This window comes from Pirellulales bacterium (assembly GCA_019636335.1).
Lineage (GTDB): Bacteria > Planctomycetota > Planctomycetia > Pirellulales > JAEUIK01 > JAHBXR01.
The window spans coordinates 1-57671 of sequence record JAHBXR010000030.1 but is presented as its reverse complement, the minus strand read 5'-3'; the positions used below and the strand labels follow the sequence as shown (position 1 = coordinate 57671).

Here is a 57671-nt window from a genome sequence, read left to right as displayed (position 1 = left end):
TCGACCTGCTGCAAGAGGCCCTGCCGCCGGAAAGCGATACCAGTTTCATTCGCATCGTCGTGGTGGGCTTTGCCAGCGCACTGGTCTTCGGCATGACGGCCTTCGGCCTGGCGTTCTGGGAACTGCAGCACGGCCGCATCAACGGCAAGGCCGACGTGGCTGACCGGCTCAATATGCGCGTGGTCGGCGGATTGCCTTCGCTGGGCGGGCGCCTCCGCGGCCGCGGCGCCAACGACGACCTGGTCGAGGCGGTCGACGGTCTGCGCACCCTGCTCATGCACCACGCCACGCTGCATGGCACGCGCGTCGTGCAAGTCACCAGTGCCGCCTCGCGCGAAGGCAAGACCACGCTATCCACGCAGTTGGCCGCGAGCCTGGCCCGGGCCGGGCGTCGCACGCTGTTCGTCGATGGCGACTTGCGCAATCCCTCGGCGCATCTCCTCTTCGAGATGCCGCTCGATCCCGGTTTCTGCGATGTGTTGCGCGGACAGGTCGAGGTCGACGACGTGGTCCATCCCACGCGCATTCCCGGCTTGTGGATGATTCCCGCCGGACAATGCGACCTCGAGGCTATCCACGAGTTGGCCAAAGACGGGGTCTCGACGTTGTTCGAACGCCTGCGTTTGGACTTCGACTTTGTCATTCTCGACAGCGGCCCCGTTCTGGCCGTGGCCGATTCGCTGCTGCTGGGCAAGCTCTCGGATACGACCATCTTGTCCGTGCTGCGCGACGTCAGCCGTGCTTCGCAAGTGCAAGAGGCGCACCAGAGTCTCGAACGCGTCGGCATTCACGTCCTGGGGACCGTGGTGCAAGGCGTCAAGAACGAGCAAGAAACTCGCCGGCACAAGATTCCGCTGCAACTCGCCGCGAACTGATTGAGCTCAACTCCTGTCAACACGATTCCATGCTGGATTGCCAACTATGAAGAAGTTCATCCTTCCCGTGGCCGTGGTCATCGTGATGATGGCGGCCTGCACGGTCTTGCAGGGGCGCTGGTCGGAGCGCTGGGGCGCCCCGGCGACTCCTCAGCTCAACGATTGGACGGCCCGGCTCCAGCAGGTGCCGCTCGAATTCGGCGATTGGGAAGGGCAAGAGGTCGCCGGAAATCCCGAGCAGTTGAAGGCCTCGGGAGCCGTCGGCGGCGTCGGCCGCGCCTACAAGAATCGCGAGACGGGGGACACGGTCTCCGTGTTTCTGGTCTGTGGCACGTCTCGCAAGGTGACCGCCCACACGCCCGACAAATGCTACGTCGCGGCCGGTTTCCGCATGGGGCCGATCAATCCCGACACCGTCGAGCTCGACGCCGGCAGTGCGAGCGCGGCGCAGTTTTTCACCGCGCCGTTCCAGAAGAATGAAGAGATCGAGTCGCAACGGATTCGCATTTTGTGGGGCTGGAGCGCCGATGGAGACTGGATTGCTCCCGGCACCGGCACGACTCACAAGATCGCCTTGTCGCGCTACCCTGCCCTGTTCAAGCTCTATGTCTTCGGCGATTGCAAGACGATGGAGCAGAGCGTACACGAAACGGCCTGCGACGAGTTCGTGCGAGATTTCATTCCGGTATTGAACGAAGTATTGTTCGACACGCCGGCGACGGCGGACGCCGCGGCGCCCGCGAATCCCGCGGCAAATGCCTCGCCCGGCTAAGCCTGCCGTGCTGGGCAGGTCGACCGTTCGCGCAGTCTGGTCCAAGATTGATGGTATCGATGTTTCAAGCCTCGCCGGTCCGCCAGCGTTTTTCAGGGCGAGTGTTCCTCGTCCTGCTGCTGCACGCGGTGGTCTTTGCCGGCGTGCTGTTGCTGGCGTTCAATCTGCGCTTCGATTTCGAGGTGCCGCCCCATCTGCAACGACTCTTCTGGATGACGTTGCCCTCCTTCGTCATCCTGAAGCTGATCATCTTCTACTGGATGGGGCAGTGCCACGGCTGGTGGCGGTACGTCACGTTCTCCGACCTTGCCACGCTGCTGCGCGCGGCCACGTTGGCGTCGCTGGTGATCCTGGCGCTCGACCAGTATCTGGTCTCGTCCAACCATTTGCCGCGCGTCATCCTGCTGCTCGACTGGGGGCTCACGATCCTGGTGCTGGGCGGCCTGCGCTGCGCCTGGCGTCTGTCGCGAGAGCAGTTTCGTCCCATGCTCAGCCGCGGCACGCTGCGCCGGGCCTTCATCGTCGGCGCCAATCAGGCGGGCGAGTCGCTGGCGCGCCAACTGCAATCCGATCCCCGCCTCGGCTATTCCATCACCGGTTTTCTCGATGACGATGTCGCGACGCACGGCACCCGGCTCGGCGGCGTGCAAGTGGTCGGAACGCCCGAAGAGGGCCCCCACCTGGCCGCGGCTTTCAGCACCTGCGAGATTCTGGTCATCTCGGGGGGCCTGACCGGCAAGCGCCTGCGCGGGCTGATGGCCCTGTGCGAAGAATCGGACATTGCCGTCAAGGTGCTGCCCGCGTTCGACGAAATGCTTACCTCCGGCGTGCCGTTGCAAGTGCGCAACGTCGACATCAACGACTTGCTGCGCCGCGAACCCGTGCAGTTGAACACCGACGCCATCGGCCAGATGCTCGAGGGGCGCACCGTGCTCGTGACCGGCGCCGGTGGCAGCATCGGCTCGGAGATCTGCCGCCAGGTGTTGCGTTTCCGCCCGGCGGCGCTGGTGATGGTCGAACGAGCCGAGAACAACCTCTTCGTCATCGACCGCGAGCTGCAAGCGGCCGGCCATGCGACGCAACTCCATCCGATCATGGCCGACATCGTCGATCGGCCGCGCATGAGGCAGGTCTTCGGCCAGTTTCGTCCCGATATCGTCTTTCATGCGGCGGCCCACAAGCATGTGCCCATGATGGAGTTCAACCCGGGCGAAGCGATCAAGAACAACATCGGCGGGACCCGGCTCCTGGTCGAGTTGGCCCACGAGCACGGCGTGGGCGAGTTCGTCATGATCTCGACCGACAAGGCCGTGAACCCCACCAGCGTGATGGGCGTGTCGAAGCAACTGGCCGAGCGCGTCGTCCACGCCTACTCGGAGATTTCGACCACGAAGTTCGTCGCCGTGCGCTTCGGCAACGTGCTGGCTTCGGCGGGGAGCGTGGTGCCGATCTTCATGGAGCAGATTCGACGCGGGGGTCCGGTGACGGTGACGCACCCCGACATCGAACGTTTCTTCATGACCATTCCCGAGGCCTCGCAGCTCGTGTTGCAGGCGGCTGCCATGGGGCGCGGCGGCGAAATCTTCGTGCTCGATATGGGCGAGCCCGTGCGCATCGTCGATCTCGCGCACGACCTGATTCGTCTGTCGGGTTTCGAGTCGGACGAGATCGAGGTGGTGTTTACCGGCCTGCGCCCCGGCGAGAAGCTGTACGAAGAGCTCTACTTCGACAGCGAGGAGATGATGCCGACACCCCACCCGAAGTTGTTCGTGGCGTACCACCGGCCCTACAGCCTCGACGAGGTGAGCGATGCGATGCGGCAACTGGAAGAGGCCTTGCATCGACCGATCGAAGACTTGCGTCGCAAGCTGAAGGATTTGGTGCCGGAATACTCGCTCGAGCCCAAGGCGGATGCCGCGTCGTTGAACGGGCATGCCGCCACGGTTGTGCCGACGCCACCGGTCGAATCGACCGATGCGATTGCCAAGACCTAGCACGACGCGCCACGCGACGAAATCGAATTCATGAGCCTGTCGCGACGCATCGCGTTCAACACGGTCACCACTTGGTTGTCGGGGGTCTTGAGCGGGCTCATCGCCCTGCTGCTGATTCCCTTTCTCACGTGGCGACTGGGGCTCGCCGGCTACGGTCTGACCGTCATCATTGGCGTGCTCGTGAGCACGTCGCTCATGGCCGATCTCGGCCTGCGCGGCGCCTTGAGCCGGCAACTCGCCTCCGCGTTCGCGACGCGCGACAACGAACGCGTGAATGCGCTCTTCAGCTCGGCGATGTGCTGCTTCCTGTCGATCGCCGCGGTCATGATGTTCCTGTTCTATTTCGCGGCGCCGCATATCGTGGCGCTGTACATGGGCATCTCGGGCGATCTCGCCACGGAACACGCGCCGCAGGTGGTCATGCTGTTGCGCTACTACGCGCCGCTGCAGGTGCTGCTGTGGTTCGTCTCGCCGGCCTATAGCGGCGTCATCGAAGGCAATCATCGCTTCGATCTGTCGAGCCTGATCCACATCGTCGAGATGATTGCCCGAGCATTGTTCGTGATGGGCCTGGTCGGGCTGACCGAGCTTGGGCTCGTCGGCTGGGCCATCGGCATGTTGGCATCGAAGTCGTTATCGCTCGGTATTTCGATCGTCCTCGCGCATCGCATCTGGCCCGCCTTGTCGGTTCGCCCCCGCTTCGTCCAGCGCGAGTCGATGTACCAACTGGCCTCGTTGGGCGGACTCGTCTTTCTGTACTGGAACGTGTTTCGCTTGAGCGTCCAGACCGATCCGCTCGTGTTGGGGGCGCTGCTCGGCACCGCGTATGCAGGTATGTACAAGCCGGCGGTCGAGGCCGTCTGGGCCATCTATCCCTTCGTGGGAGGTCTGACGCGCCAAATGGTCCCCTTGGCCGCGAGCATGGATGCTCAGGGGCATGCGGCCCGCCTGCCCGAGTTGTATATCAGTAGTACCCGGCTGACCCTGCTCATGGCGATTCCCTACCTGGTCACGCTGGGCTGCTTCGCCGAACCGTTCGTGCAGGTCTGGTTGGTCGACGCCCATCGTGCGACGGCCTACGCGATGATGCTCTGTGTGGTGGCCGATCTGATCTTTTATGCCGGCGTGACCCACTGGCAAATCCTGCTCGGCATGAATCGGACTCGCTTCATTGTGTTCGTCGAGTTCAGCATGGCGCTCGTGAACCTGGCCGCTTCGACGCTGTTGATCTACCTGTTTCGCGAGTGGGGTTGGGGAGACAACGCCATCCTGGGAGCACCGATTCCCACGATCGTCTGCCGTTGCATCACTTGGACGATACTATCGGTCCATACGGCGAGCGTGACCGGCACTCCCTACTCGCTGCTCATTCGAGACGGGTACGCCGGCCCTTTGCTGGTACTATTGATCTTGCTGGCCGTGGCCTTGACGGTGCGTCTGGTCGTGCAGCCCGAGAGTCTGACAGCGCTGCTGGCCTGCGTGCTGGTGCCGCCGCTCTTCTGGATCCCCTCGTGCTGGTTTTTGGGATTCCGCGGCGACGACCGGGCGCGCTTGATTCGACTCGCGCGTCAGGTGCTGGGACGCAATGCCGTCGCGGGCGCCTGACGGCCTGCTCGACCGTGCTCGGTGTTGTGCGGATTTCGTGGCAAGGTCGCGAGGCCTTTCCAAGTTGGGTTTGTGACGGCGTGCTTCGATGACTCAAGACCGGTCGAACGCCACTTCTTCAGACGCGATGCCCGAGCTGCCCCAGGTCTGGGTGTTACAGCCGCGCGTCCGCGGTTATCGCGTGCCGGTGTGGGACCGTGTCGCGCAACGCGCCGCGGGACGCTACTCGCTGAGTGTCTTGGGGCCCCTGGCCGAATTGCGCGAGAGCGGCTACACGATCGGGCCGCACTTTCGCGAGTTTCCTTTTCATGAGCGACAGTGGCTCGGACGCACCTGGTCGACCTGGCCAGACGCCGCCGAGGCCGTGCGTCGCGAACGCCCCGCCGTGGTCGTGTTTTGCGCCACGCTGACGATCCTTACCTGCTGGACCTTGCCCAAGCTCTGCCGGCAACTGGGCATTCGCACCATCGCCTGGACAAAGGTCCACAGCCGTAGCGTGCAGCGCTCGCGCTGGACAGATGCGATCAAACGCCGCTTTCATGGCCGTTTCGATCTGGCCGTCTGCTATGGCCGGCAATCGCTCGAGGAACTGGCGTCGATCGGCTACCCCCGCGAGCGAATTCGGATCGCCCAGAACACCCTCGACACGGATCGTGCCTTCCAAGACCGAGCGGCCATCGATCGCCGCGCTGCCGAGCTTCGACAGGCGGCCGGTATTGGCGATGCCCCGGTCCTGGTCTCGATCGGTCGCATGGTCCCCCGCAAACGCCCCTTCGACTTGCTCGCCGCGTGGCCCCGGTTGCGCGAGCTCGATGCGAGGCTTCGCCTGGTCCTCGTCGGCGATGGCCCGCTGCTCGACGAGGTGCGGCGCCGCGCCCACGCTTTGGATCCCGCTCGCATTCTGGTCACCGGCCGGGTACCGCCAGGCGACGACGAAGCGTGGCTGGCGGCCGCTACCGCCGTCGTGTTGCCCGGCGCCCTGGGGCTGGCGATCAATCAGGCGATGGCCTTGGGCCGGCCGACCATCGTCGCGGATGAACGAGGGGCCGATTCGGAGATCCTCGAACACGACGTGACCGGGTGGCGCTATCCGCGTGGCGACATACCCCTACTCGTCGAGACTATTCGGGGGGTGCTCCGCGGGCCTGAAAATTGTGCAAGAGTTACACGCGCCGCTATTGAAGTCATGCGCGACCGAGTTAATCTCAAGAACATGGTGGCCAGCTTAGATGCCGCCATCTCAGAAGCGTTGGCCATGTCGGAACCGCGGTGATTCCGCGCCGCGCCAGCCATGAGCGAGGGGCCCCACACAGCGGCGTTCCTCACCAGTTCATGGGGCGCACGGACAGCACTCTCTTCCGCAGAAGCCGGTACGCAATCCTGAGCGTGCGTCGATTTGTGCGTTCAATGGGATTGGGACTTACTGGTTTTCCATGTGCGGCATTGCCGGCATCTTTCTTCAACAGTCAACAACTCAAGCCGTATCCGTCGAGCAATTGGAAGCGATGCTCGACACCATGCCCCACCGGGGGCCGGATGCGCGCGGTACCAACCTCATCGATGCCCGCACGGGATTGGGGCATCTGCGGTTGGCGATTCTCGATTTGCGCCCGGAAAGCAACCAGCCCTTCGTCCTCGACGACGGCGATCTGACGATCACCTACAACGGCGAGATCTTCAATTACATCGAGCTCCGCGCCGAGCTTGAAACGCTGGGGGCGAAGTTTCGCACGCAGTCGGACACCGAGGTCGTGCTCGCCGCCTATCGAGCATGGGGCGCCGGCTGCCAGTCGCGCTTCAACGGCATGTGGGCCTTCGCGATCTACGATCGCCGGCGCGACGTGTTGTTCTGCTCGCGCGACCGCTTCGGCATCAAGCCGTTCAACTATGCGTTCTACCGCGGACGCTTCCTGTTCGCCTCGGAAATCAAGGCCATCCTGGCCGTCGTGCCAGAACTGGCACAACCAGACTACGACGCCATCTCGCGCGTGCTCCGTGCCAGCATCGGCGCGCAATGCAACGCGACCTGCTTTCACGGGGTGAATCGCCTGCCGCCGGGGCATTCGTTGACCGTGACCCGCGAGTCACAACGGCTCGAGCGTTATTGGCGCTATCCCGCCGAGATCGACCGCTCCCTCAACTTCGACGCCGCCGCCGACCGCCTGCGCGAATTGCTCGTCGACGCCGTTCGCCTGCGCATGCGCAGCGACGTGCCAGTGGGCCTGACGCTGTCGGGCGGAGTCGACTCGTCGGCGCTGGCCTGCCTGCTCCGCAGCTTCTACGACGGCCCGTTCGATACCTTCACCGCGGCGTACGAGGGAGAATGGTACGACGAGTCGGGCCAGGCGGCCGAGCTATCGCATGCGCTCGGCATGACTCCCCACCAGGTGAACGCCGCCGGCGGCGAATTCCTCGACATGCTGCGCAAGATTGTCTGGCACATCGAGTCGCCGACACAATGCCCGGCCGTCGTGCCGCTGTGGAACATCGATCGGCTGGCGCGTTCCAAAGCCACGGTGCTCCTTGAAGGCCAGGGCGCCGACGAGTTGCTCGCCGGCTACTCACCGAACTTTACCGAGGCCATGTTCGATCAGGCCTACCAGGGACGCTGGTGGTCGGCCTTGTCCGAGTTGCGCCACGCGGGACGCTCGATGGGCAAGCGAAACGCCTTGCTGACTGCCGCCCGCCGCATGAACCCGCCGATGTTGCACAAGCTCTATCGGCAGTATCGCGGCGACGAAGGAGTCTACGTCGGTCCGCTCGTCGGTCGCGACGAGTACCCGGATCGCGACCCCTCGAAAGAAGCCGTCGGAGTGCTTAACCAGTCACTGGTCTCGCAACTCGACGGCTGCCTGGGCGATCTACTGCATTACGGCGATGCGATCTCGATGGCACATTCCATCGAGGCGCGGGTTCCCTTCCTCGATTATCGCCTCGTGGAGTTCTGCCTGCGTATGCCCGGCGAGTACAAGTTCCGCAACGGCATTGGCAAGGCCATTCTGCGGCACGCCCTCCGCCAGGATGTGCCCGCTCCGATTCTGCAGAACCGGCGCAAGCTGGGCTTCGTGACCCCCATCGCGCGCTGGTTTCGCGAGCAACCCGAGCAGACGGTCTATCCCGTGCTGCGGTCCGAGGCGGCGCGCCAGCGGGGCATTTTCTCCCCCCGGCAGGTCGACGAGATGCTCGCGCGGCACGTCTCCGGCAAGCAGGACGTGTCGAGCCAGATCTTTCGCTGGACGGTTACCGAACTCTGGTTTCAGACGTTCATCGACCAGGGCATACGCCCGTTGCGGGCCGCCTAGTCGATCGTCGGCGGGTGCTGGTCCAGTTGATCGTTCTCGGGTCGGCGCACCAGGAACGAGCCGATCGCCAGCGTATCCATGTAGCTGCGAATGAAGCAGTCGATGGCCTCTTTCGGCGTGCAGACGATCGGTTCGTTTTCGTTGAAGCTGGTGTTCAGCACCACGGGGATGCCGCTGCGCCGCTCGAACGTCGAGATCAGGTCGTAGTAGAGCGGGTTCTCGTCGCGCGCCACCGTTTGCAGGCGGCCCGTGTTGTCGACGTGGTTCACCGTGCAGAGCCGTTCGCGCCACTCCGGCTTGATCTTGTAAACGTGCAGCATGAACGGCGAAGGGTGCGAGTGTTCGAACAAGTCGGTCTGCCGCTCGGCCAGCACGCTCGGGGCGAAGGGCCGGAACCACTCGCGCCGCTTGATGCGCGAGTTGAGAATGTCTTTCATGTTCGCCACGCCGGGGTGCGTGACGATCGAACGATTGCCCAGGGCCCGGGGGCCCCACTCCATGCGTCCCTGGAACCAGCCGCAGACGTCATGCGCATCGATGCGTTCGGCCAGACGGTCCAGCAGGGGCTGCCGTTCGAGCTTCTCGTACTTGAGCCCCGCCTGTTTCAAATCGGCCTCGATGCGCGTATCGTCGAACTGGTGTCCCCAGTAGGAATTCCGCATCTGAAACTTGCGCGGGTGGCCCAAGACCTGGTGGTAGACGTAGAGCGCGGCCCCCAGTGCGAGCCCTTCGTCCCCCGCCGCCGGCTGAATGTACGTCTCGCGAATCGGCGTGTGATCGAAAACTTTGCCGTTCGCCACGCTGTTCAGCGCACAGCCTCCGGCCAGCGCCAGGTGTGGGCTGCCGGTCGCCTGGGCCACGTGATTCACCAGATGCATGAAGCCTTCTTCGAAGCGCTTCTGCATGCCGAAGGCCAGATCGCGGTCGCGTTGCGGGATATCGGTATACGGTTCGCGCGGCGGGCCGAATCGTTCCGCCATCTTCGGCGTGAAGGTGGTCGACTGGTGGACAAAGCCTTCCTCGTCGATCGAGAGTCCCTGGTCGTGGCCGATCCGTGGGAAATAGTCCTTGTTCAGACGGTACTGTCCGCCGTCGATCAAGGAGATCGCTTCCTCGTAAAAGTCGTGATAGGCATCGGTGCCGTAGGGGGCCAGTCCCATCACTTTGCCTTCGTCGCCGTAGCGGTGGTAGCCGATAAAGCGGCAGATCGTGGCGTAGAACGTCCCCAGCGAATTCGGCAGGTAAACCCGATCGAGCACGTCGATCTTGTTGCCGCGGCAATGAGCGAACATCGTCGAGACGAAGTCCCCCGATCCGTCGTAGCTCAGGCCGGCACATTCGTCGAAGTTCGAGCAATAGAAGGCGCTGGCCACATGCGCCAGGTGGTGCTCGACGTGGTGCTCGGTAAAGCGGCACTCGGACGGGTCGACCTCGAGCCCAGTGGCCAGCAGCGTCTGCAAATCGTCGAGGCTCACCGCCTTGCTGCGGATGGCCATCAGGTTCTTGAACATCGACGGATTGAGCAGCGCGTACTGGATTTTCTGCCGGACATTGGCCGACCGGTCGCGGCCAAGGGCCACGTGGTCGATGTCGCTCAGACGCAAATTGGCCGCCTCGAGGCAGGCCCGGATCGCCAGCTTCGGGAAGCTCGCGTAGTGCTTTTTTCGATTCAGCCGCTCTTCGGCCACGGCAAAGACGAGCTCGCCATCGACAAGAATCGCCGCCGAGGCGTCGGCGTGGTTGGTGTTGATACCTAGGATGTTCAAGGACGACCTCGAGTAGGGAGCCGCAAATCTGGCGGTGCGTAACGCGCCGGCGGCTGCTTTCTCGGCCGGCAGAAACTACCAAATCTAGCAGCCAAAATGGCTTGCGGCAACGGTTTAGAAGCCGGCCTGCGCGGCGAAAACCGGTTGAAGCGACACGAGTTACGGTTATCATGGAGTTTTCACCTCTGGTTGCGTGCGGCGGTCCCCGCTCGGGGGCCGATTCATGGCGAACTTACCAGCGAAGCGGGTGGTCGATCTGATCCCCCAGGCAGGTCGCCCGGCACGCCTTCGAGGCCCCCACGGAAGCCACAAAGCCACCAGCGGTGGAGGGACGCATCGGTCTCGATTTTCCCCACCGTGGGGACTGAATTCTTGCAGGCTCTAAGGGCTCGGCGGCCGTGAAACAAGTGGTGCAACATCTCAAATCTGGCGTGCTCGAGGTTGTGGATGTCCCCTGCCCTCAGGCCTCGGCCGGACAGTTGCTGATTCAAACCCGCGCTAGCCTCATCTCGGCCGGCACGGAACGCAGTGTCGTCGAGTTCGGGCAGTCGAGCATGGTCCGCAAGGTGCGCGACAACCCCGACCGCGTGAAGCAGGTGCTCGATCGCATCCGCAACGATGGCCTGTTGCCGACGCTCGAACTGGTCTTCGCCAAGCTCGACGAGCCCATGCCCCTGGGTTATTCGAACGTGGGGGTCGTGGTCGGCGTTGGGGCGGGGGTCGAGGGGTTCGCCATCGGCGACCGCGTGGTGAGCAATGGACGCCATGCCGAGATGGTCGCCAAGCCCGTGAACCTGTGCGTCAAAGTCCCCGAGCATGTGACCTCCGAGCAGGCCACGTTCACGCTGGTCAGCTCGATCGGCCTGCAGGGCCTTCGCCTCCTCAAGCCCGAGTTGGGCGAGAAGATCGCCGTCTTCGGACTGGGCCTCATCGGCTTGCTCGCCGTGCAGATGCTCGTCGGCAGCGGCGCCGAGGTCATCGGTATCGACGTCGATCCCGGCCGGCTCGCCCTGGCGCGCAAGTTCGGTGCCACGACGGTCGATCTTTCGTCCGGCGCCGATCCCGTCGCGGCGGGCATGGCCTTCTCCGCCGGACAAGGGGTCGATGGTGTGTTGATCACCGCCTCGGCCAAGAACGATTCGATCGTCAGCCAGGCGGCGAACATGTCGCGCAAGCGAGGCCGGATCGTTCTCGTCGGCGTGGTAAACATGGAACTGAGCCGTGCCGAGTTCTACGAAAAGGAACTCAGCTTTCAGGTCTCCTGCTCGTACGGGCCAGGACGCTACGACCCGACCTACGAAGAACAAGGGATCGACTATCCCTATGCCTTCGTCCGCTGGACCGAGAAACGCAATATGGAAGCGGTGCTCGGCATGCTCGCCGCGGGGAGACTCGATATCGAGTCGCTCATCACGAGCCGCATTCCGCAGGCCGACGCTGCCCAGGCCTACGCCGCCCTGTCCGAAGATCGCAGCCAGATCGGCATCATTCTCGAGTATCCCGACGTTGCGCCTCCCACGACGACCGTGATCGAGCATCGGGGGACGGGCGCGACCGCAACGCCGACGAAGCCGTCTTCGGCCGCGCAGGCCCGCGTGGGGGTCATCGGCGCCGGCAATTACACGAAGATTCGCCTGCTACCGGAAATCAAGCGCACGAGCGCCGTGCCTGTCTCCATCGCCAGCGCCAGCGGAGTCACCGCGGCGCACGCCGCACGCAAGTTCGGTTTCGAAACCAGCACGACCGATTATCGCCAGATCCTCGACAATCCCCGCGTCGATGCCGTGTTCATCACGACGCGACATCACCAGCACGTGCCGATGGCGATCGATGCCCTGCGCGCCGGCAAGCACGTGTTTGTCGAGAAGCCGCTGGCGATCGATGCCGAGGGGCTCGCCCGCATTCGCGAGGTCTACGAGCAAACCACCGGGCTCGAATTGATGGTCGGCTTCAACCGCCGTTTCTCGGGGCACGCGGCCAAGATTCGTCAGTTGCTCGCCAGCCGCTCCCAACCGGCCACCCTGAACATGCTCGTCAACGCCGGCTACATTCCCGGCGATCACTGGATGCACGATCCGCGCATCGGTGGGGGACGCATCATCGGCGAGGGATGCCACTGGTTCGACCTGCTACGCTACGTGGTCGATGCGCCTATTGTCGCCGTGCAGGCGGCCATGATCGGCGACGTGCCGGGCGTGGAAACGCGCGACGACAACATGTCGGTCTCCCTCCTCTTCGCCGACGGCTCGTTGGGCAACCTGCATTACTTTGCCAACGGCCACAAGTCGTACACGAAGGAAAAGCTCGAAGTCTACTGCGAGGGACGCACCCTGCTGCTCGACAACTTCCGCAAGCTCACCGGCTATGGCTGGTCGAACTTCAAGAAGCTGAACTACTTCTCGCAAGACAAAGGACGCCGGCAAGAGATCTCGGGCTTCATCGACCGCGTGGCGCGCGGCGGCGCTCCGCTCATTCCCCCCAGTCACCTGTGGAACGTCACGGCGGCTACCTTCGCCGCGATGGACTCCGCACGCTCGGGCCAACGCGTCGAGCTGGCCGCCGAGGATCGAGGTTAGTTCGATGGCCGCAACCATGACGGGTACGGAAAACTCCCCCGCGCAGCATCCTTGGCAGGATTCATTCATCTGCGAGGTCGGCGCCGCGCGGAGCGGTACGAACTTCCTGGGCGAGGTACTCTCGCAACATCCAGCACTCGCCTACTGGCGCCGTCCCAAGTACATCTGGCGGCATGGCAATGCCTGGAAGCCCGACGACTGCCTGACGCCCGCCGACGCCAGTCCCCGCGTCGTGCGCTACATCCACCGCAAGTTTGGCGACTTTCTGCGGCAGTCGGGGCGCGAGCGGTTGTTGGTCTGCACGCAGGCGAACATCCTCTCGCTCGACTTCGTGAACGCGGTCTTTCCGCGCGGCAAGATCGTACACATCATCCGCGACGGTCGCGAAGTGGCGGCGTCGCAGGCCAAGGAATGGGAGATTCACAACTCCCTCACCAAGGCCAAGGGCTCGCGTCCCCCCTACTATCAACTCGTGGCACGCCGTGTCGCCGAGGTCCCGCCGAGCGATCTGCCCGCCTACTTGGCCGAGTTTCTCGGCACGACTTGGACCATGTTCGCCGGCAGCAAGTATCGTTACAGCATGGGACCCAAGATTCGCGACTGGCGCCAGTTGAAACGCACGATGGACCGCCTCGAGTTCACGGCCCTCACCTGGCGAGAATGCGTCTCCTCGGCGCGCGCCGTCGGCCGACAACTCGGGCCCGAGCGCTACTACGAGGTCAAGTTCGAAGACGTCGTGCATCGCCCTCGCGAAACGGTGCCGGCGCTGCTCGAATTCCTCGAGCTTCCCCCCTCGCCCGAGATCGAACGCTTCATCGAGCACGAAGTCGATCCTTCTGTCTCGGGCAAGTGGTTCGATCGCATCTCGCAACGCGATCTCGAAGAGCGGATTCTGCCGTACGTGGGAGATCTGTGCCGGGAGTTAGGCTATCTCGATGGCTGACAGCCCAGGCAAACAGAAACGGCGCCCCGACGGCAGTCCCGGCGAACGCTGGGTCATCGTCACGCAGTACTACCCGCCGGAGCCGGGCGCCCCGCAGATCCGTCTGCCCATGCTCGCCCGCGAGTTGAAACGCGCGGGGATCGACGTGCGGGTCCTGACCGGCATGCCCAACTATCCTGAGGGGGTCATCCACGAGGGCTATCGCGGCAAGTTCTTCCTCCGCGAAACGATCGACGGGATTCCCGTCTCTCGCGTGTGGCTCTACCCCGCGGTGGGACGCAAGCCGATCCGCCGCATCATCAACTATCTCACGTTCAGCTTTTTCGCCACGTTCTACCTGCTCTTCTTCATGCGAAACGTCGACGTGTTGTTCGTCGAGTCGCAGCCGATTTCGCTCGGCATGGCGGGGCTGCTCATGAAGTGGTTCCGCCGCGTCCCCTACATCTACAACATTCCCGACTTGCAGACCGACGTCGCCAAGCAACTCTCCTTTGTCGGCTGGAGGTTGCTGTTGTCGGTCGCCGTGTGGTTCGAGAACTTGTTCATGCGGCAGTCGTGGACCGTCTCCACCGTAACGCACCGCTTTATCGACTATTACGTCGAGCGTGGCATTCCCCGCGCGCAGATCAGTTTTCTGCCCAATGGCGCGGACACCGACGTGCTCCGTCCCCTTCACTACGATCGGGCCTATGCCGAAAAAATGGGCGTCGCCGGACGTACCACCTTCACCTACGCCGGTACCCACGCGCATTACCACGGCTTGGAAGTGCTGGTCGAAACGGCCCGCGTGCTCCGCGATCGGCCCGATATCGTGCTGCTGCTCGTCGGCAAGGGACCCGTGCGACCGGTCTTGCAGCAGCAGGCGGCCGAATACGGGCTGACGAACATCGTCTTTGGCGATTCCCCTTTCGCCGAGATGGTGCATCTCATGTCGATCACCTATGCTTCGCTCGTCGTGATGAAGGACGTGCCCGTGGCCGAGAAGATGCGTCTCTCGAAGACGTTTCCCCCTTTGGCGTGTGGCGTGCCGGTGGTGTATTCTGGCCGCGGCGAATCGGCCGACATGGTCGCCGAGCATGGCTGTGGCGTGCAGGTCCCCCCGGGCTCGCCTGAGCTGCTGGCCGAGGCCATTCTCCAACTGGCCGACGATCCCGCGCGGCGGGACGAAATGGGACGCCGCGGCGTGGAGTTGGTCGACCGAGAGCTGTCGTGGGCGAGTATCATTCGCAACTGGCTGGCCCAACTGAAGGGCACACCGCTGCCGGCGCCCGCGCAGGCAGATCGAGCAACCGTCGGCACGGCGACGCCGTCCGAGTCCAACTCGCGTGAAGGGAACTCATGACCACGGACGAATCATCCTCCTCTGCCCACGCGCCGCGGGGGAACGAGCCCTTCGTGCCGCGCACCGTCGCCCTGTTCGGACTGGGGTACGTCGGCTGCGTCTCGGCCTGCGCGCTGGCCGAGGCCGGCCACCGCGTCATCGGCGTCGAGGTCGTGCCGGCCAAGGTCGACGCCATCAATCGGGGTGAGGTCCCCTTTCTCGAACCGGGGCTGCCCGAACTTGCCAGACAGGTGGTCGCCTCGGGGCGACTCTCCGCGACCGACAACGCCGCCGCCGCCGTGGCCGAGGCGGACTTGTCGCTGATCTGCGTCGGCACGCCCAGCACCGAGACGGGACTCCCCAAGTTCGATCACCTCTACCGCGTCTGCGAGTCGATCGGCGAGGCCATCCGCGCGAAGGACGCCTCGCACGATGTCGTGATTCGCTCGACCGTCTTGCCGGGGACGGCCGAGCACTGCACCTCGCTCATCGAGCAGGTCTCGGGCCGCATGGCGGGAGACGGTTTTCACCTGGTCATCAATCCCGAGTTTCTGCGCGAAGGGACGGCCCTGGCCGACTATCGAAATCCTCCCTTTACCGTGGTCGGGGCCGAAGATGAACGTGCCGCCCGCCGCATCGCCGCCCTCTATGCCAACGTCGCCGGCCCCTGCTTCATGACGGGACGCCGCGAGGCCGAGCTCGTCAAATACTCGTGCAACCTGTTCCACGCCGTAAAGGTCGTCTTTGCCAACGAGATCGGCCGCATCGCCAAGACCGCCGGCATCGATAGCCACGCCGTGATGGAAATCTTCTGTCACGACGACAAGCTCAACCTGTCGCGCTACTATCTCAAGCCCGGCTTTGCCTACGGTGGCTCGTGTCTGCCGAAAGACTTGCGTGCCATCGTGGGCTATTCGCGCGAGCGCCACGTGGCGCTCCCCATGCTCGAGCATGTCGCGGCCAGCAATCGCGAGCAGATCGAAAGCGCCTTCCGCCTCATCGAGCAGCAAGAGCAACGCAAGGTGGGGCTCATCGGCTTCTCGTTCAAGCCCAGCACCGACGACCTGCGCGAAAGCCCCCTCGTCATCCTCGCCGAAATGCTGATCGGCAAGGGGTATGATCTCAAGATCTACGATCCCCAGGTGGTCATTTCGAACCTGTTGGGCGCCAACCGCGGCTTCCTCGAAAAACACCTCCCCCATGCCGCCGGGCTGATTACCGACCAACTCGATGATCTGCTCGAATGGGCCGAGTGTCTCGTCGTCGGTAGCCCGCTCCGCGACGTGGGCCAGGTGCTGATGCAGGCACGCGAAGACCAGACGATTATCGACCTGGTGCGCGCCGCTCCCCGGGTACGCACCAAGGCCCGCTACCACGGTCTGGGCTGGGAGATTGCCACCACCGACGACTAAGGTGGAAAAAACGTCAGCCATGGCTCGTTGCTGAACCCGCGTGGCAGTGCCATTTATTCCCCTGACCTTGGTACCGAAGCACGCAGGATAGACGGGCGTGAAGCTGGCTCTTTATTTCCACACGCTGCGACACATGCGGCCGGTGCAAATCGGTTCGCGCCTTGCCCAGCGACTGCGCCGCCCCGCGATCGATCGCCGCCCTGCCCCGCCGCTACGGCCTACCGTCGGTGACTGGCTTGAGACCCCCGCGCGCGAGCCACGCATGTTCGCCTCCCACGGGTTTCGCTTTTTGAATCGCCAGCGCGAGCTGTCGTTCCCCGCGGGCTGGAACGATCCGGCCGTCGATCAACTCTGGCTCTACAACCTGCACTATTTCGAAGATCTCTTCGCCCGCGACGCCGCCGCGCGGCGTGCCTGGCATCTCGAGCTCGTCGAGCGCTGGCCGCGCGAGAATCCGCCGTTCGAAGGCCGCGGCTGGGACCCTTACCCCCTGTCGCTACGCATCGTGAGCTGGATCAAATGGTCGCTGGCCGGCGAAGTGCTCTCGGCGGCGGTGCTCGATTCGCTTGCCCAGCAGACACGGAATCTCGCCCAGCGGATCGAGTATCACCTCTTGGGCAACCATCTCTTGGCCAACGCCAAGGCGCTAGTCTTTGCCGGGTTGTACTTCGCCGGCGACGAAGCCGACCGATGGCTGCGGCAAGGTTGTGATCTGTTCTGCCGCGAATTTGCCGAGCAGATTCTGCCCGACGGGGCCCACTTCGAGCTCAGCCCGATGTATCACGCGCTCATCCTGGAAGATGTGCTCGATCTGTTGAACCTCTGGCAGGTCTACCGCGTGGCCCCCGAGTCGCCGTGGCGCGAACTGGCCACGCGCATGCGCCATTGGCTCGCCGCGATGTGCCTCCCCGACGGCCGCATCACGCTCTTCAACGACGCGGCTTTCGGCATTGCCCCCGAAGTGGCGGAACTCGACGCCTATGCCGCACGATTGGGACTGCCCCCCATCCCTGCTCCAACGGAAGGAATCACGCACTTGGCCGACAGCGGTTACGTGCGGCTCCAGCATGGCGACGCCGTAGCTGTCGTCGACGTGGGTGAAATCGGACCGGCCTACATCCCCGGACATGGCCATGCCGATGTTCTCGGACTCGAGTTTGCACTCGGCCCGCAGCGTGTCATCGTCAACTCGGGCACGTCCGTCTACTATGGTAACGACCGCCAGCGCGAGCGAGAGCGTGCCACGGCGGCACACAACTCGGTCGAGGTCGATGGCCACAGCTCGTCGGAGTTGTGGGGAAACTTTCGCGTCGCCCGGCGGGCGCATCCCTGCGGCTTGCGCGTGCAGGTCGAGGGAGAAACGCTGGTCGTCTCCTGCGCGCACGACGGTTATCGGCGTTTGCCGGGCCGTGTGACGCATCGGCGAACGTTCACCCTGGAGAAGCATACGCTCACGATCGAAGACCAGCTCGAAGGAAGCTACGACCAGGCTTACGCCAGATTCCACCTGCACCCCGAGGTTGTGGTGACTTTCCGCACCGCTAGCGAGTTCGAATTGCAGGCTGGCGCGTGGCAGATGGTCTTTACGACTAATGCCCGGGAATGCCGCGTCGAGGCGACGCAGTACCATCCCGAGTTCGGCCTGGCCGTGCCCAACCGTTGCCTGGTCGTGCCGGTCGAGCAAGGCCGCGCGACCTGCAAGTTTGCTTGGGGTTCTCAGCCTGCGGCGAAATGAAATCTCGACGAAACGATCAGGCGGTAGACCCATCCGTATCACGACAGAACCAACTGGCACGATGACCGCTCCACTCAAGCAACCCAAAGTCCCCTTCTTCCGGCCAGAGATCTCCGAGGAGGAGATCGCCGCGGTCGCCGAGACGTTGCGCTCGGGCTGGCTCACAACCGGCCCCCGCACGCGGCAGTTTGAAAGCAACTTTGCCGAGCGCGTGGGCGCCAAGCATGCCCTGGCCGTGAACTCCGCCACGGCCGCCCTCCACCTGGCGCTGAACGCCGCGGGCATTGGCCCCGGCGACGAGGTGATCGTGCCGACGATGACCTTCACCGCCACGGCGGAAGTGGTCGTCCATCAAGGGGCGAAGCCGGTCTTCGTCGACTGCCTGCCCGACACGATGAACATGGATCCGGCCTGCGTCGCCGCCGCGGTGACTTCGCGGACCAAGGCGATGGTGCCGGTTCATTACGGTGGCCAGCCGTGCGAGATGGATCGGCTGCTCGAGATCGCCGCGCAGTATGATCTGTGGGTCGTCGAAGACGCGGCCCACGCGCTGCCGGCCCAGTATCGTGGCCGCACCGTCGGCACGATCGGCGATCTGACCTGTTTTTCGTTCTATGCCAACAAGACGATCACCACTGGCGAAGGGGGCATGCTCACCACCGACGACGACGAGCTGGCCGAACGCGTGCGCATCCGCAGCCTGCACGGACTGAGCAAGGATGCCTGGAAACGCTTCAGTGCCGAAGGTTCGTGGTACTACGAGGTGGTCTATCCCGGCTTCAAGTACAACCTGACCGATACGGCGGCCGCGCTCGGACTGGGGCAATTGTCGCGTGCCGATGATTTCTGGCGCCGCCGCGAACGTTGTGCCGCGCGCTACTGCGAACAACTGGCCGACGTGCCGCAGATCAAGTTGCCGCGAGCGCAGGCGCACGTGCAGCATTCCTGGCACTTGTTCGTCATCCAGCTCGAACTAGAGCAACTCTCGATCGACCGCAATGCGTTCATTCGCCAGCTCGACGAGGCGGGCATCGGCACGAGCGTCCACTACATCCCGCTCCACATGCAGCCCTATTACCGCGATACGTTCGGCTATCGGCCCGACGATTTCCCCGTCGCGCGCGGGCTCTACGATCGTATCATCACGTTGCCGATCTATCCTTCGCTGCCGGACGAGTCGCTCCAGTACGTCGCCGATACCGTTCGCAGCATCGTCGCGGAGCACCGGCGGTGATTAAGCGGGCGTTCGATGTCGGTGTTTCGTTCGTCGGGCTGGTGCTGCTGGCGCCCCTCTTGCTATTGGTGACGCTGGCTGTGAAAGCCACCTCCCCCGGGCCGGTCTTGTTCCGTCAGGAACGCATGGGGCGCGGGCTTCGGCCCTTTCGCATCAACAAGTTTCGCACCATGGTCGTCGACGCCCCGCAGCGTGGCGCGGCCATCACCGCCGGCCGCGATCCCCGCATCACGCGCGTGGGGCACGTGCTGCGGATGACCAAGATCGACGAGCTCCCCCAACTCATCAATGTCCTGGTCGGCGAGATGAGCTTCGTCGGACCGCGTCCCGAAGTGCCTCGCTACGTCGAGATGTTCCGGCACGACTACGAAGAAATTCTGCGCGTGCGGCCAGGGATTACCGATCTTGCTTCCTTGAAATACCGCGACGAGGCGGCCCTGCTCGGCGCCGCCGCCGATCCCGAGGCCGAGTACGTCGAGAAGATCTTGCCCGACAAGATCGCCCTGGCCAAAGACTATATCGCTCGACAGTCGCTGGGGTTGGATCTCTGGATTATCGTGCAGACGTTTCTGGCCGTCGCGCGAGGATAGGGCCGCCGCCGTTTCACCTGGTCGTGCCGAACCTATAGCATCGAGAGCGGATCGACGTCGGTCACCCATTCCACGTCGTCCGGCGCGCGAAGATCTTCGAGCACTTGCCGCACGGCCGTTCGTAGTGCCGTGTCGTCGCTATCCTGCAACAGAATGTGATAGCGATACTTGCCACGCAGCTTCGCGAACGGAGCCGGCGCGGGACCGAGCACGCGTGCCTTGCTCTCGGCCAGCAGACGACGCAGCTCGTCGACCACCTGACCCGTGAACGCCGCCACGACCGGCTCCTGCACGCCACGTACGATCAACCGAATCATGCTGCCGAACGGCGGGTAGCACAACGCCTCGCGCATGGGCAATTCATAAGCCGCGAACTTGTCGCAATCGTGATCGATCGCCGCCTGGATCGCGGGATGTTCGGGGCTCACCGTCTGGATCAAGACGCGCCCCCCCTGCTCGCCTCGCCCCGTCCGCCCGGCGACCTGCGCCAAGAGTTGAAACGTCCGTTCCGAAGCGCGGAAGTCGGGCAGGTGCAACGACGTATCGGCATTGATCACCCCGACCAGCGTGACATTGGGGAAGTCGAGCCCCTTGGCGATCATCTGCGTCCCGAGCAGAATGCGCACCTCCCCCGAGCGAAAGCGCGCCAGTGCCGCCTCATGGCTGCCAGGACGTTGCATGGCGTCGGTATCCATGCGAATGAGCGGATAGTTCGGAAAACGCTGGTGGACCTCGGCCTCGAGCCGTTGCGTGCCCGAGCCGCTGTAGCGAATGCCACTCGCGCCGCACTGGGGGCAGTTGAGCGGGGCGGGCATCTGAAAGTCGCAGTAATGGCACAAGGCCATCTCGCCGTGGCGATGATGCGTCAGGGCGATCTCGCAGTGGGGACAATTCACCACTTCGCCGCACGACGGACACTGAATGTGGGTGGCGAAGCCTCGGCGGTTGAGAAACAGAATCACTTGTCCGCCCGCTTCCAACGCATGTTGCATCGCCACGTACATCCGCCGACCGATCGCCCCGCGCGAACCCTTCTCCGCACGCTCTTCGCGCAGGTCGATCGTGCCCACCGCGGGCAAGGGCCGGTCGAGTACGCGGCGCGGCAACTCGAGCAACCGGTACACGCCTTGTCTCCCCCGCTGCCAGCTTTCGAGCGATGGCGTCGCCGAGCCCAGCACCAGGGGCACGGCTTCGGCCCGCGCTCGTTCGATGGCCACATCGCGGGCATGATAACGCGGGGCAGAATCCTGCTTGAACGACGATTCGTGCTCTTCATCCACCACGATCAGGCCGAGATGGGGCGTGGGGGCAAAAATGGCGCTCCGCGCGCCGACCACCACCTGCACCTCTCCCGTCGCGATGCGTTCCCAGTGGCGGTGCCGCTCTGAATCGGTGAGATGGCTGTGCAACACGGCCACGTGGTCGAAGCGGGCCCGGAAACGCTGGCGCGTTTGGGGCGTAAGGCTGATCTCGGGCACCAGCACGATCGCCTGGCGACCGTAGGAGACGACCTCTTCAATAGCCCGGATATAGACCTCGGTCTTGCCGCTGCCGGTTACGCCATGCAGCAGTAACGTCTCGTAGCGGCGTCCCCGCAACGCCGCCAGAATCGTGTCGAGCGCCTGCTGCTGGTCGAGATTCAACTCGTGTCCCGAGTCGCGCTCGACGGCCGCCTCTTCGGCCTGATGCGTGCGGACGCGCTCGGTGCGGGCCGCGATGAGTCCCTTCTTGCGAAGCGCGTTGATGGGGGCCAGCGTACACCGACACGCCGAGGCAAGCTGCTGTGCCGTCAGCGGCGACGTCGCCGCGGCAAGATGCTCGATGACGATCGCCTGTTTGGCGGGCAGCTTCGACCGGTCGATCTGTTGGAGCGCGTCGCGGTTGACCGACAGAAATTGCGTGCCCCGCGTGCCGGCGTCCATGCGCACCCCCGCCGGGACGACCGCCTCGAGCACCTGCCCCCAGGGGCACAGATAGTGCTCGGCCATCCATTCCGTCAGACGCAGCATGGCCGGCGTCAGCAGGTGCCGGCGGTCGACCAGCTTCGAGATTTCCTTCAATCGCCGCGAGCTTTGTCGCGGCTCCAGCCTCACGCAGTATCCCTGAGCCACGCGATCTCCCCGTCCCAGCGGAACGCGGACCCGCATGCCGACGCGTAGCATGTCGCGAAGTCGCTCGGGCACGGCATAGTCGAACGGCTGGGCAGGGCCCGTCGGAAAAACCACGGTCGCCACGAGTTGCTCCACGGCATCGTCGACCTCCCAAGGGGCCGGCGCCGTCTCGAAAAGCTCTCGTTGTTCCCCGGACATGGTGGCTCGGCAATGGTGTAGCGGCGGCGCGCGTTGTACGATACCTCGTACGAGCAGCGTGGAGTTGAACAAGAATATTGTAGGGATGTTTTCGGCCTGCAAGCGGGCCGCGGGTTGCCATGCGTCTGGGAATCTACGGCGGTACGTTCGATCCGGTCCATTTCGGACATCTGTTGCTGGCCGAGTTCTGCCGCGAAGCGTGCCAACTCGACGAAGTCTGGTTCGTGCCGGCAGCCGTCCCGCCGCACAAACAAGGCCAGAGCGTATCGACCGCGGCACAACGGCTCGAGATGCTGGCCCTGGCCATCGGCGGTCACGAATCCTTTCGGGTCTGCTCGCACGAGATCGAACGGGGGGGCGTGAGTTATACCGTCGAGACGCTCGCGGCGATCCAGGCCGAGGATCCCGCGCGCGAACTCTTTTTCCTGCTGGGGGCCGATTCTCTCGTCGACTTGCCCCTCTGGCGCGAGCCGGCACGCATCTGCGAACTGGCCACCCTGGTCGTGGTCGCCAGAACCAGCACGCCGGAGCCCGACTTCGGCTGCCTGACGGGCATCGCCAGTCCCGAACGCATCGCCCATTTCCGGCGCCACCTGGTGCCGATGCCGCTTATTGAGCTCTCGAGCAGCGAGATTCGTCGACGCATCGGCGCGGGCCGCTCAATTCGCTTTCAAACGCCGCGGGCCGTCGAGAAATACATCGAAACGGCCACCCTCTACCAGGCCTGATTCGCGCGAACGGCTTGACGATTCCCCCCGCCTGCCGCGGAGGTGAGTGCGGCTAATGTCGCGGCGGGCGTTCGCCCGGACGTGGGCGGACAGCGACGACGATCGCCAGAGCGATCAGGACATAGAGCCCGATCACGATGAGAATTTGAATGCCGAGCATCGTACTACCCCCCTGCCCTCTCGGAGCCGCGTTGAGGAGGCCGAATCGGACGGCCCTCGCCGGCCGCCATCAGGTGCTCTTTGGCAAGCCGGCGACTTCCAAACACCTTAACTTGCCTTGTCTGTTTGTATTTTACGTAGTTTGACAGCCGCAGTGCTAGCAGATTTGCCTACTTTTGCGACTTGATGAACCGCAGGAACTGGGCGTCGATCAGCCGGAAATTGTCGCCGAACACTGCCGTAAAGTCGGCCATCCGTTGGGCAGCCGGGTAGGGCTGGAATTCCGTTCGATCGATCACGCGTTTCAGGTATTGCGCATACTTGCGCGGCTGCGTTTCAACCAGGTAATAGGTCAGCGCCCAGGCCTCGGCGTAGGCGGCCGCCGGATCGGCCGAGAAACGCTCGTCGGAAGCGATCAATTCCTCGAGCGAGTTCTCTTTGCGGGCCTGCTGCTCGATCATGGCCCGAAAGTCGCCAAACCGGCCCCGGTTCACCCGTTCGTTCTGCCGTGTGTGATTCCGCGAGTCCCAGACGCCGGAGGCCTCGAACATCGTGCCCAGCCCCTCGATCACCCACTTCGGCTGCGGCGCAAAACGCGTATGAATCCCCGTGTTGAAGGCCGATTGGTGCGTCGCCTCGTGGATAATCGTATCGGCGTCCTGTTCCCAGGAAGACTTGCCTCCCCCCGAGTCGTACAGCGCCACGCGGTTCGACATGGGAGAGTAGTACCCCAGCACGTTACGGCCGACGCCCGAGCCGTCGCGCGCGGCGTACTGCATGAATTCGCGCTGATTGGGAAACACGATCGCGACCATCGGGAACTCGGGTTCCTTGAGTTGAAAGTCGCGTACCTGGAAGTAGATCACGAACGAGCGATAGAGATCCTCGAACCGCCGACTCCATTGCGGACCCTTGCCGCTGGGATGGACGACAAGGTAATGCCCGGTCGAGGAAACCTCGAACTTGGGACCGAATTCCTTCTCGAGCTGGGCCCGCATGATCGTGGCGGGGTAGCTTTGAAAGCCGCTCGAAACCTGCCGCGAATCGGAGGCGTCGCGTGGCGGAAACTCCCACAGGCGGCCATCGCGAGCGAGCAGGTAAACGACCGATTTCGACCAGGCGAGTGGCATCCCTTCCAGACGGCGCCCCTCGAATTCGAGCTCGATCGTGCGGCGCGAGGGGCTGGCGGCTTCTCCCACCGCGGCGCTGCCCGCCATCGTCAGGCCGACGATCAAGGCCAGCCCAAGCTGTGCCGACGCGCTTCGCATCACGCTGCTCCCGGCGGTAAAATCATGTGGCCGCGTGGCGCGGAGCATCTGCCCCTGGCGCCACAGAAAGCCTATGACATCCCGTCCGGGGAGGCCGGCTGTGGACCGTTCGGCAGAGAGATCCAGAGTGTCTGGATCATCCTGGCCACCGCACGATCGGTATGACCCGCGCGACGCGCCCCTGCTCCGGAGAACAAGATGCTTGCGTTACTCGTCGCGGTGGCGGCCGTGGTGGCTCAGCCTGCCGGTGAGGCCCCCGACATCTCGGTCCAGGTGCGGCGGCTCGTCCGCGAACTCGATGCCGCCCAGCTCGACGTACGCGATCGCGCCGAGGCGGCGCTGGTCGAGTTGGGAATCGCCGCGCTCGATCATCTGCCGGAGTCCAGCGGTCGCCTCTCGGCCGAGGTCAAGCAGCGGTTGAATCGCGTTCGCGCCAAGCTCGAGCGCGAGCGAGCCATCGCCTCGTCTCAGGCGTCGCGCGTCACGCTCGAAGCCGACGAGTTGCCCCTCTCCGAGATCCTCGAAGAATTCAGCCGGCAGACCGGGAACAAGATTCTCGATTACCGCTCCGAGTTCGGCCAGGAAGCTGACGATCCCCGTCTAAAAGTCGCCTTTCAGAATGCCACCTTCTGGGAGGCGTTCGACCAGGTGCTCGACGACGCGGGACTGGCTGTCTACCCCTACAGCGACAACGACGAGCCGGCCATCGCGGTGGTGAATCGCAGCGCCTCGCAGACGTTGCGGCATGGCCGCGCCAACTATGTGGGGGCCTTTCGGCTCGAGGCGATTGAACTTTCCGCCCGGCGCGATTTGCGCGACCGTGCGAATCGCTCGCTGCATCTGCAACTCGAGATTGCCTGGGAACCGCGACTCGCACCGATTGCCATTGGCAACTCGATGGCCGATCTGACCGTGCGCGACGACGCCGGCAACTCGCTCATCGACCAGGGAGACGCCACGGCCGCCTACGACTTCGAGGCCTCGGTACCGCGGAACAGCACGTCGACCGACCTGGAGCTTCCCCTGGTGCCACCACCGCGTAGCGTCGAAAAGATCGCGCGGCTCGCCGGCAAGCTCAATGTCATGCTCCCCGGCAAACGCGAATCGTTCCGCTTCGACAACCTCGAAAAGTCCGACGGCGCCGAGCAACGCAAGGCGGGGGTCGTCGTCAAGCTCGACCGCGTGCGAAAGAACAACGAAGTCTGGGAAGTCCGCACCCGCGTGACCTTCGACGACCCGGGCGAGGCCCTGCAATCGCACCGCGACTGGATGTTCCAGAACGTCGCGCAGTTGGTTGATAACGCACGCGAATCGCTGCCGAATATCGGGCTGGAGACCTATCTGCAGACCGAAAATGCCTTCGGCATCTCCTACCTCTTCGATCCTCCGGACGGACTCGCGGGACAGGCCTACGTCTACGAGACACCGACCATGATCCTCAGCGTGCCGGTGGAGTACGAGGTAAAGGATCTGGAATTGCCGTAGAATGCGCTGCGGCAGAGAACGTGTTGCCGGGCTCCAGGAGTTCATCCCTGAGCTGATTTTGCTGTCGTGCCAGAATGGCTACGCTGAGCCGGAATAGGATTCGCCTGCCGTTCGCAGGTTTTCTCGCAACTCTAGACGCTGCCAACTATTCATGGACAGCAAACGTGCAGTTGCTCGGCCAACCGCCGTCTTGCCGACGATTGTCACGCCTTGCCACATAAAATGTTCCGCCCAGCGGTCGCGACGAGGATGATATAAGGGCACTAACTCACTCGATTCAGGATCGACGCTGGCGATATTAGGACCCTTGTGAAAGTTGCAGTGGTTGCACGCCAGTGCCAGATTCTCGAGTTGAGTCAAACCACCGTGCTGACGCGCAATCACATGTTCGATGTGGAAATTGACAAAACGTGAAGCAGCTTGTGGCAGGCAGCAGTATTCGCAGGTTTCTTGAGCGCGGTCACGTACAATCGCACGAAGTGACTGGTCCATTTTGTTCACTTGTGCAGCAAACTACGCGCATGGGCCTGCAACATGGCAATGACATCGATCGCGCTCAAATAGCCGAGATACTCCTCGCGTTCGCGATCGTCGAGCTGGCCTTCACTGGCCCGGTCCGCCAGGTAGTCGATGCGAGCCTGCATCGCTTCATCGGCGCGCATGGCGACAACTTTGGTGGCGACTTCCGGAGTAAGGCAGTCGGCGAATGGCTGCAAAAGTCGGTCGAGATGGACTGTAGCACTCATGATGTGGTCCAGGTTCGTAGACACTCTCCTCAAGTATCGTACCACCCCTATCTAGCCGACGCCAAATTCGGTTGCATTGCCGCAGAACGCCCTACGGCGGTCGTTGCCTAACACGAGGACCCCGGCGACTGTCGACGAATCTGCCCCTCCAACTCCCGCAGGTTCAGTGGATCGCTGGGGTCGAGCTTGAGCAAATCGGCAATCGTTTCAAGCGCCAGCTCATACCGTTCCAGCTCTCGCAGGCAGGCGCAGAGCCCCTTGCTGGCCTCGTAAAAGTCGCGGTTGCCAGCCAATTCGTACGGCAGCGTCCCACGCAGGCCCTCTTGGGGCAACGCCTTCCGACCGATCTTGTAAGCGTAGCCGAAATGGCCCCGCGCGAGCTTAACATCCCCCTCCAAAAGTGCGATCTCCCCCAGCAGCTTGTGCGCCGCGATGAATTCACTGCACCCGTCCAGCAACCACCGCAACTCGTCCTGGGCGATCTCGAACTCCCCCGCCGCGAGCATCTTCTGGACTTCTTCGATATCGTCCCGACGCTGCCGGGCACAACGCGGAGGGACCAACTCGAAACGGTCCGAGTTCTGCAGGCGACGATAATTCACGTCGCTCGAACTGCGCTTCGGTGGTGACGGCGCGGATGGGGATCTCGGGCCTTGCGAGGGCTTCCCGCGCGAGCGCTTCCCCCGGGGCGGGCCCCCTTTTTTCGGACGACGCTTCGAAGGTTCTGGCAAGGCTCGTACTCGTTCTGACGTAGCCACGGCTGGTCGGCGTGCGAATGTACGAAGGTAATGGACGCCGGGCGTTCCGTCCACGGCCGCCGGAGCGCTCGGTCGGCGATCCCCCGTTTGTGCGCAGGCAACCGCCGCGCTACAATCTCGCGACCATGCCCCGTGCCAAACGTGCGACTCCCGCAATTCCCGATCCCGCCAGCCATGCCTGGAAGCGGCAGCTTCGTCGGCGCTTGCTGGCCTGGTTCGAGCGGCACGCCCGCGATTTGCCCTGGCGCCGCACGCGCGATCCCTATCGCGTCTGGGTCAGCGAGATCATGTTGCAGCAGACCCAGGTTGCGACGGTGGCGAACTACTTTCCTCGCTTCATCGAGGCCTTTCCCACGATCGCCTCGCTGGCCGCGGCGCCCGAGTCGCAGGTCTTGCGACTGTGGGAGGGGCTGGGCTACTACCGTCGCGCGCGCCAGTTGCACCGCGCGGCGGGGGTTGTCCTCACCGAGCACGGGGGCCGCTTTCCCCAGGACGCGGAGGTGGTCCGCCGCCTACCCGGCATCGGCCGCTACACGGCCGGCGCGATCCTTTCCATCGCCTTCGACGCGCGCCAGCCGATTCTCGAAGCCAACACGCTGCGCGTGGCGAGCCGTTTGTTGGGCTACCGCGGCGATCCACGCGGCACGGCAGGGCAAAAAGTGTTGTGGCAGGCTGCTGAAGACTGGTTGCCGGATCAGCGCACCGGCGCCTTCAATCAGGCCTTCATGGAGTTGGGGAGCCTCGTCTGCAAGATTCGCGCCCCGCAATGCGACGCCTGTCCCGTGGCCGCGTTGTGCGTGGCGCGGCAGGCGGGACTCGTGGCCGAGATTCCACCACCGGCGACGCGCCCCGAAGTGGAAGAGGTCACCGAAGCGGCCATCGTCGTGCGGCGCGGCGGGCGCGTCTTGCTTTGCCGTCGCGACGCCTCGGGCCGCTGGGCCGGCATGTGGGATTTTCCGCGTGTCGCACTCCAGAAGAAGACGGCCGCCGATCGCGTCTGCGAGATTACCGCCTATCTGCGGCGTGCGACGGGGCTCGAGGTGGCGTTGGGCACGACGCTGGCCACCCTGCGCCACGGCGTGACGCGGTATCGCATCACGCTCGAATGCCTCACGGCCGAGGCCCTCTCCGGCCGCGCACGACCAGGCCCAGGCTGCGACAAGCTCGCCTGGGTCTACCCCTCGCAGTTGGGCGAGTATCCCCTGCACGTGACGGGGCGGAAACTGGCCCGCCTGCTTGCTCGCACGAGCGACTGACGCGTGGCGGGAATCCCCCCGTCCAGAGACTACCGACGTTGTCCGGTCGGTTTGAACCATCCGCGCAAGCGACTGGCCTGTTAATAAAGCCCCGCGCCAAAGGACTGCGGCGGGTCCTGCCGCGTCTGGCTTTGCTGCGAGCGTTGTTTCTGATGCGGCGTCTGCGGCTGGTTGCTGTGCTTGCGATGTGGTCCGTGGTGCGGGCCCTTCAGTCCCTCGCGCTCGCCCACCGTCTGCGAGGTGGTCTTGGCCGCCGCTCGCTGGATCTGGGCGGGATCGAAGGCCTCGGCCACATAGTCTTCGTGATCGAAGTCGTCGTAGTTCGAGACGTAGCCCGGCAGCTTGGCCTTCTCTTGCTCATCGTGGAAGGCGGCGATGATGCGAGACTGGATCAACTCGCGACACGTGGAATTGATCGGGTGGGCGATATCGGCGTAGAGCTTGGCCCGCCCGTTGTCGTCGCGCAGGGCGCGGTCTTCTTTGAGCCGCAGACCGCACTGATTGCAGAAGGCAGCACGCAGATGGTTCTTGCAGCCGCATTGTGGGCAGCGCGAGGTCAACTTGCGACTCGGCATCGCCACGAAGGGTCCGTTCGTCCCTTCGATGATCTTCAGATCGCGAATGACGAAGCAGTCGTCGAAGGTGATCGAGCAGAAGGCCTGCAGCCGGTCGCCGGCTTCATCCATGAGCTTGATGCGGACCTCGGTGATTTCCACGGCCGTTCTCCTTCACTGGGGGGGCGCGTCTAGCGGCAAGCGCGAACGGCGTAGACCTGACCCAACCCACGCGCCCTCAAGCGCGCGGCAACGTGCTGGGCCTGCCGAGCATGACGGACGAGTCCGAAGTAGGACGATCCGCTGCCACTCATCTGGTGCCCTAGCACATCTAGTCCAGCAAACGCGGCGTTCAACCGCCTGATCCATGGCGACAACGATTCGGCCGCCGGTTGCAACCGGTTGTGAAACAGACGGCCGGCCGACTCCACTTTTCCTCGCCGAAGAGCGTCGACCAGCGGCGCAGCATCCCGGGCCTGCTCGGCCGGCCGACAAACACGAAACACGTCGGCCGTCGAAAGTCCCACCGGGGGGCGCACGACGACGAAGTGCAGATTGGCAGCCAGCTCGAGCGGTTCAATCCGCTCCCCCCGGCCACGGCACATCGCCGGTCCATCCCCCAGAAAAAACGGCACGTCGCTCCCCACCTCGGCCGCGAACTGCAACAGCTCGGTCCGAGGCAACCCCAACCGCCAAAGTCGATCGGCGGCCACCAGGGCAGCCGCTGCATCGCTCGAGCCCCCGGCCAAACCCGCCGCCGACGGAATGCGCTTCACCAGATGAATGCGAATCCCTCGCCTCAGGCCGGCCCGCTCGCGGAGCAGCCACACCGCTTTCACTGCGCTGTTATCGGTTCCCTCCGGAAAATCCTCGGTTTCGAGCTGCGCCTCGGCGCGATAACCGACGGCGAACTCGCACGTCAACGAAATCTGTCCGTGCGCGTCATCATGCACACGCAACGTATCGAACAAAGCGATCGGCACCAGGAGCGTTTCCAGCTCGTGATATCCGTCGCTGCGACGACCTAACACCTCGAGGAACAGATTCAACTTGGCCGGCGCCGAGACCTCAACGCCTTCGGACCACTCGCGAACATACATGCGTTCCGGCTTTCCCCACTCTCGAAGAACGAATGGAAGATGACTGGTCGTGCGGAAAGCAGATCGCCTACAAGGTTCGTCGGATTCTCCGTACTTTCGTGTACCTCTCCGACCGTTCGGCGAGTAGAACACTCGCCCGCTACTGAAAAGATCGGCGAAATGCCGGGCAGTTCGCCAAACTGGTCCGGAATTCTAGCCACCCCATTTCGCGTGGTCAATCTCTGATCGCCTCCCCCGCGTTTTCACGCTTCTCTTACGCGATGTTACAAATCACGCGCCTCACCCGGACCAGGGCCATTGTACTGCCCAAACTCACCCCGTCGTGGCTCACCGCGCAACCACGATGCACCCACCTCTTTCATCGGCTGTAAAGACAGGCGAAGTATTGCACGAGCGTGCAGTGCAAGTCCGCACGTTGGCCGGGGCTTCGGATTGAGCGTCGCCCGAACCAAATTCCGACCCTCGCTAAGGGTTTGCTTTAGCTGGCGGGAGAACTATTCGTCCCCCGCGGATTTTGGCTTCGACTCCAGACTCGCGCAGACCAGTTCCTTGTCGTTGCGGGCAAAGACATGCCGGTACGCATAGGCCGGGTGCGCCCAGCAGACGCCGTCGCGCCGGGCAAGCTGATCGGTCGTCGGATCGAGCAGCTTCGTGCGGCTGATCTCGTCGAAGCCCTCGGGCGTGAGACGGCTGATGATCAACTCGCCCCGCTCGTTGAACATCCAGATGCGGCCGTCGTTCTCGACCATGTGGATCGTGCTCCAGCGATTCTTCGGCGTGGCCGTGAGATTCTCCCACACGCGGTCCCCAGTCGCCGCCTCGAGACAACGCAACTCGCCATAGCTATCCACACCGTAGACGTAGTCCCCCTTGAGATAGGGCGTGCTGATGATCGAGTGCAAACTCTCCGTGTGATTCTCATCGGGCCCCAACCGCCGCCAGATCTGCTCCACCGCTGGCTTGTCGGGCAGCAGCAGCAGCATGAGCGACCCGTCGTAGAACGACGACACAAAGAGCTTGTCGCCGTCGACCACGGGCGTCGTGATGGCGATGACCATCCGCGTCGGCATAAAGGGATGTTGCCAGTAGACGCTCCCCGTTTTCGGATCGAGCCCCGCCACATGGTCTCCCGTCCAACAGACGAGCACCTGCTTGCCGGCCTGCTCGATCAAGATTGGCGCCGAGTACGAGGCTCGATCCTCAAGCGCCTTCCAGCGTTCTTCCCCCGTCTGCTTGTCCCAGGCGACGATGCACGCCCCCTCCGCGCCGCCAATCTGCGCGATGACCAGATCGTCGACCACGATCGGCGAGGCCGAGATGCCCCAGATCGGCATCTCGATGCGATACTCCGCATGGCAATCATGTTGCCAGAGAATCTTCCCCGTGGCGGCATCGAAACAGAACAAGTGCCCCATCGTACCCAGCGAGTAGGCGCGTCCGTCGTCGACGATGACCGAGGCGCGTGGGCCAGCCTGATAGCCGACATTGCTGTAGTCGCAGTCGTACGAGTGCAACCAGATTTCCTGGCCCGACTTCCAATCGAAACAATGCACGCGTTCGATCTGTGCCGGCTCAAGGACGCGGTCCGTGACATAGACCCGACCATCCGCCACCGTGGGTCCGCTGTAGCCGCTCGAGATCGGCACGCTCCACTTCAAGGGCAGCCGCTCGACGTCGAACTTCTCGACAACGCCATCCTCACGCCACACACCATCGCGCTGGGGACCCCGCCACTGCGGCCACTCGTCGGCCGAAGAAACCACGGGCACAAACATTAGACAAAGCGCAGCGAGACGAGCAGCGTGCAGATTCATAGCCGTGGCAACTCCAAGAACTCGAACGAGACCTTGCTCAGTATAGGGGGCCTATCCCGGCTCGTCCTAGAAACGGGAAAAACGGGTGTGTTCTGGGTTGGTGTTACTGGGGGGCTTGCCTAAGAACTGCCCCGCCGCTGCATCCGGTGGGTTGTTTCCTAACTCGGTGTTGCTGACTCGTCATCCGCCTCCGGCACCGTTACGCGACGAATTCTATAGCCCTCCCACAGCAGTGCCGCTCCTACTAGCGCGAACACGACCCCGAAAACTATGCTCGGCCAGAATACGAATCTCGTATCCCGCACAGGGTTGAAAGCGAGAAGAAATGGCACCAGCAAGAGAGGGGTCGACAGGCAACAGGAAAGCATCGCGACGATGTAAAGCAGCAATCCGATTACCTGCCATCCAAACCCCGACCGAACGGTCCTCGTTGCTTCCTCGGTTCCTGGTGCCACGGGCGGTTGGTATGGGTTCTCGTCCATTCCCGCATTCTAAACCCCATCTTGCACGTTTGCTGAATTGCCGGCACACGGGTAATCCCCGTCTCGGAACCAGCGCTCCGAAAGGAATCCACCAAAAACGGGGCTTAAAGAGGCACAATTCATCCCGGCAGTCCCCCCGCTCGCAGAGTAGAATAGCCTAGATATTCCACCAACCGTCCCGCTGCCATCCACGCTGCCCACCTCGATGGATAGCCCCGCTCCAGAGTCTCCCGCCGCATCCCCGGCCGGGTCGCATTCCTCGCCAGGCATCCTGCTGCGCCTCGAAAACGTCTCCAAGACCTTCCGCATGGGCGAGGTCGAGGTGAAAGCCCTCAAGCACGCCACGCTCGACATCTACGAAGGCGAACTGCTCGTCCTGCTCGGTCCGAGCGGCTCGGGCAAGTCCACCCTGCTCAACATCCTCGGCGGACTCGACACCCCCACCAGCGGACACGTCTGGTTTCGCGGCCAGGACCTGGCCAACCTCTCGCCGCGCGAGTTGACCCGCTACCGCCGCGACACCATCGGGTTCGTCTTTCAGTTCTTCAATCTCGTGCCGACGCTGACCGCGCGCGAGAACGTGATGGTCTCGACCGAGATCGCCCGCGCGCCACTCGACGTCGACGAAGCGCTGCACCTGGTCGATCTGGCGAAACGCAGCGATCACTTCCCGTCACAGATGTCCGGCGGCGAGCAACAACGCGTGGCCATTGCTCGCGCCGTGGCGAAGAATCCCGAACTGCTCCTCTGCGACGAGCCGACCGGCTCGCTCGACGTGCGCACCGGCAAGATGGTGCTGGCGCTGTTGGCCGACCTGCGCCGCAAGCTCAACAAGACCGTCATCGTCATCACGCACAACGTGGCCATTGCCCACATGGCCGATCGGGTGGTGCGCATCAGCTCAGGCGAGATCCACGACATCACCGTCAACGAGACTCCCTCCTCGGCCGAGGAGGTCGACTGGTGAGTGTCCTGGACGTCAAGCTCCGGCGCGAGCTGCGGCATTCGGCAGGCCTGCTCCTGGCCATTGGTAGCATCATCGCCGTCGGCGTCGCCTATCTTGTCACCACGCGCTCCGCCTATCAGAACCTCAGCGATGCCAAACGCGTCTACTACGCGCAATGCCGCATGGCCGACTTCTGGATCGATTTGAAGAAAGTACCCCTCGCCGACCTGACGTCGCTGGGCGAGATCCCCGGCGTGAGCGAGTTTCGACCGCGGATCCAGTTCTTCGCCACCGCCGACGTGCCGCGCGTCCTCGAGCCGGTCAACGGCCTGGTCCTTTCGCTCCCCGATCGGCCGCGGGCGGTGATCAACGACATCGTGCTGCGCCGCGGCAGCTACTTCACCGACAACCGCGACAACGAGGTGATCGTCAGCGAGGCCTTTGCCCGCGTTCACAATCTGCATCCCGGCAGTTGGATCCACCTGCTGCTCAACAACCGTCGGCAAGACCTGTTCGTCGTCGGCACCGCCATCAGCAGCGAGTTCGTCTATATGCTGGGGCCGGGCACGTTCATTCCCGATCCCGAGCATTTCGGCGTCTTCTATCTCAAGCAAAGTTACGCCGAAGAAGTCTTCGACTTCGACGGCGCCGCGAATCAAGTGGTCGGCGTTCTGACCCCCGAGGCCCGCGCACGCCCGCGCGAAACGCTGCGCCGGCTCGAGCTGGCCCTGGCCCCGTACGGCGTGTTCAACACGGTCTCGCTCAAGGACCAGTCGTCGAACATGTACCTCAGCAACGAGATCCAGGGGCTCGGCACCTTCGGCTCGGTGATGCCCCTGATCTTTCTCACCGTGGCCGCCCTCGTGCTCAACGTCCTCATGACACGACTCACCGAGCAGCAACGTATCGTGCTCGGCACCTTCAAGGCGCTGGGCTATTCGAGCGCGACGATCATGTTGCACTTCCTCCGCTTCGGACTCGTCGTGGGGCTCATCGGCGGACTCATCGGGTGCGGGCTGGGCTATTGGTTCGCCTCGTTCGTCACCGGCATGTACCGCCAGTTCTACGAGTTTCCCGAGTTGCCTAATCGCATCTATCCCTGGACCTATTTCGGCGCCGTGGCGATCAGCCTCACGTTCGCCATGCTGGGCACCTTGCAGGGCACCCGTCACGTGCTGCGTCTGCAACCGGCCGAGGCCATGCGTTCCAAACCTCCCCGCCAGGGAGGCGCCATTCTGCTCGAACGCTTCACCTGGTTCTGGAACCGGCTGACCTTCGACTGGCGCATGGTGCTGCGCAGCGTCGTACGCAACCGCGTCCGCACGGGCGTGGGGCTCTTTGCCGCCGCCATGGGATCGAGCCTGCTCGTCTGTGGCTTCTGTCTCGTCGCGGCGACGTTCGAGCTGGTCGATATCGAGTTCCGGCAACTCTTGCGCAGCGACGTCGACCTTACGTTCAAAGAGGCACAGTCGATCGATGCCCTGCGCGAGGCGCGCCGTCTGCCGGGCGTCGACGATGCCGAACCCGTGTTCAGCGTGTCGTGCATGTTCGAGAACGGACCGCGACAACGTCTCGGAGCGGTCCGCGGCTTGACGCCGGGCGCTCAGCTCACCGTGCCGCGCGACGGCGAGGGCCGCCCTCTACGCGTGCCCGAGGTAGGGCTGACGATGAGCCGCAAGATGGCCGAGTTGCTCGGTCTGAAGCCCGGCGACATGGTCACCGTGCGCCCGATCCAGGGCTTGCGCATTCCGCGCCAGGTCCCCGTCGTGCAGATCACCGACACCTTCATGGGACTCAACGTCTACGCCGACATCAACTACCTGAGCCACCTTGTCTACGAAGAGTCGGCCACGAGCGGCGTGCAGCTCAAGACGCAGTCGAACCGCGCTGCCCGTGCGGAACTCTTTGCCGCGCTCAAGCAATTGCCCGCCGTCGAGGCCGTCAACGTGCGCAGCGACCTGATCGAGAACCTGCAGAACACCGTGCTCAAGAACCTGCAGGTGATGATCTCGATGCTGGTCCTCTTCGCCGGCGTGATCTTCTTCGGCAGCATTCTGAATGCCTCGCTGATCAACCTGGCCGAGCGGCAACGCGAAGTAGCCACCTTGCGCGTCTTGGGGTACGGCGAGTGGCAGATCGGCGGCTATTTCTTCCGCGAAAGTCTGCTCGTGAACCTGGCCGGCACGCTCCTCGGCTTCCCGCTCGGCTACGCGATCACCTTCGCCATGGTCCTGGCGTACAATAATGAGTTGTTGCGCATTCCCATGGTATTTCCGCCCACGGCCATCCTGTGGACCATGCTGTTGAGCATCTTTTTCGGGTCGCTGGCGCACGTGTTCGTCCAACGGTCAATCAACCGCCTGGACTGCGTCGAGGCCTTGCAGATGAAGGAGTGACGGCCGAGAACCGTCTTTGGAGCGAGAGGCTATGAAACGCATCATCATCCTGGCTGCCGTGGTTATCCTGCTGGCGATCGGTGGATTTGCCTTCAGCCGGTTGTCGACCGGGGTGCCCGTCGAGGCCGCTCGCGCCCAAGTCGACAAGATCGCCGAGTTCGTCGACGAGCAGGCCAAGACGCGCCTGCCCACGGTCTACGAGATCACCATGCCCTTCGACGGGCGAATTCTCCCCATCGAGTTGACCGAGGGGATGCCGGTCTCCCAGGGGCAGTTAGTGGCGCAGCTCGTCCCCAAGGATGTCGAGCTCGACGTCGCCGCCGCCGAAGCCGCCGTCTCGCGGCTCGATGCCTCGCTCCGCGAGAACAACGATATCAGCGTCGAGGAAACGACCCTCGCGCAGACGAAGCAGTTCGTCGAGTCGATGGACCGCACCGTCGAGGCCGCAACCGAACGGCTCAAAGCGGGCGAGGCCCGGCTCGGCTACGCCGAAAAGAATCTCGGCCGCGTCCAAAAGCTGGCCGAGCAGAACGTCAAGAGCGCCGAGGAACTCGACCAGGCGCAGACGCAGTTCGTCGAGCGCAACGTCGAGTACAAGCAGGACAATCTCACGCTCCGTGCGATGGAGGCCATGCAGGCCGCCACGGCCCTCACCCCCACCATGGCCCGGCAATACATCGATCGCAAGCGACTGAGCGGCGACGTACTCGAACGCCAAAAGCTCGAGGCCGAGATCAAGCTGCAGCAGGTCGAGCAGGACAAGCAACGCTCGGTCATGGCCAGCCCCGTCAGCGGCACCATCCTCGAACGCCACGTGACGAACGAACGCCCCGTGGCGGCGGGCACCGTGCTCGTCTCGATCGGCGACCTGAGCCAACTCGAGGTCGAGGTCGACGTGCTCAGCCAGGACGTGGTGAACATCAAGGAGGGAGACACGGTCGAATTCATGGGACCCGCCGTCGGCAAGCCCACGGCGCACGGCACGGTCAAGACGATCTACCCCGCCGGCTTCACCAAGGTCAGCTCGCTGGGGGTCGAACAGCAGCGCGTCCGCGTGATCGTGCAGTTTCTACCCGAGGATCTCCAACGGCTGCGGAGCGAACGTGGGCTGGGGGTCGGCTATCGGCTCGACGCGCGGATCTTCACGCGTTCGAAGCCCGAGGCGCTCGTCGTCCCCCGCTCGGCCCTCTTTCGCGGCGCGGACGATGGCTGGCAACTTTACGTCATTCGCAATGGCGTCGCGCGCCTGCAGCCGGTGAGCGTCGGGCTGATGAACGACCAACGCGTCGAAATCACCCAGGGAATCGAGATCGACGATCTCGTCGTGCTGGCCCCCGAGACGACCCTCACCGACGGCACCCGAGTCATCCCCGTCGTCCGCGACTAGCAACCCAACCCGACGAGCTTTTCAACGCAAAGGCGCGAAGACGCAGAGACGCAAAGAGTTTTATCCGTTAGGGATTTTACACCTGATAAGAGTTCGTAGTGCTTGTGGTAATCCTTCAGCGTCGTATCACCACAACGACCTACGACACAAAGAAGAACAATGTCTTCCCTTTGCGTCTTTGCACCTTCGCGTCTTTGCGTTGAAATCCTTCCAAAGTTCGACTCGAGATTCAAGCAGACTTGCGCAACCCCAAAGCCTGGGTAATCACCGGGTCGGGCGCCTGACTCAGCGCTTGCGGATCGACCCGCAGCGCCTCGAGCACCATCGCGAGGTGTTCCTCGGGCCCCACCGCCAAGTCGATAAAAAGCCACTTCTGGCCACGCAGCTCGCAGGCGCCGCCGCCGCTCCCCCCCAACCACTCTTGTCGCACCCGATACCCTAGTCGCTCGGCTAGGGCCAGCGCTCGTTCGAGCAGATCCACCGTGTGCATCCTAGCTTCTCCAATTGAACGACTTCCCTGCCGTCAGGTCCGCGCTAGCAGACCAGTTGCCGGGATTATAGCCACCTCCGTTGCAGTCGCCCACGCTGCTTCGACGATACGACCATGTCTCGATAACAAGGGGCACGCGCAAGAGTTAAGTGACAGCCGACAGGCAAGCGAGCGAGACCGGCCGTGTCGCGGAAGGTTGCGCGGAGTGGGTGGTTTTCTCGACGCCGGGTTTGTCGACGGCCAACGCAGGTGGAGAACGGTTGCATGTCAGGCGGAGACGTCGATCGCTTGAGTCTCGAAGAACAAGTCGCGGTCCTCAAAGAGCGTCTCGCCCATGCGCAGCGCTTGACCGCCCTGGGCGAGCTGGTGGGCACCACCACGCACGAGTTCAACAACGTGCTTACCACCATCATCAACTACGCCAAGATGGGCATGCGCCATCGCGACGCCGCCACGCGCGACAAGGCCTTCGAAAAAATTCACGCCGCCGGCCAGCGCGCGGCCAAGCTCACGACCGGCATCCTCGGCATGGCCCGCAATCGCTCGACGTCCTTCGAGCCGACCGATCTGGTCCGCATCGTCGAGGACTCGCTCGTGCTGCTCGAACGCGAGATGACCAAGTACAAGATCGCCGTCGACACGCAGCTCGAACCCGTGCCCAAGGTGCTGGCCAACGGCAACCAGATTCAGCAGATCCTGGTCAACCTGCTCATCAATGCCCGGCAGGCCATGCCCAGCGGCGGACGCGTCATCATCAAGCTGCGGCACGACGCCGACGCGAACATGGTCGATCTCGTCGTCCGCGATACCGGCTGCGGCATGCCGCCCGAGACGCTGCACAAGATCTTCGACCCGTACTTCACCACCAAGAGCGGGCCGGATGCCAGCGGCAAGGGGGGCACCGGCCTGGGGCTCTCCATGTGCCGCGAAATCATCGAGGCCCATCACGGCAAGATTCGCGTCGAAAGCACCGTCGGCAAGGGCACCGCCTTCACGCTCAAGCTACCGGTGCTCGAAGCCACGCCGCCTCGCCCGGCTCCCCGTTTCCCCACCGTCGAGGGCCTCGCCACACCCCCAACATCCGCCGATCAAAACACCGGCTAACGATGCCTCACGCAGATGTTGCCAAGCCCTCGGCAATCGATCGGCTCATCTGGGTGCCACTGGCTCTGCCAGTGCTCTTCGACTCGAGCACAGCAACCAGCGGGAAATATCCGAGCTGACGCCTTCCTGATAGCCCCAGAAGGGGCGATCTCGAGCGTCGCTCGACTCTTCTCGGAAAAGACAACCAATCACCCGGATCACACTGGCAAAGCCAGTGGCACCCAGAGCTCGACTCGACATCAATCGAAGAACTCGGGCACGAGACGAGGCTTGGCCGTAACGCCATTTGTTAATACGGCGCCGGCATCTCTTCGGGCACGGGCGGTCCGCCCCAGATCTCCGGCGCTCCACCCCACCAGCCGCCAGGCGACTGGCACCCCTGGCCACCGAGTCGCGCGTTGATCTTTTCTAAGATCCGTTGCTCGAGGGCCGGATCGCGCCCCAGCGGGATCCACCCCAACTCCGTCGGCTGCATCCCCACCGGCTCGCTGAAGCCCTGCGGCGCACTGTCGTTGCGGAAGCTCGCCATGCCCGCCGTCGAATGCTCGGGCCGCTTCAGGTCCTCGAGTTCTTTGAACACCGCTACGTCGACCACATAGCCCTGCGGCGCGGGAATGACCCGCACGATCGCAAAGCGGCGGATCGTCTGCAGCGTGGCCAGCGTCCGCTCGTACGAGCCGACCGAGTCCTTCCGCCACGGCTCGAAATAGGTCGCCCCCACGACGGGGAAGGTGTTGATCCGCCCCTCGGTGATGACATCGCCCACTTGGCGGACGCGGTCCTCGCGCTGGATCTCGAAATAATCGTCCACGACGTCGACGATCTGGTCCCAGGCAAAGTCGGGATTGCTGACCGGCACCAGCGTCTGATTGGCGATCGGCACATGATCTGGGGGCGGATTCCAGGCGCAGCCGGCGAGCGAGGCCAGCCAAGCCGCCACGAGGATCCCCTCGCTGACGCTTCGGGTTGCGAAGGAGCGCAGCATCGATAAAGGTTCTCGGAACGCCTGTCAGCGCGGAACAGCAAGACGAACGTGACCAGCAAAAGACCAATGCCAGAAGTGGTTTTCGGCCGTCCGGGGCCCTGGGCATTGGGGGCGGTAGTGTCGCGAAATCGGTTTCCCCGGACAAGGCCAGCCATGCGAGCTGCTAGCAGCCCCCACAAGCACCCGCGCGGCGAGCGGGACGAGGACGCGGCCGCCGTCATCGCAATTATTGCTTGACAAACGGGTTAGATACGATTGCAATCAATGGAGAGCACGTCTTACAGGTACTCTCCAGCATGGGCACTTCGCGCCTCGTAGGTCAGGTACTCCGTACCTGACAGAGCAAGGCGAACGACGCGACAAGTCGAGTCAGGAACGTTTCCCGGCCAGGAAACGCTTCTCAGTCGCCAGCCGCGTCACGAAGTGCCAGGTACGGAGTACCTGGCCTACAGCGCGCCGGCGGATCTCAGGGCGTTCGCCGGTGGTTGATCGTCGTGCTCCGGAACAGGCACTTCTATGATGAAGAGAGACGCCATGCCAGCGCCCACGCTCCGCGCGCTCTTTGTGAACCTCGCCCTCCGTAGGTCAGGTAGCCCCCTACCTGACAAGAGCGAAGGGGCAAGCTCGGCCCCTTCGATGGAACTCAGCCAACCCCGGGTGCCACTGGCTCTGCCAGTGCTCTGCCAAGTCGAGCAACCGTATGCCAAGTCTGCAACGGCAGCCGCGCGCCAGGCTCGACTCGAACAATCGAAGAACCTCCTCACTTCAATTCACCAGACACTGGCCGTGCCAGTGGCACCCAGAGCCGAGCCGCGCTCGTCCGATCAAGTGTCAGGTACGGGCTACCTGACCTACACGTATCACCGGCCCGCAAGACCGACTCGTAGGTCAGGTAGCCCCCTACCTGACAAGAGCGAAGGGGCAAGCTCGGCCCCTTCGGTGGGACTCAGCCAACCCCGGGTGCCACTGGCTCTGCCAGTGCTCTGCCAAGTCGAGCAGCCGTATGCCAAGTCTGCAACGGCAGCCGCGCGCCAGGCTCGACTCGCACAATCGAAGAACCTCCCCACTTCAATTCACCAGGCACTGGCCGTGCCAGTGGCACCCAGAGCCGAGCCGCGCTCGTCCGATCGAGTGTCAGGTACGGGGTACCTGACCTACACGTATCACCGGCCCGCAAGACCGACTCGTAGGTCAGGTAGCCCTCTACCTGACAAGAGCGAAGGGGCAAGCTCGGCCCCTTCGATGGGACTCAGCCAACCCCGGGTGCCACTGGCTCCGCCAGTGCTCTGCCAAGTCGAGCAACCGTATGCCAAGTCTGCAACGGCAGCCGCGCGCCAGGCTCGACTCGCACGATCGAAGAACCTCCCCACTTCAATTCACCAGGCACTGGCCGTGCCAGTGGCACCCAGAGCCGAGCTCCGCTCGTCCGATCAAGTGTCAGGTACGGGGTACCTGACCTACACGTATCACCGGCCCGCGCCGCGGTTCCGCGCGCCTTCTGCCCGAGCCGGCTTCACGCTGCTCGAGGTCCTCGTCGCCACGGTCCTGGTGCTCATCATGCTGGCAACGGTGGTCTCGGTCTTCGCCAACATGTCCGACAGCATGCGCGACAGCCGCGCCATGATCGAAGTGAACGACCGCCTGCGCTACACGAAAGATCGCCTGCAACTCGACCTGGCCGGGGTCACGGTGACGATGCTGCCGCCACGACGCCCGGAAAGTGGCGAGGGGTACTTCGAGTACATCGAAGGACCAATCGGGCCGATCCTTCAGCCAATGATAGATGCCGACGAAGATGGCGTTCGTGACACGCCTGAATCAACTATCGGCGATACCGACGATATCTTGATGTTTACCACGCGTAGTTCGGGTGAGTCATTTATTGGAAAGGCTCAGACTGGGAATGGCACCGCGCAGTCCCAGGTCGCCGAAGTCTGTTGGTTTTTGCGTGGAACGACGCTCTATCGTCGGCAATTGCTCGTAGCACCCGGATTAGAAACAACACTGACAGGAGCGTGGGCAACGAGTCCTGGTTTCTACGCGAACAACGACATTTCCGCACGGCAACAAGGCGGAACCCATGATTGGCGCACAGGCGGAACAGCGCCCTTCACTTTGCGTCTCAATACGCTTGGAGATCTGACGAAACGCGAGAATCGTTACGGACACCAGCCGTGGGCTTTTCCACACGATGCGCGATTCTGGGGCGTGCTGGGCTTGCCGACGCTTCGCGAGTGCTCGTCCACAGCATGGCCGTTTCCGCTCACGCAAGGATTGGTGGGGGGTGCGACAGATACGGATTCGCCGTACTATGGTGCCACTCAGCAATATATTATCCCGAGTTTTGGTGGCACCGCTGCGACCGTGCTGCCAACTGCCACGCTCGAAGATGGGGCGTCAGTGAACCCACCAGTGGTCAATCTCGTCGGCGTGTCGGATCCGTGGAGCATGCGATTTCCATGGCAAACTCCGCCACCGTCGCCACAACCAGTTACCGATGGAATCACAGGCACACTCGTTCAGTATGCCACCAGTGGTACACGACTGTCGGATGATGTGATTCTGACAAACGTTTTGAGCTTCGATGTGAAAGCTTGGGATCCCGGCGCGCCAGTATTTCAGGATACCACAACCGGTGAATTGATCACCGCATCCGGAGAGTATCCAGAACATACCAACTTCAAAAGCCTGGCTAGTGGTTTCTTCACGGCTCCCAATTTCTCGGCAGTGACTACCACTCCCGTTGCCTTTGGCTCGTATGTTGATCTGAATTACTTTGGTGGAACAGGCTCTACTGTTAGATATCCTCAATCTGACTTTCCGACAGATGTTCCTCAGTCTAGTTTTTTTGGTCCGTTCTTTCGGCCCGGCAACGACAAGGTCGCTGTAATTGGACATCCGCTCGCTAGTGTGGCCTCTCTAACGAATGTTCCACCTGCAGCACCATCTACCTACGACACATGGTCCACCCACTACGAGCACGACGGCTTCGATCAAGACAACGACGGCCTCGTTGATGAAGGGACCAACGGCTTTGACGACGATACAGTGATTGACATCGGCGGTGTCCCGACACCCGCGAAGATCGGCGGCGTCGACGACGAGACCGAAAAGGAGGCCCCGCCCCCCTACCCCGTTCCTTTGCGCGGCATTCAGGTTAAGATCCGGGTCTTCGAGCCCAGCACGCGGCAGATTCGCGAAGTCACCGTCGTGCAGGACTTCGTCTCGCAATAGTTCCGCCTACCTCCGATGAAGGCCGGCATTGCCGTGAGGTCTGTCTGGGTGCCACTGGCTCTGCCAGTGCCTCTGAAGAATCGAGCAAGGCAGTCCAGGCCGTCGACCTGTTCCAGCCTCGAAATCACCAGCCATGAGGTACAGGTTAAAGCCCGTTCGAAAGGCCGGCACTGGCGGAGCCAGTGGCACCCAGAGTCGAATCGGCCGAACCACAGCCAACCATGAAATCCCCTTTGCTAGACGGACCGCACGATGCGGGGAATTGCCGCTTTTGCCGGGCGGGTTGAGCCCGGTTTCGTCGACCTGACCGAGCCACCTCAACCTGCCCCCGGCCAGGTCCTCTGCCGCACGCTCGAACTCGGCGTCTGCGGCACCGATCGCGAGATCCTCCACTCCCGCGAACCAATGTCACCTCCCGGATGCGGGTTTCTTGTGCTGGGGCACGAATGCCTGGCCCAGGTCGAGGCGGTCGGACAAGGCGTCCGCGAATACCGCGCGGGCGATCTCGTCCTGCCCCTCGTGCGCCGCGCCGCGGTCGATGCACCCCATCGCCCCGACATGCTGGCGATGGGCAACTACACCGAACGCGGCATCGTGCTCGAACATGGCTTCTCGACCCCCTACTGGCTCGACGAGCCACGACACCTGCTCCCCATCGCGCCCGCTCAACGGCCGTTCGCCATCCTGGTCGAGCCGCTGACCTGCTCCGAGAAATCGATGAGCGAGATCACGCTGCTCCAACGGGCCCGCTTCGGCGAGCCATACTGGCAACCCTCGGCGCCCCCCCGCGTGCTCATCACGGGACTAGGGCCCATCGCCTTTGGGGCGCTGCTGGGCTCGCTGGCCCGCGGCTGGCCCACGACCGTCTACGGCCGCGACGACCCGACCACCTTCCGCGCCCAGATGGTCGTGGAACTTGGCGGCGAGTACCTGCCCGCCCAACAGGCCAACTTCGATCCGGCCGACGTCGAACGCGACGGCTATGACCTGCTGCTCGAATGCACGGGGGACGACGAGTTGGCCGTGCGTGCCGCGGCGATCGTGCGTGCCCGCGGAGCCATCGCCTGGCTCGGCAGCACGCGCCGCCCGGAGCCGGCCGCCATCAACGTGGCCCGCATGATGCGCGACAGCCTGCTGCGAAACCATCTGATCCTGGGCAGCGTGAACGCGGCGCTGCGCGACTTCAGCGCCTCGCTCGCGAACTTGACTCGCTTCCACGAGCAAATGCCCAACACGCTGGCCCGGCTCATCACGTCGCGCGTCGCGCAGGACGAGGCCCTCTGGCACTACGAGCACCGCCATCCGCAGGGCATTAAGACGGTCGTCGAGTTCTAACCCGCCAGTAAAACCAACCGGATACCCCCGCGACCGGGTACCACCGATCATCTTGCGGAAAAAGTTCCCCTTCCGAAACGACCCCAAGTCGCAAGATGGTCGGTGTCGCGCAGCGACCAGAGGATCAGAGAAATCTCCCCCACCACCACCCCACCCCTCCAAGCACAACTCCGCGATTCCTTCTCACTCCGCGGCGTCCTCGCTGGCTCACGGCTCGTGCAGCCAGTATGCTATCCAAACACCTCGCTCTCCGGATTCGCACGAGGACTCCACCCATGTTCGTCTCGCTGCCCGTTCTGTTCGCCGAAGGCCCTCTCGACCTGGTTTGGTTTGCTTTGGGGGTCATGCTGCTGCTCGGCTTTGGCTTCGTCGCCTTGATCGTGGCCCTGATCTACGGCCCGATCTGGTTTCAGGCCTACATGTCGAACGCGCGGGTCAGCATCTGGAGCCTGATCGGCATGTCGCTGCGGCAGGTCAATGCCCGCGTCATCGTGCAGTCGAAGATCATGGCCATGCAGGCGGGCGTGGGGAATGACCCGAACAGCGGCATCACCACGCGCCGTCTCGAGGCGCACTACCTGGCGGGGGGCAACGTGCCGGGGGTGATCCGGGCGATCATCGCCGCGCATCGCGCCGATCTGGATCTCGACTTCGACCGCGCCGCAGCGATCGACCTGGCCGGCCGCGACGTGCTCGACGCCGTGCAGACGAGCGTGAATCCCAAGGTGATCGATTGCCCCGATCCAGCCAAAAGCAATCGCACCACCCTGAGCGCCATCGCCAAGAACGGCGTCGAGTTGAAGGTGCGTGCCCGCGTCACGGTGCGCACGAACCTGACGCAGCTCATCGGCGGCGCGACCGAAGACACGATTATCGCCCGTGTCGGCGAAGGCATCATCACCTCGATCGGTTCGGCCGAGAGTCACCTGCTGGTGATGGAGAATCCCGACATGATCTCGAAGGCGGTGCTGCGTCGCGGGCTCGACGCGCAGACGGCCTTCACGATCGTCTCGATCGATATCGCCGATATCGACGTCGGCGAGAACATCGGCGCTCGCTTGCAGGCCGATCAGGCCGAGGCCGACATGCGCGTGGCCCGGGCCCATGCCGAGGAACGCCGCGCGTTCGCCGTGGCGCGCGAGCAAGAGATGAAGGCCCAGGTGGCCGAGAACCGCTCGCGCGTCGTGCTGGCCGAGGCCGAGGTGCCGCTGGCCATGGCAACGGCCTTCCGCGATGGCAATCTGCACGTGCATGCGTCGAATGGCAACGGTCCCGCCAAGACGTAACCGCGCCGGCCGGCGGATTTCGCGGCCCAGCGTGCTGCTGTCGTTGCTGTCGCCCGGCAAATGACCTGGACAGGTTCTGCCTGCGCCGCTATCACGGGCGGCCTGTTTTGAACCGAGCGAGGAAAGGATGTCCCGCGATGAATTTGATCGATCTCGTGCGTCGTCGCGATCGGGCTGTGCTTAAGATGCCCGAGGGGCTCGAACCCTGTCTGCACCAATCGGAAGACCTGGCGATGCACTCGTTGCGTCTGGCGGCCGGCGCCGAACTGCAGATCGGCGGTTTCCTTGCCTTCGACGAGATGCGATCGATGCCGAACGATCTCGGCTGGAGCGTGGCCCGCGCCGATGAACGCCATGCCCGACCCGTCACGCTGCGTGTCGCGGCGGTGGGAGCGAAGGGAGAGCGTTTCGAGGTGGCGCGTGCCGAGTTGCGCGACACGACGAGCAACTGGCGTCCCCTTCCGTTGCGCTGGCCGGCACGCTTGAAAGACGTGGAACAGGCGCGGCTAGTAATCGGCGTCGAGGAAGCGGAGGGGCGCGCCGGGACGAACACCGGATCCGTGTTGCTCGGTATCAGCGAGGCGCTTTCGCTGCGCAAGGATCTCTTCGAGTATGCGCGCGGTAACGGCATCGAGATCGGTCCCGGGATGTCGCCGCAGGTGTTGCCCTCGAAAGAGATCGACGTGCGCTACCTCGAGCAATATCCGCTCGACAAATGGATGGCGATGTACGGTAAGAAATACGCCGGCAACGTGCCGGAGCAGGTCCGCAAGCTATGGGACCGCTATATCGTGGGAGACGCTCAACGCCTGGAGAACATTCCCGACGGCTCGCTCGATTTCATCTTCAGCAGCCACGTCTTCGAGCATCTCGTGAATCCCTTGGGCACGCTCGAGGTGTGGCACAAGAAGCTGCGCCGGGGGGGACACGTGCTGGGGGTCGTGCCCGACGCCAATAACTGTTTCGACCTGCGGCAGCCCCTCTCGCGCGAAGAAGATTGGCTCGGTGAGTGGCGCGAGGGCACGTGGACGTTCCAGGAACACCATTACGAGAAGTGGGTCCGCTACACCGCGCCCGACGTGACGACCGCCAGCCTGCGCGAGCGCGGCTACGCCATTCATGCGCACTACTACACGCCCGCCACCTTCGGCCGCCTGCTGCAACTGGCCACCGAGCATCTGGGCTACGCCAATTACCTGGTGCGCAGTTGCCGCAATTCCAAGGATTTCGTCTGGCTCGTCCAGGCTTGAGCCGCAAGATAAGCTCGGGCTCACCGGAGCCGTGTACCTACTTGCCAGACGGGCGGTTTCTGCCAATGATCGAGCTTCGCAACCTCGTCAACGCGAAGTAAGTGCTGGCCCATGCGCATGGCTCTGACCGTCCGACATTTCATCCTAGGCCTGGTACTCGCCTGGATTCTCTTCCATGGCGAGTCGCTCGCCGCCGAGCGCGATCCCTCGGTCCGCTTTCTGCCCGGCGAGACGACCGGCAACGTCGAGGGGAGCGACGTGGTCGAGGCCAGCGGCCTCGTCGCCAGTCGCAAGCACCTCGATGTTTTTTGGACGCACAACGACTCGGGCGATTCGGCGCGGATCTTCGCCTTGAACAAGCAGGGCGCGCTGCTCGGCACCTTCAACATCCCGGGCGCCAAGGCGATCGATTGGGAAGATATCGCCCTGGGCCCTGGGCCAGCGAGCGGCGTCGACTATCTCTACATCGGAGATATCGGCGACAACAACGGCAAACGCAGCTCGATTCGAGTCTACCGCGTGCCCGAGCCGGTCGTCCGCGCCGATCAAGAGCCCGTGACGGCGGACATCGCCGACGTCGCCACGATCACGCTCGTCTATCCCGACGGACCGCGCGACGCCGAGACCTTGCTCGTCGATCCGCTGACGGGCGACCTGTTCATCGTCTCGAAACGCGATTCGCAAGCGCGGATTTATCGCGCCAGGTTTCCCCTGGCCGAAGGAGAGACGACGACGCTCGAATGCATGGGCGAGATGGAAGGCACGGGGTTCGTCGCCGGGGACATCTCGCCCAACGGCACCGAGATCCTGATGAAGACCTATTTCGCCGTGCTGTTGTTTCCGCGACCGCTCGGCACCGATGTCTGGACGGCACTCGAATCCGATTCGATCGTGGTGCCTTACAAGTTCGAGCCGCAGGGAGAGTCGGTGACGTTCGATCGCGAAGGACGCGATTACTACACCTTGAGCGAAGGAGCGAATCAGCCGCTGCGCCGTTTTCCGCGCAAGGGCGATCCCGCCGCGCAGGTTACCGCCGCGATCATCGGTGGCTATGGCTTCGATGGGCCAGGAGAAGCGGCGGTGGCGGCGCTCGTGGATGGATGGAATCCCGACCTGGTCGCTACCGTGGGGGGCAATAACTACGACACGGGCGCCGCCAGCACGATCGACGCCAATATCGGCAAATACTACCAGCGGTTCATCGGCAACTATGGGGGCATGTTCGGAAGGGGGACGGCAACGAATCGCTTCTTTCCGGCGCTTGATACGCACGACTGGCAGAGTGCCGGCGCGGCGCCCTACCTGGAATATTTCACGCTGCCGGGAAACGAACGCTACTACGACTTCGTCGCCGGGGCGATCCATTTCTTTGTGCTCGACAGCGATCCGCGCGAGCCCGACGGCGTCGACGCCCAGTCGAAGCAGGCCAGGTGGTTGCGCGACGAGCTGGCCTCGTCGGCATCCCCTTTTCAAGTTGTCTTGCTGCATCGCGCGCCCTACTCATCGGGCGAAGAGCAGAGCGCGGATGTCCCCCTCCGCTGGCCCTTGCGCGAGTGGGGCGCCGACCTGGTGATTGCCGGAAGCAGCCACACTTACGAGCGTCTCGAGATCGACGGCTTATCGTATCTCGTCAATGGGCTGGGAGGCCGCCGCATCGACGGCTTTGGCGAGCTCGCCGCGGGAAGTCAGGCCATCTACAACGGCGAGCACGGCGCGCTCCGCGTCAAGGCCGACAGCTCGCAGATGACCGTCGAATTCTTTGCCGTCGGCGATGGCGATACGCCGATCGATACCTTGCAGATTCCCCGTGTTGGGAAGCCCGAGGGAGCATCCACGAAGGCGGAAGCCGGCGCGGGCGAGGCATTACCACCGAAGTGATCGCGGTGAGCCTGGCGGCGAAGGTCATTTGGCTATCATCAGCAAGTAGGTCGCGCTCGCGCGAAACCTACTGCTGCGGCACGTTATTCTCGCCGCTTTCCACGTTGCGCACATCTTGCCGCGTGCCTTCCGCTTCGGTGGCGGGCGTGTTGCCGCTGGAACCCGGGGGAGCGTACCGCGCGGCATCCTCGGCGTTGAAGTTCAAGTTCGAGGTGCGCCCATTGCGCGTGTCGTAGACGCTGAGCGTGATCGGTCCTTTCGCCTCGCGCAAGGCCTGCACGAATTGCTCGGCATTCTGCACCGGCTGGCCGTTGACGGACGTGATGATATCGCCGGCGGCCAGTCCGATCTGATTGGCCAGTGTGTTGCCATGCACGCCACTCACGACCATGCCCTGCTGCCCACCGTAGTAGCCATAGTGGCCGTAGAAGCCGAGCATCTCCCAGAAGTTCGAGAAGGGATACATCTGATAGGTGTAGCCGAAGTCGGGATTGTTGTACCACCACCAGGGCCAGTAGTCGTTGTTCGCCGGATAAAGGGGCGTCAGCGGGCGGTTGGGGGGATACAGCGGCGTCAGCGGATGGTTGCCACCAGGGTTGATCGGTCCCCAAGGATTGTAGGGGTGTGCGATCGCTGGGTTGTAAGGTCCCAGTCCGGCCGGCGAGAGAGGATGAAGTCCTGCGTAGGGATTCGGACCATACGGCATGCCGGCGTAGTTGTAGCCATACGGGTGCATGCCCGGCGTACCGACCAGGCCCATCGAAGAACCGAAGGGATGGCCCATCGCGACGCCACCGAAGCCCCCCATCGTGCCGCCAAAGCCTCCCATGCCACCGCGAATGCCGCCACTGAATCCATGCTGCGCGCTAGCCGGCGAAGAGGCCAGCGCGGCGATCGTCACGAGCGCAGCCACGGCCGAGAATACGGCGCATTGACGTGAGGCATAGCGGAGGCGGCAAAGCGTTCCAGAAGCGGCGGACATCGGTCGATCTCCCCGAAAGGCGCATGGGTAAGCATCTACCCAACGACTATAAGCCGGGCGATTTCGCGAAGCTATGCGGCCGAAAAAGAAAATAGTCCCCTCGTCGCCGCAGGGGGCCGCGATGTTCTTCGACCCGTGAAATCAGGTCCGCACGGTCTGTCGCGTCCGGGCCAGGATTTGCCCGTACAGATCAGCGTACTTGCGGGCACTCGCGTCCCACGACCAGTCTTGCCGCATGCCGGTTTCTTGCAGCTTGCGCCAGATCTCGGGCCGCGATTCGTAGGTGTCCAGGGCACGCCGCAACGCCTCGGAAAGCCCCAGCGTGCTGTAGTCGTGGAAGGCGAAACCCGTGGCCGTACCGGCGGCCAGCGATTGCTCGTTCGTGTCGGTGACCGTATCGACGAGTCCCCCCGTCGAACGCACCACCGGTACCGTACCGTACTTGAGACTGTAGAGCTGGTTCAGTCCACACGGCTCGAAGCGGCTCGGCATCAGGAAGATGTCGGCGCCCGCCTCGATCTGGTGCGCCAGCGGATCGGAGAAGTCGAGCTTCACGGCCACGCGTTGCGGGAAGCGCTCGGCCAGGGCGGTGAGCTGTTGTTCGTACTTGGGCTCGCCCGTGCCGAGAATGGCCCACTGGATCTCGGTGCGGTGAACCCACTCTTGCATGACGCGCGTGACCAGGTCGATGCCTTTTTGCTCGACGAGCCTGCCCACGAGCCCGACCAGCGGGGCACGCGACTCCTCGCGCAGTCCGAGCAACTTTTGCAGGGCGGCCTTGCAGGCGGGCTTGCCGGTAGCGATCGTCACGACGTCATAAGTCTGCGCCAGGTGCCGATCGGTCGCCGGGTTCCAGACCGAGTAGTCGACGCCGTTGATGATGCCCGACAAGATTGCCCGTCGCTGCTGCAGCACGCCTTCGAGCCCGCAACCTTGCTCCGAGCCTTGGATCTCTTCAGCGTAGCGTGGGCTGACCGTGTTGATGGCGTCGGCAAAGACGAGTCCGGCCTTGAGCAGGTTCAACTTGCCGAAGAACTCGAGCTGCTGCCAGTTGAAGAATTTCCAGTCGAGCCCGGTGAGCAGCATGTCCCAGTGCCAGAATTGGCCCTGATAGGCCATGTTGTGGATCGTGAGCAGCGAGGCGATCTGCTCGTAGCCGGGCACGCCGCGATAGTCGATCTTCAAGTAGGCCGGCAGCAGTCCCGTCTGCCAGTCGTTCGCGTGCAGCACATCGACCGGCGTATCGAGGTGGCGAATCGTCTCGAGCACGGCGCGGCAGAAGAAGACGAACCGTTCGCAGTTGTCCTTGTAATCTTCGTTGCCGCTGCGATACAGGCCGTCGCGATCGTAGTAGTCGTCTTGCTCGACCAGGTAAACGGTCACGTCGCTGCCGGGCAGCCGCGTTTCGAGCAGTCGGCCCGTCACGTTGCGGGCCCCCATGGCGAACGAGAACTCGATCTCGGTTGGCTGCAGGGGGAGGTTCGTTTGGCGCACCGAACGATACGCCGGCAGCATCAAGGTGACCTTGTGCCCCTGCTTCGAAAGGGCGCTAGGTAGCGCGCCGGCCACATCGGCCAGACCGCCTGTCTTGGCGAAAGGTACCGCTTCGCTGGTAGCGAGCAGGATGTGCATGCCAGGGCTCCCGGTCGCCGGTCCGGGGTTGAGGACCGACGGCAATAAGGGGACGAACACCGCGTCCGCCTGGCGGTGTCAGCCCCGCCGCGACGGGTTATGCGGACGATGACGGTCGATCCTGACCGCCGCCGATAACCCTCAATAATACGCCGAAATTCTAGCGGTTGGGGGACTTGCGTGAAAAGAGGACCCCGGACGAAGAACTCCGGTTCACGCGAGAACTTTTGTCGGCCTTGTAGCGACAAAAGCATGAATACACCGTGGGGCGTTGGTTCGCCCCGAACGTGCTACGTAGAATGTGGCTAGCCGTGCAGACCTTTCGTGCGGCTCGCCCGGGCTTCGCGGGCCCGGGACGCGGCGCCCCTGCCAAGCAAGGTTCGACCCAGTGGGATTGATCGACGTCGATGACGCCGCGACGCGCTATTTCGAGCGCATCCATCGCGCTGCGCTCATCATGACGGGCAATCCCTGGGACGCCGAGGATCTCGCGCAGGAGACGTTCTGCGTGCTGGCGCGCGAATCGCATCGCTTCAGTGGCCGCAGCAGCGTCTACACGTGGCTGTACGGCATCTTGCTGAATCTCGATCGTCGTCAGCGCCGACGCAGCGGTATCTGGCGCAACAAGCTGAGCGTGCTGTGGGGCAACGAAGAGCGCCGGCCGCGCCAGCATCCGGCTGCCGAGACCCGGGTCGAAGTCGAGGAATGGAAACGGAGCCTGTGGGGCGCCGTGGCCACCTTGCCCGACGGGCAGCGCGAAGTGCTCGTCTTGCGGTTCAGCGAACAATTGAGCTACGAAGAGATCGCCGAAGTCATGGAATGTCCGCTGGGAACGGTAAAGTCCCGCCTTCATCATGGATTGGCCGCCCTGCGCGAACGAATCACCGGCCCGCAGGCCGAATTACTGCGCGACGTGCCGCGCGACGTGAACGAGGTATTTCCCCGTGCGATATGACGAATCGAGTCGTGGCGAACCGCAACAGCCCGCGGCAGCCTTGAACGATGATCTGCGCGACTCGCCCGAACTGCTCGCCCTGGCCGAACAATTGCGCGACGACGCGCGACACCTGTCGGCCGCGTTTCCCGCGCGGCGCGACGTGCCGCGCGAGTTTGCCTATGCGCGATCTCGTGCGCCACGGCGCTGGCCGCTGGCGCTGGCAGCCAGCCTGGCGGCCGTGGGGCTCACGGTGTGGGGCGTGGCGGTTTGGAAGTCGTCCTCGGTCGGACACGGACCGGCCGCCGATGCTCGCCCCGCGGTGGCCGTGGCGGGGATGGTCGCGCCGCCGGCGACGACGTCGGGTAGCGCGGTTGCTCCGGAGGTGATGCTCGTTCCGGTCGCTTCCTACGAAGAAGTCGAGGAACTGACCATTCCCGAGCGCGAAGCGGTGTTCGATCTCCTCGAAGGAGAATCTTCGGAAGTGGCCTACCTTTCGATTTAAGCGGTCTGAGGTTTATTCGCCTGGGAGGCGAGCGATGGCTCGCGACGAATCATGCGGTGGCAGATTCTTGGAGTTTCATTCGCCAGCGTGCTGCTGTCCTTCGGCAGTGACCGCATGCTGGCGACCGAGTTGCCCACGGCCGAGATTGCCGAGCAACTCTCGGCGAACACCGTCACCGTGCGGGCTATGGCCGACGTGCCCGCGGAAGAGATCGGAGGAGGTCCGGCCGGCGCCGGTCAGGCAGCCAGGACCTTCACCTCGAACGGGACAACCGTCGAGACACAAGCCGAGAACGGGCTTGCCTCTCGGCTCGTGGTCGTGGGGCCCGATGGTCAGCCACGTGCGGTGGTCGCATCGCAGAATCTCGTCCATGCGCTGAACAGAATTCCCGAGGTCTCGGTCGGTTCGGGCGTGGCGCTCGAAGAGGGATTGATCGTCACGATGCTCGCGTCGCCACTCCCCTCGAAGGTGCGAGTCACCTTGCCCGACGGCTCGCAGGCCGACGCCGAGCCGCGCGTCTTCGATAGCTACACGGGCCTTTGCCTGTTGCAGGTAGCCGATGCCAGGTTGCCCGGCCTGCCCGTGAGTGGCGAGATTCCACGTGTCGGCTCCGCGGTAATGACCGCTGCCGCCAGTGGCACCGAGAGAGCGCTCGTCTCGCAGGGCGTTTTGAGCGGCGTCGACCGACTGGCCGATGCCAAGCTGCCACCGCTATTGCAGTCGGACGTTCGCACGGCCGAAACCTCGCATGGGGCAGGTTTGGTCGATGACGAAGGGCGTTTGATCGGCATCCTCGTCACCACCGAGATCGGCGAAGAACGAACCGGTTGGTGCTACGCGCTCCCCACCTCGCATGTGACCCGACTAACGAAGGCCGTCGTACCCGGAGAGTTGGTCATGCTCGAGCATCAGCGTCCGACGATCGGGCTGAAGTTGTCGACCGATCCGCAGGGGGCCGGAGTACGGGTGCTCGAAGCCTTCGACGGCTTGCCGGCACGCGAGGCCGGGATCGAGGATGGCGATCTGCTCACCACGATCGAAGATCAACCCGTGCGCCACGCGCATCAGGTGCAGACACAGGTTCTCAAGCGGGCACCGGGCGATCATCTCTCGGTCGGCTACGAGCGCGCGGGAGAGAAACGCCAGGCGGACGTCACGCTTGGCGCGGCGGGTATGAGCCAGCAGATGCAGAACCAGGTGCTCGATCAGGCGGCGCCTCGTGCGCAGTCGCCAGACGAGTCGGCGCAGCGTTCGCGGTTCGGTCCGCAACTCAAGGTGCAACGCATCGCGCCGAATCAGCTCGAGATTCGCAACTCGGCCCGTGGATTGAACACTACGGTATTACAGAACCAGAACGCTCCGGAGGGGACGCCCCCCGCCAGCGACGGCGAGGTTGGCCAGCGGCTGCGCAACCTGCAGGCTCTTGTCGAGACGTTGCAAGCCGAGCTGGCACGCCGTGCCCAGGCCGAGTCCGAATCGGCCGAGCGACTAAACTCGCTCAATGCAGAAGTTGAACGACTTCGCGAGCTGCTCGACGCGGGGCCGCAGAAGCCGGAATAGTCTGTCTTGTTGCCAACGTCGAACATGCCCGCGCCGAGGAACAGATACTGAGGAGTCGCTGACGCCACGCTGAAATTGCTTGGCTTCCACTTGCCCTCTGGTCGCTGCGCGACACCGACCATCTTGCGACTTGGGTGCATTTCAAAAGGAGAGCTTTTTCCGCAAGATGATCGGTGCTACCCCGCTACACCCCGCTGGCCCCTGCACAGGCTGACAGCCAGTGCATTCCTCGATCGAATCTGCTACTCGATCCAGCCGCCGCCAAGGACGTGGTCGCCGTGGTAGCAGACGGCGGCCTGGCCGGGGGCAATGCCGTGTCGCGGCTCGTCGAACTCGACGCGGAAGCGGCCTTTGCCGAGTGGAAGGACGGTGGCCGGCGTGGCCACGCTGTTGTAGCGAATCTGCACGTCGCAGTGCAGCGGCTCGCTCGGCTCATCGATCAGCCAGTTCGCGCGCTCGGCGGTGAACGCGCCGCGAGCCAACTCGTCGCGCGTGCCGATCACCACGCGGCGGGTGTCGCGCTCGATGCGCAAGACGAAGCGGCGCTCCCCCAGGGCCACGCCCAGCCCCTTGCGCTGGCCGATGGTGAACCCCTCGAGCCCTTCGTGGCGACCGACCACCGTACCATCGGCCAGGACGATCTCGCCCGAGAGATCCTCGGCTCCGCGGCGGCGACGCACGAAGGTGGCATGGTCGTTGTCGGGCACGAAGCAGATTTCCTGGCTGTCGCGCTTGGCCGCCACGCGCAGGTTGAACTCGTGCGCCAGCTCGCGAATGCGCTCCTTGCGATAACCGCCGACCGGGAAGAGGAGCCGCGGCAGCACGCCGCGATCGAGCCCGAACAGCACGTACGACTGATCCTTCGTGCCATCGAACCCGCGCCGCAGCGCCGGAAAGTCATCGTCGCTGGCCGGCGGCGTGAGCTGCGCGTAATGCCCCGTGGCGACATAGTCGGCGCCGATACTGTCGGCGTAGTCGCAGATACGGCCGAACTTGAGCCAGTTGTTGCACATGACGCAGGGATTCGGCGTGCGGCCCGAGCTGTACTCGTCGACAAAGTAGTCGATGATCTGCTCGAACTCCGACTCGAAGTTGAGCGCGTAGAAAACGATGCCCAACCGTTCGGCGACGCGGCGTGCATCGTCGGCGTCGGCGGCGCTACAACAGCCCTGCTTGTGCATGTTCGGATTGACGATCGGCAGCGCGCCGAGCTTCGCGTCGGCCGGAAATGACTCGTTCTTGATCGCACAGGCGACCGGGGCGGGCTCGCCGTGCCGCATGAAGAGGCCGATCACCTCATGCCCGGCATCGCGCAGCAGGCAGGCGGCGACGCTGCTGTCGACTCCCCCCGACATTGCCAGAACGACGCGTGCCATGCACGTAACTCGCGAGAGGCGTGGGCCGATGCCGGGCTTACTGCGCCGCGGCCTGGGCGGCGGCCGTCGTGCCCAGTCCGGGCGAAACGATAAAGGCGGCCGTCTGCGCCCCGTCGGCCAGATTCCAAACCCGCACTTCGCCATCATATCCGCCGGTGGCAAGGCGCCCCGCGGCCTCGGAGATCGTCAGCGAATAGATCCAATCTCGATGACCCGCGTAGACGCGGACTTGTTCGCGCTTTTCGCCACCGTGCTGCCGGGCCTGCGTATCGGCCGAAGAACTGTAGATCTGATCGCCCCGGACGAGGATTTGCGTCACGTCGCCTCCATAGCCGCCGATATCGCCGATCTTGGCGGCGTCGGCCGGGTTCCAGATGTGGACCACCTTGTTGCCGCCGCCGGTGAGCACTTGCGCGCCGTCGGCATTGAAGCTGACGGAGTAGACCGTTTCGCCATGTCCGGCGAAGGTGGCCAGCGAATCGCCCGTGGCGGCGTCGAAGACCTTCGACGTCTTGTCGCGGCTGGCCGAGGCGAGCTTCGAACCGTCGGGGCTCCAGGCGACGGCCAGCACCCAATCGGCATGATCTTCGATCAGGAGTTGCTGCTCGCCGGTAGCCACGTCGTAGACGCGAATCGAGCGATCGGCACTGCATGCGGCCAGTCGCGTTCCGTCAGGATTGAAGGCCACGCCATAGACGACGTCGGCCATGCGGCCCAGTTCACGCACCAGTTCGCCGGTGGCCGGATTCACGAGCCGCACGTCGCCGACCTGGCCCGGCGTGCCGCTGGCGATGGCGAGCAACGATCCGTCGTGGTTGTAGGCCAGGCCATACACGCGCTGCGCGACGTTGCCGATCCGCCGCAGCAGTGCGCCATCGGTGGGATTCCAGAGGGTGACCTCATGGTAGCCCGAGGCCGCTAGCTCGTTTCCCGATGGATGGAAGGCCAGGGCCGTGACGGCCAGCGGAGCGCGATAGGCCTGCGGCGCGGGGGGATAGGGTTTGCCCGGCACGATCGAGGCCAGCGCCGCCGTCGGGTCGGGGCCGTCGAACTTTGCTCCGGCATCGATCCAGCGCTTGATCGCCTCGACCTGCTCGGCGGTGAGGGGGTCGGCCTCCTTGGGCATGCGGGTATCGGCGTCGTCTGTCGCGACGAGCAGGTAGAGCTCGCTTTCGTCGGCCTTGCCCGGCGTGACGACGGGGGAACCGCTGTAGCCCTCCTTCAGCAGCGATTCGAAGTTGTGGAGCTGGTATTCTCCCTTGGCATCCTGCTGGCCGTGGCAGCCGAGGCAGCGGTCGACGAGGACGGGGGCGACGTCGCGGCGGAAGCTGACTTCGGCGCTGGCGTCGGCGGCCGGTTCATCAGCTTGCGCGGGGGAGACGAGGGCAAGGCAGACCAGCGTGAGAGACAGGGGCACTCCACGCACGACGAAGGGGCGGGTCGGCAAAAGCATAGCGTGTCGACTCTCTCGAGGCTGGGAGGGGAGGTCCTGGCGGGACCCGGCGGACCGCGTCTCTGCTGGCGGCGAAGTCCGAAGGTAGGCACCGCTCAGTATGGCCACACGGGGCGGCGCGTGCCAAGTATTTTCCGCGCAGGGGTGTCGTAGT

At 63.8% G+C, this 57671-nt stretch carries 43 protein-coding genes (1 of these 43 running past the window's edge); 28 read left to right on the top strand and 15 right to left on the bottom strand.

The annotated features are described in order from the left end of the window. From KF708_22110 to asnB, 6 genes are all read left to right on the top strand, one after another. Nucleotides 1-875 carry the final stretch of a polysaccharide biosynthesis tyrosine autokinase gene (locus KF708_22110; GenBank protein ID MBX3415394.1) on the top strand. The gene continues 1396 nt to the left of window position 1, outside the view, so only the last 875 of its 2271 coding nucleotides appear in the window; its start codon lies off the left edge, out of view; it ends in the stop codon at nt 873-875. Nucleotides 876-921: 46 nt separating this feature from the next. After that, nucleotides 922-1647 carry an exosortase-associated EpsI family protein gene (locus tag KF708_22105; GenBank protein MBX3415393.1) on the top strand — a complete coding sequence of 242 codons (726 nt, stop codon included), beginning with the start codon at nt 922-924 and terminating at the stop codon, nt 1645-1647. A 59-nt stretch (nt 1648-1706) separates the two neighbouring features. Next, complete coding sequence (locus tag KF708_22100) at nt 1707-3641, top strand: polysaccharide biosynthesis protein (protein ID MBX3415392.1); 1935 nt, start codon at nt 1707-1709, stop codon at nt 3639-3641. A 30-nt stretch (nt 3642-3671) separates the two neighbouring features. Then, nucleotides 3672-5246, top strand: a complete 1575-nt coding sequence (locus tag KF708_22095) for an oligosaccharide flippase family protein (GenBank protein ID MBX3415391.1) — start codon at nt 3672-3674, stop codon at nt 5244-5246. Between the two features lie 88 nt (nt 5247-5334). Continuing rightward, nucleotides 5335-6519 (top strand): glycosyltransferase family 4 protein, encoded by a 1185-nt coding sequence (locus KF708_22090; GenBank protein ID MBX3415390.1) that lies wholly within the window; start codon nt 5335-5337, stop codon nt 6517-6519. A gap of 160 nt (nt 6520-6679) precedes the next feature. Further along, nucleotides 6680-8548, top strand: coding sequence for an asparagine synthase (glutamine-hydrolyzing) (asnB, locus tag KF708_22085; protein MBX3415389.1), 1869 nt, complete (start codon nt 6680-6682; stop codon nt 8546-8548). On the opposite strand, the gene KF708_22080 is transcribed toward asnB, so the two are convergent. Next, nucleotides 8545-10314, bottom strand: a complete 1770-nt coding sequence (locus KF708_22080) for a carbamoyltransferase (protein MBX3415388.1) — start codon at nt 10312-10314, stop codon at nt 8545-8547. The two genes, asnB and KF708_22080, sit on opposite strands and share 4 nt — an antisense overlap. A gap of 398 nt (nt 10315-10712) precedes the next feature. Between KF708_22080 and KF708_22075 the strand changes: the two genes are divergently transcribed. The 7 genes from KF708_22075 to KF708_22045 all read left to right on the top strand — a co-directional run bounded on the left by KF708_22075 (nt 10713) and on the right by KF708_22045 (nt 20125). Continuing rightward, nucleotides 10713-12890 carry a bi-domain-containing oxidoreductase gene (locus KF708_22075; protein MBX3415387.1) on the top strand — a complete coding sequence of 726 codons (2178 nt, stop codon included), beginning with the start codon at nt 10713-10715 and terminating at the stop codon, nt 12888-12890. 4 nt (nt 12891-12894) lie between these two features. Beyond that, nucleotides 12895-13833, top strand: a complete 939-nt coding sequence (locus tag KF708_22070) for a sulfotransferase (protein MBX3415386.1) — start codon at nt 12895-12897, stop codon at nt 13831-13833. After that, complete coding sequence (locus KF708_22065) at nt 13826-15175, top strand: glycosyltransferase family 4 protein (GenBank protein MBX3415385.1); 1350 nt, start codon at nt 13826-13828, stop codon at nt 15173-15175. The genes KF708_22070 and KF708_22065 overlap by 8 nt, the downstream gene beginning before the upstream one ends. Beyond that, nucleotides 15172-16566: a nucleotide sugar dehydrogenase gene (locus tag KF708_22060; protein ID MBX3415384.1), complete on the top strand. Its 1395-nt coding sequence runs from the start codon at nt 15172-15174 to the stop codon at nt 16564-16566. Before KF708_22065 ends, KF708_22060 begins: the two co-directional genes overlap by 4 nt. A 97-nt stretch (nt 16567-16663) precedes the next feature. Next, on the top strand, nt 16664-18301 hold the full coding sequence (locus tag KF708_22055) for an alginate lyase family protein (GenBank protein MBX3415383.1): 1638 nt from the start codon (nt 16664-16666) through the stop codon (nt 18299-18301). A gap of 61 nt (nt 18302-18362) precedes the next feature. Then, on the top strand, nt 18363-19535 hold the full coding sequence (locus KF708_22050) for a DegT/DnrJ/EryC1/StrS aminotransferase family protein (GenBank protein ID MBX3415382.1): 1173 nt from the start codon (nt 18363-18365) through the stop codon (nt 19533-19535). Then, on the top strand, nt 19532-20125 hold the full coding sequence (locus KF708_22045; GenBank protein MBX3415381.1) for a sugar transferase: 594 nt from the start codon (nt 19532-19534) through the stop codon (nt 20123-20125). Before KF708_22050 ends, KF708_22045 begins: the two co-directional genes overlap by 4 nt. Before the next feature lie 32 nt (nt 20126-20157). Here KF708_22045 and priA read toward each other — a convergent pair whose 3' ends face one another. Next, complete coding sequence (gene priA, locus KF708_22040) at nt 20158-22434, bottom strand: primosomal protein N' (GenBank protein ID MBX3415380.1); 2277 nt, start codon at nt 22432-22434, stop codon at nt 20158-20160. Between the two features lie 119 nt (nt 22435-22553). On the opposite strand from priA, the gene nadD reads away from it, so the two are divergent. Next, the gene (gene nadD, locus KF708_22035; protein ID MBX3415379.1) at nt 22554-23162 is read left to right on the top strand and encodes a nicotinate-nucleotide adenylyltransferase; all 609 of its coding nucleotides are present in this window, start codon (nt 22554-22556) and stop codon (nt 23160-23162) included. 329 nt (nt 23163-23491) lie between these two features. Here nadD and KF708_22030 read toward each other — a convergent pair whose 3' ends face one another. Beyond that, nucleotides 23492-24589, bottom strand: coding sequence for a DUF1570 domain-containing protein (locus KF708_22030; protein ID MBX3415378.1), 1098 nt, complete (start codon nt 24587-24589; stop codon nt 23492-23494). Nucleotides 24590-24787: 198 nt separating this feature from the next. On the opposite strand from KF708_22030, the gene KF708_22025 reads away from it, so the two are divergent. Then, nucleotides 24788-26074 (top strand): hypothetical protein, encoded by a 1287-nt coding sequence (locus KF708_22025; protein ID MBX3415377.1) that lies wholly within the window; start codon nt 24788-24790, stop codon nt 26072-26074. A 78-nt stretch (nt 26075-26152) separates the two neighbouring features. Here KF708_22025 and KF708_22020 read toward each other — a convergent pair whose 3' ends face one another. The 3 genes from KF708_22020 to KF708_22010 all read right to left on the bottom strand — a co-directional run bounded on the left by KF708_22020 (nt 26153) and on the right by KF708_22010 (nt 27422). After that, nucleotides 26153-26566: an HNH endonuclease gene (locus KF708_22020; GenBank protein MBX3415376.1), complete on the bottom strand. Its 414-nt coding sequence runs from the start codon at nt 26564-26566 to the stop codon at nt 26153-26155. Between the two features lie 5 nt (nt 26567-26571). Continuing rightward, nucleotides 26572-26844, bottom strand: a complete 273-nt coding sequence (locus KF708_22015) for a hypothetical protein (protein ID MBX3415375.1) — start codon at nt 26842-26844, stop codon at nt 26572-26574. Between the two features lie 83 nt (nt 26845-26927). Next, nucleotides 26928-27422, bottom strand: a complete 495-nt coding sequence (locus KF708_22010; protein ID MBX3415374.1) for a hypothetical protein — start codon at nt 27420-27422, stop codon at nt 26928-26930. 281 nt (nt 27423-27703) lie between these two features. Here KF708_22010 and mutY point away from each other — a divergent pair, with 281 nt between their 5' ends. After that, nucleotides 27704-28834, top strand: a complete 1131-nt coding sequence (gene mutY / locus KF708_22005; protein ID MBX3415373.1) for an A/G-specific adenine glycosylase — start codon at nt 27704-27706, stop codon at nt 28832-28834. 80 nt (nt 28835-28914) lie between these two features. On the opposite strand, the gene KF708_22000 is transcribed toward mutY, so the two are convergent. From KF708_22000 to KF708_21990, 3 genes are all read right to left on the bottom strand, one after another. Beyond that, nucleotides 28915-29550, bottom strand: a complete 636-nt coding sequence (locus KF708_22000; protein ID MBX3415372.1) for a SpoVG family protein — start codon at nt 29548-29550, stop codon at nt 28915-28917. Between the two features lie 29 nt (nt 29551-29579). Continuing rightward, a complete protein-coding gene (gene ispE, locus KF708_21995; protein MBX3415371.1) occupies nt 29580-30488 on the bottom strand; it encodes a 4-(cytidine 5'-diphospho)-2-C-methyl-D-erythritol kinase in 909 nt (302 codons plus the stop codon). A 494-nt stretch (nt 30489-30982) separates the two neighbouring features. Further along, nucleotides 30983-32263 carry a PQQ-like beta-propeller repeat protein gene (locus KF708_21990; GenBank protein MBX3415370.1) on the bottom strand — a complete coding sequence of 427 codons (1281 nt, stop codon included), beginning with the start codon at nt 32261-32263 and terminating at the stop codon, nt 30983-30985. A gap of 726 nt (nt 32264-32989) precedes the next feature. Between KF708_21990 and KF708_21985 the strand changes: the two genes are divergently transcribed. From KF708_21985 to KF708_21975, 3 genes are read left to right on the top strand one after another with little or no spacing between them, the layout of a single operon-like run. Continuing rightward, complete coding sequence (locus tag KF708_21985) at nt 32990-33751, top strand: ABC transporter ATP-binding protein (GenBank protein ID MBX3415369.1); 762 nt, start codon at nt 32990-32992, stop codon at nt 33749-33751. Further along, on the top strand, nt 33748-36126 hold the full coding sequence (locus tag KF708_21980) for an ABC transporter permease (GenBank protein ID MBX3415368.1): 2379 nt from the start codon (nt 33748-33750) through the stop codon (nt 36124-36126). The genes KF708_21985 and KF708_21980 overlap by 4 nt, the downstream gene beginning before the upstream one ends. A 31-nt stretch (nt 36127-36157) precedes the next feature. After that, entirely contained in the window at nt 36158-37513 is a 1356-nt protein-coding gene (locus KF708_21975) for an HlyD family efflux transporter periplasmic adaptor subunit (protein ID MBX3415367.1), read from the top strand. A 229-nt stretch (nt 37514-37742) separates the two neighbouring features. Here the strand turns inward: KF708_21975 and KF708_21970 are convergent, their stop codons facing one another. Beyond that, nucleotides 37743-38003, bottom strand: coding sequence for a hypothetical protein (locus KF708_21970; GenBank protein MBX3415366.1), 261 nt, complete (start codon nt 38001-38003; stop codon nt 37743-37745). A 264-nt stretch (nt 38004-38267) separates the two neighbouring features. Between KF708_21970 and KF708_21965 the strand changes: the two genes are divergently transcribed. Then, nucleotides 38268-39107, top strand: a complete 840-nt coding sequence (locus KF708_21965) for a sensor histidine kinase (protein ID MBX3415365.1) — start codon at nt 38268-38270, stop codon at nt 39105-39107. A 289-nt stretch (nt 39108-39396) separates the two neighbouring features. On the opposite strand, the gene KF708_21960 is transcribed toward KF708_21965, so the two are convergent. Further along, complete coding sequence (locus KF708_21960) at nt 39397-40092, bottom strand: hypothetical protein (GenBank protein ID MBX3415364.1); 696 nt, start codon at nt 40090-40092, stop codon at nt 39397-39399. Between the two features lie 1392 nt (nt 40093-41484). On the opposite strand from KF708_21960, the gene KF708_21955 reads away from it, so the two are divergent. From KF708_21955 to KF708_21935, 5 genes are all read left to right on the top strand, one after another. Then, a complete protein-coding gene (locus KF708_21955; protein MBX3415363.1) occupies nt 41485-43326 on the top strand; it encodes a prepilin-type N-terminal cleavage/methylation domain-containing protein in 1842 nt (613 codons plus the stop codon). Nucleotides 43327-43578: 252 nt separating this feature from the next. Further along, entirely contained in the window at nt 43579-44661 is a 1083-nt protein-coding gene (locus KF708_21950; protein MBX3415362.1) for an alcohol dehydrogenase catalytic domain-containing protein, read from the top strand. Nucleotides 44662-45005: 344 nt separating this feature from the next. Continuing rightward, on the top strand, nt 45006-45947 hold the full coding sequence (gene floA, locus KF708_21945; GenBank protein MBX3415361.1) for a flotillin-like protein FloA: 942 nt from the start codon (nt 45006-45008) through the stop codon (nt 45945-45947). A 137-nt stretch (nt 45948-46084) separates the two neighbouring features. After that, on the top strand, nt 46085-47197 hold the full coding sequence (locus tag KF708_21940) for a methyltransferase domain-containing protein (GenBank protein MBX3415360.1): 1113 nt from the start codon (nt 46085-46087) through the stop codon (nt 47195-47197). Nucleotides 47198-47308: 111 nt separating this feature from the next. After that, nucleotides 47309-49075: a metallophosphoesterase gene (locus KF708_21935; protein ID MBX3415359.1), complete on the top strand. Its 1767-nt coding sequence runs from the start codon at nt 47309-47311 to the stop codon at nt 49073-49075. A 67-nt stretch (nt 49076-49142) separates the two neighbouring features. On the opposite strand, the gene KF708_21930 is transcribed toward KF708_21935, so the two are convergent. Both KF708_21930 and glgA read right to left on the bottom strand, forming a co-directional pair. Next, complete coding sequence (locus KF708_21930) at nt 49143-50057, bottom strand: PDZ domain-containing protein (protein MBX3415358.1); 915 nt, start codon at nt 50055-50057, stop codon at nt 49143-49145. A 141-nt stretch (nt 50058-50198) separates the two neighbouring features. Then, nucleotides 50199-51689 (bottom strand): glycogen synthase GlgA, encoded by a 1491-nt coding sequence (gene glgA, locus KF708_21925; GenBank protein MBX3415357.1) that lies wholly within the window; start codon nt 51687-51689, stop codon nt 50199-50201. Between the two features lie 394 nt (nt 51690-52083). Between glgA and KF708_21920 the strand changes: the two genes are divergently transcribed. From KF708_21920 to KF708_21910, 3 genes are read left to right on the top strand one after another with little or no spacing between them, the layout of a single operon-like run. Next, the gene (locus KF708_21920; protein ID MBX3415356.1) at nt 52084-52644 is read left to right on the top strand and encodes a sigma-70 family RNA polymerase sigma factor; all 561 of its coding nucleotides are present in this window, start codon (nt 52084-52086) and stop codon (nt 52642-52644) included. After that, nucleotides 52634-53128, top strand: coding sequence for a hypothetical protein (locus KF708_21915; GenBank protein ID MBX3415355.1), 495 nt, complete (start codon nt 52634-52636; stop codon nt 53126-53128). The genes KF708_21920 and KF708_21915 overlap by 11 nt, the downstream gene beginning before the upstream one ends. Before the next feature lie 51 nt (nt 53129-53179). After that, nucleotides 53180-54688 (top strand): serine protease, encoded by a 1509-nt coding sequence (locus tag KF708_21910; GenBank protein ID MBX3415354.1) that lies wholly within the window; start codon nt 53180-53182, stop codon nt 54686-54688. 242 nt (nt 54689-54930) lie between these two features. Here KF708_21910 and mnmA read toward each other — a convergent pair whose 3' ends face one another. Then, complete coding sequence (gene mnmA / locus KF708_21905; protein MBX3415353.1) at nt 54931-56064, bottom strand: tRNA 2-thiouridine(34) synthase MnmA; 1134 nt, start codon at nt 56062-56064, stop codon at nt 54931-54933. A 37-nt stretch (nt 56065-56101) separates the two neighbouring features. Beyond that, entirely contained in the window at nt 56102-57517 is a 1416-nt protein-coding gene (locus KF708_21900; GenBank protein MBX3415352.1) for a hypothetical protein, read from the bottom strand. Nucleotides 57518-57671 lie beyond the last annotated feature (154 nt).

Excerpts from the sequence above, each read along its gene's own strand:
- KF708_22105 (MBX3415393.1), top strand. The coding sequence starts at position 922 with ATGAAGAAGTTCATCCTTCCCGTGGCCGTGGTCATCGTGATGATGGCG.
- KF708_22100 (MBX3415392.1), top strand. The coding sequence starts at position 1,707 with ATGTTTCAAGCCTCGCCGGTCCGCCAGCGTTTTTCAGGGCGAGTGTTC.
- KF708_22095 (MBX3415391.1), top strand. The coding sequence starts at position 3,672 with ATGAGCCTGTCGCGACGCATCGCGTTCAACACGGTCACCACTTGGTTG.
- KF708_22090 (MBX3415390.1), top strand. The coding sequence starts at position 5,335 with ATGACTCAAGACCGGTCGAACGCCACTTCTTCAGACGCGATGCCCGAG.
- asnB (MBX3415389.1), top strand. The coding sequence starts at position 6,680 with ATGTGCGGCATTGCCGGCATCTTTCTTCAACAGTCAACAACTCAAGCC.
- KF708_22070 (MBX3415386.1), top strand. The coding sequence starts at position 12,895 with ATGGCCGCAACCATGACGGGTACGGAAAACTCCCCCGCGCAGCATCCT.
- KF708_22065 (MBX3415385.1), top strand. The coding sequence starts at position 13,826 with ATGGCTGACAGCCCAGGCAAACAGAAACGGCGCCCCGACGGCAGTCCC.
- KF708_22060 (MBX3415384.1), top strand. The coding sequence starts at position 15,172 with ATGACCACGGACGAATCATCCTCCTCTGCCCACGCGCCGCGGGGGAAC.
- KF708_22050 (MBX3415382.1), top strand. The coding sequence starts at position 18,363 with ATGACCGCTCCACTCAAGCAACCCAAAGTCCCCTTCTTCCGGCCAGAG.
- priA (MBX3415380.1), bottom strand. The coding sequence starts at position 22,434 with ATGTCCGGGGAACAACGAGAGCTTTTCGAGACGGCGCCGGCCCCTTGG.
- nadD (MBX3415379.1), top strand. The coding sequence starts at position 22,554 with ATGCGTCTGGGAATCTACGGCGGTACGTTCGATCCGGTCCATTTCGGA.
- KF708_22030 (MBX3415378.1), bottom strand. The coding sequence starts at position 24,589 with ATGCGAAGCGCGTCGGCACAGCTTGGGCTGGCCTTGATCGTCGGCCTG.
- KF708_22025 (MBX3415377.1), top strand. The coding sequence starts at position 24,788 with ATGCTTGCGTTACTCGTCGCGGTGGCGGCCGTGGTGGCTCAGCCTGCC.
- KF708_22020 (MBX3415376.1), bottom strand. The coding sequence starts at position 26,566 with ATGGACCAGTCACTTCGTGCGATTGTACGTGACCGCGCTCAAGAAACC.
- mutY (MBX3415373.1), top strand. The coding sequence starts at position 27,704 with ATGCCCCGTGCCAAACGTGCGACTCCCGCAATTCCCGATCCCGCCAGC.
- ispE (MBX3415371.1), bottom strand. The coding sequence starts at position 30,488 with ATGTATGTTCGCGAGTGGTCCGAAGGCGTTGAGGTCTCGGCGCCGGCC.
- KF708_21990 (MBX3415370.1), bottom strand. The coding sequence starts at position 32,263 with ATGTTTGTGCCCGTGGTTTCTTCGGCCGACGAGTGGCCGCAGTGGCGG.
- KF708_21985 (MBX3415369.1), top strand. The coding sequence starts at position 32,990 with ATGGATAGCCCCGCTCCAGAGTCTCCCGCCGCATCCCCGGCCGGGTCG.
- KF708_21975 (MBX3415367.1), top strand. The coding sequence starts at position 36,158 with ATGAAACGCATCATCATCCTGGCTGCCGTGGTTATCCTGCTGGCGATC.
- KF708_21970 (MBX3415366.1), bottom strand. The coding sequence starts at position 38,003 with ATGCACACGGTGGATCTGCTCGAACGAGCGCTGGCCCTAGCCGAGCGA.
- KF708_21965 (MBX3415365.1), top strand. The coding sequence starts at position 38,268 with ATGTCAGGCGGAGACGTCGATCGCTTGAGTCTCGAAGAACAAGTCGCG.
- KF708_21960 (MBX3415364.1), bottom strand. The coding sequence starts at position 40,092 with ATGCTGCGCTCCTTCGCAACCCGAAGCGTCAGCGAGGGGATCCTCGTG.
- KF708_21950 (MBX3415362.1), top strand. The coding sequence starts at position 43,579 with ATGCGGGGAATTGCCGCTTTTGCCGGGCGGGTTGAGCCCGGTTTCGTC.
- floA (MBX3415361.1), top strand. The coding sequence starts at position 45,006 with ATGCTGCTGCTCGGCTTTGGCTTCGTCGCCTTGATCGTGGCCCTGATC.
- KF708_21940 (MBX3415360.1), top strand. The coding sequence starts at position 46,085 with ATGAATTTGATCGATCTCGTGCGTCGTCGCGATCGGGCTGTGCTTAAG.
- KF708_21935 (MBX3415359.1), top strand. The coding sequence starts at position 47,309 with ATGCGCATGGCTCTGACCGTCCGACATTTCATCCTAGGCCTGGTACTC.
- KF708_21930 (MBX3415358.1), bottom strand. The coding sequence starts at position 50,057 with ATGTCCGCCGCTTCTGGAACGCTTTGCCGCCTCCGCTATGCCTCACGT.
- glgA (MBX3415357.1), bottom strand. The coding sequence starts at position 51,689 with ATGCACATCCTGCTCGCTACCAGCGAAGCGGTACCTTTCGCCAAGACA.
- KF708_21910 (MBX3415354.1), top strand. The coding sequence starts at position 53,180 with ATGCGGTGGCAGATTCTTGGAGTTTCATTCGCCAGCGTGCTGCTGTCC.
- mnmA (MBX3415353.1), bottom strand. The coding sequence starts at position 56,064 with ATGGCACGCGTCGTTCTGGCAATGTCGGGGGGAGTCGACAGCAGCGTC.
- KF708_21900 (MBX3415352.1), bottom strand. The coding sequence starts at position 57,517 with ATGCTTTTGCCGACCCGCCCCTTCGTCGTGCGTGGAGTGCCCCTGTCT.